The sequence below is a fragment of the Streptococcus sp. KHUD_017 genome (assembly GCF_054861245.1).
Window position 1 is genome coordinate 1,233,103 of record NZ_CM142175.1, and the last position, 57,671, is coordinate 1,290,773.

Annotated in this window: 57 protein-coding genes, 1 tRNA gene and 2 pseudogenes (2 of these 60 only partly in view); 11 read left to right on the forward strand and 49 right to left on the reverse strand. The window is 38.2% G+C overall.

Annotated features, from left to right (window positions below):
• On the reverse strand, positions 1–1,811 hold the 5' portion of the coding sequence (locus tag ACVAMZ_RS06075; protein WP_461684332.1) for a PTS transporter subunit IIBC. The gene continues 376 nt to the left of window position 1, outside the view; only the first 1,811 of its 2,187 coding nucleotides appear in the window; the start codon lies at positions 1,809–1,811; its stop codon lies beyond the left edge, outside the window.
• A gap of 191 nt (positions 1,812–2,002) precedes the next feature.
• On the opposite strand from ACVAMZ_RS06075, the gene mnmL reads away from it, so the two are divergent.
• The 5 genes from mnmL to ACVAMZ_RS06100 are packed head-to-tail and all read left to right on the forward strand — an operon-like array spanning position 2,003 to position 6,705.
• Positions 2,003–2,950, forward strand: coding sequence for a tRNA modification radical SAM protein MnmL/YtqA (mnmL, locus tag ACVAMZ_RS06080; protein WP_461684333.1), 948 nt, complete (start codon positions 2,003–2,005; stop codon positions 2,948–2,950).
• Complete coding sequence (gene mnmM, locus ACVAMZ_RS06085; RefSeq protein ID WP_461684334.1) at positions 2,934–3,491, forward strand: tRNA 5-(aminomethyl)-2-thiouridylate-methyltransferase MnmM; 558 nt, start codon at positions 2,934–2,936, stop codon at positions 3,489–3,491. Before mnmL ends, mnmM begins: the two co-directional genes overlap by 17 nt.
• The gene (locus tag ACVAMZ_RS06090; RefSeq protein ID WP_461684335.1) at positions 3,484–3,738 is read left to right on the forward strand and encodes a hypothetical protein; all 255 of its coding nucleotides are present in this window, start codon (positions 3,484–3,486) and stop codon (positions 3,736–3,738) included. Before mnmM ends, ACVAMZ_RS06090 begins: the two co-directional genes overlap by 8 nt.
• Positions 3,739–3,749: 11 nt before the next feature.
• Complete coding sequence (locus ACVAMZ_RS06095) at positions 3,750–5,804, forward strand: cation:proton antiporter (RefSeq protein ID WP_461684336.1); 2,055 nt, start codon at positions 3,750–3,752, stop codon at positions 5,802–5,804.
• A gap of 37 nt (positions 5,805–5,841) precedes the next feature.
• On the forward strand, positions 5,842–6,705 hold the full coding sequence (locus ACVAMZ_RS06100; protein ID WP_461684337.1) for a YihY/virulence factor BrkB family protein: 864 nt from the start codon (positions 5,842–5,844) through the stop codon (positions 6,703–6,705).
• A 66-nt stretch (positions 6,706–6,771) separates the two neighbouring features.
• Here the strand turns inward: ACVAMZ_RS06100 and ACVAMZ_RS06105 are convergent, their stop codons facing one another.
• Together ACVAMZ_RS06105 and ACVAMZ_RS06110 are read right to left on the reverse strand one after the other, a co-directional pair.
• A complete protein-coding gene (locus ACVAMZ_RS06105) occupies positions 6,772–7,713 on the reverse strand; it encodes an ATP-grasp domain-containing protein (protein ID WP_461684338.1) in 942 nt (313 codons plus the stop codon).
• A gap of 14 nt (positions 7,714–7,727) precedes the next feature.
• Positions 7,728–8,978 carry a dicarboxylate/amino acid:cation symporter gene (locus ACVAMZ_RS06110; RefSeq protein ID WP_036753461.1) on the reverse strand — a complete coding sequence of 417 codons (1,251 nt, stop codon included), beginning with the start codon at positions 8,976–8,978 and terminating at the stop codon, positions 7,728–7,730.
• A 245-nt stretch (positions 8,979–9,223) separates the two neighbouring features.
• Between ACVAMZ_RS06110 and ACVAMZ_RS06115 the strand changes: the two genes are divergently transcribed.
• A complete protein-coding gene (locus ACVAMZ_RS06115; protein WP_025170554.1) occupies positions 9,224–9,583 on the forward strand; it encodes a DUF3397 family protein in 360 nt (119 codons plus the stop codon).
• A gap of 112 nt (positions 9,584–9,695) precedes the next feature.
• A pseudogene (locus ACVAMZ_RS06120) lies at positions 9,696–11,367 on the forward strand (N-acetylmuramoyl-L-alanine amidase).
• Positions 11,368–11,403: 36 nt separating this feature from the next.
• Here ACVAMZ_RS06120 and ACVAMZ_RS06125 read toward each other — a convergent pair.
• The 29 genes and pseudogenes from ACVAMZ_RS06125 to ACVAMZ_RS06265 all read right to left on the reverse strand — a co-directional run bounded on the left by ACVAMZ_RS06125 (position 11,404) and on the right by ACVAMZ_RS06265 (position 33,982).
• The gene (locus tag ACVAMZ_RS06125) at positions 11,404–11,718 is read right to left on the reverse strand and encodes a hypothetical protein (protein ID WP_049495580.1); all 315 of its coding nucleotides are present in this window, start codon (positions 11,716–11,718) and stop codon (positions 11,404–11,406) included.
• Between the two features lie 339 nt (positions 11,719–12,057).
• Positions 12,058–12,711: a DUF6572 domain-containing protein gene (locus ACVAMZ_RS06130; protein WP_049495582.1), complete on the reverse strand. Its 654-nt coding sequence runs from the start codon at positions 12,709–12,711 to the stop codon at positions 12,058–12,060.
• A 32-nt stretch (positions 12,712–12,743) separates the two neighbouring features.
• Positions 12,744–13,115, reverse strand: a complete 372-nt coding sequence (locus tag ACVAMZ_RS06135; RefSeq protein WP_369076501.1) for a hypothetical protein — start codon at positions 13,113–13,115, stop codon at positions 12,744–12,746.
• A 663-nt stretch (positions 13,116–13,778) separates the two neighbouring features.
• Positions 13,779–14,045, reverse strand: coding sequence for a hypothetical protein (locus tag ACVAMZ_RS06140; RefSeq protein WP_049495588.1), 267 nt, complete (start codon positions 14,043–14,045; stop codon positions 13,779–13,781).
• Between the two features lie 33 nt (positions 14,046–14,078).
• Positions 14,079–14,762 (reverse strand): DUF443 family protein, encoded by a 684-nt coding sequence (locus ACVAMZ_RS06145; RefSeq protein ID WP_049495590.1) that lies wholly within the window; start codon positions 14,760–14,762, stop codon positions 14,079–14,081.
• 155 nt (positions 14,763–14,917) lie between these two features.
• Positions 14,918–15,229 (reverse strand): hypothetical protein, encoded by a 312-nt coding sequence (locus ACVAMZ_RS06150; protein ID WP_049495593.1) that lies wholly within the window; start codon positions 15,227–15,229, stop codon positions 14,918–14,920.
• A 46-nt stretch (positions 15,230–15,275) separates the two neighbouring features.
• Positions 15,276–15,674, reverse strand: coding sequence for a hypothetical protein (locus ACVAMZ_RS06155; RefSeq protein ID WP_049495595.1), 399 nt, complete (start codon positions 15,672–15,674; stop codon positions 15,276–15,278).
• A 19-nt stretch (positions 15,675–15,693) separates the two neighbouring features.
• Positions 15,694–16,053 carry a hypothetical protein gene (locus tag ACVAMZ_RS06160; protein WP_049495598.1) on the reverse strand — a complete coding sequence of 120 codons (360 nt, stop codon included), beginning with the start codon at positions 16,051–16,053 and terminating at the stop codon, positions 15,694–15,696.
• A gap of 46 nt (positions 16,054–16,099) precedes the next feature.
• Positions 16,100–16,501 (reverse strand): hypothetical protein, encoded by a 402-nt coding sequence (locus ACVAMZ_RS06165; RefSeq protein ID WP_049495601.1) that lies wholly within the window; start codon positions 16,499–16,501, stop codon positions 16,100–16,102.
• A gap of 65 nt (positions 16,502–16,566) precedes the next feature.
• Complete coding sequence (locus tag ACVAMZ_RS06170) at positions 16,567–17,040, reverse strand: SMI1/KNR4 family protein (protein ID WP_049495603.1); 474 nt, start codon at positions 17,038–17,040, stop codon at positions 16,567–16,569.
• An 11-nt stretch (positions 17,041–17,051) separates the two neighbouring features.
• Positions 17,052–17,495, reverse strand: coding sequence for a hypothetical protein (locus ACVAMZ_RS06175; protein WP_049495606.1), 444 nt, complete (start codon positions 17,493–17,495; stop codon positions 17,052–17,054).
• A gap of 19 nt (positions 17,496–17,514) precedes the next feature.
• Positions 17,515–17,748, reverse strand: coding sequence for an Imm74 family immunity protein (locus tag ACVAMZ_RS06180; protein WP_049495608.1), 234 nt, complete (start codon positions 17,746–17,748; stop codon positions 17,515–17,517).
• A 322-nt stretch (positions 17,749–18,070) separates the two neighbouring features.
• Positions 18,071–18,532 carry a GNAT family N-acetyltransferase gene (locus tag ACVAMZ_RS06185; RefSeq protein WP_049495611.1) on the reverse strand — a complete coding sequence of 154 codons (462 nt, stop codon included), beginning with the start codon at positions 18,530–18,532 and terminating at the stop codon, positions 18,071–18,073.
• A gap of 38 nt (positions 18,533–18,570) precedes the next feature.
• On the reverse strand, positions 18,571–19,356 hold the full coding sequence (locus tag ACVAMZ_RS06190; RefSeq protein WP_178895195.1) for an ABC transporter permease: 786 nt from the start codon (positions 19,354–19,356) through the stop codon (positions 18,571–18,573).
• A gap of 1 nt (position 19,357) precedes the next feature.
• Positions 19,358–20,176, reverse strand: a complete 819-nt coding sequence (locus ACVAMZ_RS06195; protein ID WP_461684339.1) for an ABC transporter permease — start codon at positions 20,174–20,176, stop codon at positions 19,358–19,360.
• A gap of 1 nt (position 20,177) precedes the next feature.
• A complete protein-coding gene (locus ACVAMZ_RS06200; RefSeq protein WP_461684340.1) occupies positions 20,178–21,170 on the reverse strand; it encodes an ABC transporter ATP-binding protein in 993 nt (330 codons plus the stop codon).
• A gap of 315 nt (positions 21,171–21,485) precedes the next feature.
• The gene (locus tag ACVAMZ_RS06205; RefSeq protein ID WP_461684341.1) at positions 21,486–22,031 is read right to left on the reverse strand and encodes a histidine phosphatase family protein; all 546 of its coding nucleotides are present in this window, start codon (positions 22,029–22,031) and stop codon (positions 21,486–21,488) included.
• Positions 22,032–22,082: 51 nt separating this feature from the next.
• A pseudogene (locus tag ACVAMZ_RS06210) lies at positions 22,083–23,015 on the reverse strand (alpha/beta fold hydrolase).
• 130 nt (positions 23,016–23,145) lie between these two features.
• A complete protein-coding gene (locus ACVAMZ_RS06215; RefSeq protein WP_001019005.1) occupies positions 23,146–24,027 on the reverse strand; it encodes a class II fructose-bisphosphate aldolase in 882 nt (293 codons plus the stop codon).
• Between the two features lie 135 nt (positions 24,028–24,162).
• The gene (gene vncS / locus ACVAMZ_RS06220) at positions 24,163–25,494 is read right to left on the reverse strand and encodes a sensor histidine kinase VncS (protein ID WP_461684342.1); all 1,332 of its coding nucleotides are present in this window, start codon (positions 25,492–25,494) and stop codon (positions 24,163–24,165) included.
• Positions 25,491–26,147, reverse strand: coding sequence for a response regulator transcription factor VncR (gene vncR / locus ACVAMZ_RS06225; protein ID WP_461684343.1), 657 nt, complete (start codon positions 26,145–26,147; stop codon positions 25,491–25,493). Before vncR ends, vncS begins: the two co-directional genes overlap by 4 nt.
• A 70-nt stretch (positions 26,148–26,217) precedes the next feature.
• Positions 26,218–27,597: an ABC transporter permease subunit Vex3 gene (gene vex3, locus ACVAMZ_RS06230; RefSeq protein WP_461684344.1), complete on the reverse strand. Its 1,380-nt coding sequence runs from the start codon at positions 27,595–27,597 to the stop codon at positions 26,218–26,220.
• Between the two features lie 47 nt (positions 27,598–27,644).
• Positions 27,645–28,292, reverse strand: coding sequence for an ABC transporter ATP-binding subunit Vex2 (vex2, locus tag ACVAMZ_RS06235; protein WP_461684345.1), 648 nt, complete (start codon positions 28,290–28,292; stop codon positions 27,645–27,647).
• A 13-nt stretch (positions 28,293–28,305) separates the two neighbouring features.
• Positions 28,306–29,583 (reverse strand): ABC transporter permease, encoded by a 1,278-nt coding sequence (locus ACVAMZ_RS06240; protein WP_461684346.1) that lies wholly within the window; start codon positions 29,581–29,583, stop codon positions 28,306–28,308.
• Positions 29,584–29,708: 125 nt separating this feature from the next.
• The gene (locus tag ACVAMZ_RS06245; RefSeq protein ID WP_461684347.1) at positions 29,709–30,320 is read right to left on the reverse strand and encodes a CPBP family intramembrane glutamic endopeptidase; all 612 of its coding nucleotides are present in this window, start codon (positions 30,318–30,320) and stop codon (positions 29,709–29,711) included.
• Positions 30,321–30,605: 285 nt separating this feature from the next.
• Positions 30,606–30,691: transfer RNA gene (locus ACVAMZ_RS06250), tRNA-Leu, on the reverse strand.
• Between the two features lie 77 nt (positions 30,692–30,768).
• A complete protein-coding gene (locus ACVAMZ_RS06255) occupies positions 30,769–31,344 on the reverse strand; it encodes a cysteine hydrolase family protein (protein WP_461684348.1) in 576 nt (191 codons plus the stop codon).
• Entirely contained in the window at positions 31,344–32,132 is a 789-nt protein-coding gene (codY, locus tag ACVAMZ_RS06260) for a GTP-sensing pleiotropic transcriptional regulator CodY (RefSeq protein WP_461684349.1), read from the reverse strand. Before codY ends, ACVAMZ_RS06255 begins: the two co-directional genes overlap by 1 nt.
• A 275-nt stretch (positions 32,133–32,407) precedes the next feature.
• Entirely contained in the window at positions 32,408–33,982 is a 1,575-nt protein-coding gene (locus tag ACVAMZ_RS06265; RefSeq protein WP_461684350.1) for a DEAD/DEAH box helicase, read from the reverse strand.
• 338 nt (positions 33,983–34,320) lie between these two features.
• Here ACVAMZ_RS06265 and ACVAMZ_RS06270 point away from each other — a divergent pair, with 338 nt between their 5' ends.
• The 4 genes from ACVAMZ_RS06270 to ACVAMZ_RS06285 all read left to right on the forward strand — a co-directional run bounded on the left by ACVAMZ_RS06270 (position 34,321) and on the right by ACVAMZ_RS06285 (position 39,048).
• Positions 34,321–35,637: an FAD-containing oxidoreductase gene (locus ACVAMZ_RS06270; RefSeq protein WP_414272505.1), complete on the forward strand. Its 1,317-nt coding sequence runs from the start codon at positions 34,321–34,323 to the stop codon at positions 35,635–35,637.
• Positions 35,638–35,724: 87 nt separating this feature from the next.
• A complete protein-coding gene (murT, locus tag ACVAMZ_RS06275) occupies positions 35,725–37,068 on the forward strand; it encodes a lipid II isoglutaminyl synthase subunit MurT (protein WP_461684351.1) in 1,344 nt (447 codons plus the stop codon).
• Positions 37,068–37,850, forward strand: coding sequence for a lipid II isoglutaminyl synthase subunit GatD (gene gatD, locus ACVAMZ_RS06280; RefSeq protein WP_461684352.1), 783 nt, complete (start codon positions 37,068–37,070; stop codon positions 37,848–37,850). Before murT ends, gatD begins: the two co-directional genes overlap by 1 nt.
• 115 nt (positions 37,851–37,965) lie before the next feature.
• Entirely contained in the window at positions 37,966–39,048 is a 1,083-nt protein-coding gene (locus tag ACVAMZ_RS06285; protein WP_461684353.1) for a M24 family metallopeptidase, read from the forward strand.
• Between the two features lie 46 nt (positions 39,049–39,094).
• On the opposite strand, the gene ACVAMZ_RS06290 is transcribed toward ACVAMZ_RS06285, so the two are convergent.
• The 17 genes from ACVAMZ_RS06290 to ACVAMZ_RS06370 all read right to left on the reverse strand — a co-directional run.
• Positions 39,095–39,637: a GNAT family N-acetyltransferase gene (locus tag ACVAMZ_RS06290; protein ID WP_461684354.1), complete on the reverse strand. Its 543-nt coding sequence runs from the start codon at positions 39,635–39,637 to the stop codon at positions 39,095–39,097.
• A gap of 301 nt (positions 39,638–39,938) precedes the next feature.
• Positions 39,939–40,763: an ammonia-dependent NAD(+) synthetase gene (gene nadE / locus ACVAMZ_RS06295; RefSeq protein ID WP_461684355.1), complete on the reverse strand. Its 825-nt coding sequence runs from the start codon at positions 40,761–40,763 to the stop codon at positions 39,939–39,941.
• The gene (locus ACVAMZ_RS06300) at positions 40,760–42,220 is read right to left on the reverse strand and encodes a nicotinate phosphoribosyltransferase (RefSeq protein WP_414282838.1); all 1,461 of its coding nucleotides are present in this window, start codon (positions 42,218–42,220) and stop codon (positions 40,760–40,762) included. Before ACVAMZ_RS06300 ends, nadE begins: the two co-directional genes overlap by 4 nt.
• A 107-nt stretch (positions 42,221–42,327) precedes the next feature.
• Positions 42,328–42,816, reverse strand: coding sequence for a DUF6773 family protein (locus ACVAMZ_RS06305; RefSeq protein WP_461684356.1), 489 nt, complete (start codon positions 42,814–42,816; stop codon positions 42,328–42,330).
• Positions 42,806–43,015, reverse strand: coding sequence for a helix-turn-helix transcriptional regulator (locus tag ACVAMZ_RS06310; RefSeq protein ID WP_001107501.1), 210 nt, complete (start codon positions 43,013–43,015; stop codon positions 42,806–42,808). Before ACVAMZ_RS06310 ends, ACVAMZ_RS06305 begins: the two co-directional genes overlap by 11 nt.
• A gap of 200 nt (positions 43,016–43,215) precedes the next feature.
• Entirely contained in the window at positions 43,216–43,626 is a 411-nt protein-coding gene (locus tag ACVAMZ_RS06315; RefSeq protein WP_461684357.1) for a GNAT family N-acetyltransferase, read from the reverse strand.
• A gap of 98 nt (positions 43,627–43,724) precedes the next feature.
• Positions 43,725–45,098 carry an amino acid permease gene (locus tag ACVAMZ_RS06320; RefSeq protein ID WP_461684358.1) on the reverse strand — a complete coding sequence of 458 codons (1,374 nt, stop codon included), beginning with the start codon at positions 45,096–45,098 and terminating at the stop codon, positions 43,725–43,727.
• 83 nt (positions 45,099–45,181) lie between these two features.
• Positions 45,182–45,664 carry a transcription elongation factor GreA gene (gene greA / locus ACVAMZ_RS06325; protein ID WP_006148148.1) on the reverse strand — a complete coding sequence of 161 codons (483 nt, stop codon included), beginning with the start codon at positions 45,662–45,664 and terminating at the stop codon, positions 45,182–45,184.
• Between the two features lie 74 nt (positions 45,665–45,738).
• A complete protein-coding gene (gene mltG, locus ACVAMZ_RS06330) occupies positions 45,739–47,385 on the reverse strand; it encodes an endolytic transglycosylase MltG (protein ID WP_461684359.1) in 1,647 nt (548 codons plus the stop codon).
• 82 nt (positions 47,386–47,467) lie between these two features.
• The gene (locus tag ACVAMZ_RS06335; RefSeq protein ID WP_461684360.1) at positions 47,468–47,962 is read right to left on the reverse strand and encodes a GNAT family N-acetyltransferase; all 495 of its coding nucleotides are present in this window, start codon (positions 47,960–47,962) and stop codon (positions 47,468–47,470) included.
• Positions 47,959–48,474 carry a GNAT family N-acetyltransferase gene (locus tag ACVAMZ_RS06340; protein WP_461684361.1) on the reverse strand — a complete coding sequence of 172 codons (516 nt, stop codon included), beginning with the start codon at positions 48,472–48,474 and terminating at the stop codon, positions 47,959–47,961. The genes ACVAMZ_RS06335 and ACVAMZ_RS06340 overlap by 4 nt, the downstream gene beginning before the upstream one ends.
• A gap of 8 nt (positions 48,475–48,482) precedes the next feature.
• The gene (gene murC, locus ACVAMZ_RS06345; protein ID WP_461684362.1) at positions 48,483–49,817 is read right to left on the reverse strand and encodes a UDP-N-acetylmuramate--L-alanine ligase; all 1,335 of its coding nucleotides are present in this window, start codon (positions 49,815–49,817) and stop codon (positions 48,483–48,485) included.
• A gap of 11 nt (positions 49,818–49,828) precedes the next feature.
• Positions 49,829–50,422 (reverse strand): cystathionine gamma-synthase, encoded by a 594-nt coding sequence (locus ACVAMZ_RS06350; RefSeq protein ID WP_461684363.1) that lies wholly within the window; start codon positions 50,420–50,422, stop codon positions 49,829–49,831.
• A 46-nt stretch (positions 50,423–50,468) separates the two neighbouring features.
• Complete coding sequence (locus tag ACVAMZ_RS06355) at positions 50,469–53,567, reverse strand: DEAD/DEAH box helicase (RefSeq protein ID WP_461684364.1); 3,099 nt, start codon at positions 53,565–53,567, stop codon at positions 50,469–50,471.
• A gap of 91 nt (positions 53,568–53,658) precedes the next feature.
• On the reverse strand, positions 53,659–54,825 hold the full coding sequence (locus ACVAMZ_RS06360) for a MalY/PatB family protein (RefSeq protein WP_461684365.1): 1,167 nt from the start codon (positions 54,823–54,825) through the stop codon (positions 53,659–53,661).
• A 4-nt stretch (positions 54,826–54,829) separates the two neighbouring features.
• Complete coding sequence (locus ACVAMZ_RS06365) at positions 54,830–55,924, reverse strand: cystathionine gamma-synthase (RefSeq protein ID WP_254724380.1); 1,095 nt, start codon at positions 55,922–55,924, stop codon at positions 54,830–54,832.
• 145 nt (positions 55,925–56,069) lie between these two features.
• Positions 56,070–57,671, reverse strand: the 3' portion of a protein-coding gene (locus ACVAMZ_RS06370) for a peptide ABC transporter substrate-binding protein (protein ID WP_461684366.1). It continues 357 nt past the right edge of the window; only the last 1,602 of its 1,959 coding nucleotides appear in the window; its start codon lies beyond the right edge, outside the window; it ends in the stop codon at positions 56,070–56,072.

A 57,671-nucleotide genomic window follows, 5' to 3' on the forward strand; every position in this document is an offset into this window, starting at 1 on the left:
TTTTGTGAGAAGACAGGGTCCTTAACTTGTTCCAATTCGATAACTTGACCATCAGCAACTGAGTAAACTTCTTCAGTTACACCTTTATAGACTACAGCATCTTTTTGAGCTGCTGCCATTTGACTTGGAAGAGTTTCAGGAATTACTTCACCTGAGTCAAGAAGATCTTGGATATCTGATTTCAAAACGTCTGCTTTAGGTCCGTAGATAGCTTGGACACCTTGTCCTTTCATGACAAGTCCCATAGCTCCTTCTGATTTCCATTGTTCTTCTGTTCCAACTTTTTCAGCGTCTTTTACAGTAACACGAAGACGAGTCATACATGCATCCACATCGACGATGTTCGCACGTCCACCAAGAAGGTTGATGATGTTAACAGCTTGAGAAGCTTCTGCAACTTTTGACTTACCAGTATCTTCAGATTCTGATGAACCTTCGGCATTTTCGTAGTTTCCGTTACGTCCTGGAGTTGCGTAGTTGAATTTTTGAATCATAAAGTTAGCGATGAAGTACATGATAACGCCAAAGAGTACTGTCACCCAGATAAAGTTCACAATATCCATACCAAGACCAGCATTGATAGCTAGTGGAGTACGAGTCAAGAATTCGATTGAACCGAATGAGTGAACACGAAGGTTCACAATATCAGCCATTGCAAAGGCAGCACCTTGAACAAGAGCGTAAACAAGGTAAAGAGGTGTTGCGATGAACATGAACATGTACTCAATTGGTTCAGTTACCCCTGTCAAGAATGTTGCAAGAGCAGTTGCGATCATCATACCTTTGTATTGGTGTTTCTTATCTGGATCAACGTTACGGTAAATCGCAACAATGATACCCATCAAGATACCGAATGAACCGATCATTTGTCCAACTTTGAAACGAGCTGGATGTACTGTATCTAACAAGTGTTGGTATTGAGCCGCGTCAGTACCTTTAAGGTTGACAAGGTCTGTTACCCATGCAAGCCAAAGTGGATCTTGACCAAATACTTGAGTTCCTTTTGCTGCACCAGTTAAGACATCATAAGTACCACCAAGAGCTGTGTAGTTCATTGGGATAGTCAACATGTGGTGAAGTCCAAATGGCAAGAGCAAACGTTCCAAAGTACCATACAAGAACGGTGCTAGAACTGGAGCTGTTTCTTGTGAGTTAGCAATCCAAATACCAAAGTTGTTGATACCTGTTTGTACAACTGGCCAGAAAGCTGAAAGAAGAATTGCAGCGATTGCTGAGCGAAGAATAACTACAAATGGTACAAAACGTTTCCCGTTAAAGAATGAAAGGGCATCAGGAAGTTTACGGAAATTATAGTATTTGTTAAATGCAGTCGCTCCAACAAAACCTGAGATAATCCCTACAAATACCCCCATGTTAAGGGCTGGTGCCTCAAGTACACTAATGAAGTAATCAGCAACCTTGATAGATCCACCAAAGATTGTTGAAACCATAGCATTAGGATCTTTCAACATATCCCCTGATACACCGAAAATTGTACCAGTGATACGGTTAATAAGGATAAATGCAAGACCTGCCGCAAAAGCACCACCAGCACGTTCTTTAGCCCAGCTTCCTCCAATAGCGAGGGCAAACAAAATATGAAGGTTACCGATAACTCCCCAACCAATTTGCTCTAGTACGCCACCAGTAATAACTAGGGGAGCAAGGTTTGGGTCAATCATTGCAAGTGACTTACCGATTGAGATCATCAATCCAGCCGCTGGCATAACAGCGATAACCACCATTAGAGCCTTACCGAATTTCTGCCAAAATTCGAAAGACAAGACATTTTTGAATGTATCTTTCATCATTCAAATCTCCTTTTATATTTATTAGGCAAACGTTTTACGAAAACGTTTGCACTTGTTTGTGACTTAATTATACCACTTTTTATTTTTTTGTAAAGGCTTTTTTTAAAATTTTTTTCTGTCCAATCATTTCAATATCTCTCACTTATTTGCTGACTTTGAGTTTGCGAGTCTTTTCTGATATAATATTAGCTATGAAATCCTATAATACCTTGAATGATTATTATCGAAATTTATTCGGAGAAAAAACTTTCAAAGTTCCTATCGATGCTGGATTTGATTGTCCCAATCGTGATGGTACAGTAGCTCATGGAGGTTGTACTTTCTGTACGGTTTCTGGTTCTGGAGATGCTATCGTTGCGCCTGACGCTCCTATTCGTGAGCAATTTTATAAGGAAATTGACTTTATGCACCGTAAATGGCCAGATGTAAAAAAATATCTAGTCTATTTCCAAAACTTTACTAATACTCATGAAAAGCTCGAAGTGATTCGTCAACGCTATGAACAGGCTATTAATGAACCTGGTGTTGTTGGAATCAATATCGGTACACGACCAGATTGCCTTCCTGATGAGACTATCGAATACTTGGCAGATCTGTCAGAACGAATGCATGTTACTGTAGAGTTAGGTTTACAAACAACCTATGAGGAAACTTCTGAATTGATTAACCGTGCCCACTCCTATAAACTCTACGTGGAAACGGTTAAGCGCTTGAGAAAATATCCCAAGATTGAAATTGTAGCTCATTTGATTAATGGTTTACCAGGTGAAACTCATGACATGATGGTGGAAAATGTTCGTCGTTGTGTGACTGATAATGATATTCAAGGGATTAAACTTCACCTACTTCACCTCATGACGAACACTCGGATGCAACGGGATTACCACGAAGGTCGTTTGCAGCTCATGAGTCAGGATGAATATGTCAAGGTCATCTGCGACCAGCTAGAAATTATTCCCAAACATATCGTCATTCATCGAATTACAGGAGATGCACCTAGAGATATGTTGATTGGTCCTATGTGGAGTCTCAACAAATGGGAAGTTTTAAATAGCATTGAAGCCGAAATGAGACGTCGAGGAAGTGTACAAGGTTGCAAGGCTGTAAAACAGGAGTTTATGAATGAAAAGACCACTTGAAATGGCGCATGATTTTCTTGCCCAAGTCATCACCCCAGAGGATGTTGTTGTGGATGCGACCATGGGAAATGGCCACGATACCTTTTTTCTAGCTAAGTTAGCTAAACAAGTCTATGCTTTCGATATACAGGAACAAGCTCTAGAAAAGACTAGTCAACGTCTACAAGAAGCTGGTTTGACCAATGTTGAATTACTTCTCCAAGGTCATGAAACCGTAGATCAGTTTGTAACTGAGGTGAAAGCAGCCATCTTTAATCTAGGTTATCTGCCTTCTGCAGATAAAAGCATTATCACTCAACCTCAGACAACCCTTGAGGCACTTGAAAAACTCTGTCAGATGCTCGTTAAAGGCGGACGAATAGCCATCATGATTTATTACGGGCATGAAGGCGGAGATATAGAGCGAGATGCTGTCTTAGATTTTGTCAGTCAGTTGCCACAACAAGAATATACCGCTACGATCTATCGTACCCTCAACCAAATCAACAATCCACCATTTTTAGTTATGATTGAAAAATTAGAAAGGTATCGACATGGATAAACAATACCTAAAAGACAAAATTGAATCTCTCCGACACAAATTCGTTGAATCAACCCAACATGAACGGGCAGTTGGTATGTTAGATGAAGCTCATATGAGCAAAAAGATGCTAAAAATCAAGAAAAAAATGATTACACTTGAAATGGAGCGTTGTCAAAAGAAAATCGAGCACAAGGATTGCTCGAAGATTGATCAAAAAATCCAAGAACAAAGGGAACTTTTTGAAGCTTGTCGAAAACAAAAATAAGGAGGTAGAAGATGAATTTACTTTTTTATCTCTTAGTATTTTTACTAGTTCTTATTGTTTCTAGTACAACCAATAAACTACTCCCCTTTTTACCCATGCCCCTGATTCAAATACTTCTGGGGATTGGGATTGGTCTGTGCTTACCGAATAACCAATATCACTTAGACACTGAGTTGTTTCTAGCTTTGGTAATCGGCCCGCTTCTCTTTCGCGAGGCTCAAGAAGCAGATGTAACCTCTATCTTAAAGCACTGGAGAATCGTTCTCTACTTGATTTTCCCAGTTATCTTTATATCAACATTGAGTATGGGAGGCCTTGCCCATGTCCTTTGGATTGGCTTACCATTAGCTGCTTGCGTTGCAGTCGGAGCTGCACTTGGTCCTACAGATCTCGTCGCTTTTGCTTCTCTTTCTGAACGTTTTACTTTTCCAAAACGAATTTCAAATATCTTAAAAGGAGAAGGCCTGTTAAATGACGCTTCTGGGCTAATTGCTTTTCGTGTAGCCCTCATCGCTTGGACAACGGGAACTTTTTCAATCGCTCAAGCAGGAATATCTCTGGCTATCTCTATCGTTGGAGGGCTTGCAGTTGGTCTTATGACGGCTTTAATCAACCGATTCCTCCACTCCTTTCTTCTCAGTGTCCGTGCAACAGATATCGCAAGTGAGCTCTTGCTAGAACTCAGTTTACCACTTCTAACCTTCTTCATCGCTGAAGGAATTCATGTTTCTGGAATTATCGCAGTCGTTGTTGCTGGTATTTTAAAAGCGAGTCGTTTTAAAAAGATAAATCTTCTCGAAGCCCAGGTGGATACTGTGACTGAAACCGTCTGGCACACTGTAACATTTATGCTCAATGGTTCTGTCTTCGTTCTATTGGGTATGGAACTGGAGATGATTGCGGAGCCAATTCTGAAGAGTGCTTTTTACAACAAAGTGCTTCTTCTCGTCACAGTCTTTCTTTTAACCTTCCTACTCTTTGCCATCCGCTTTGTGATGATTTACGGCTTTTACGCTTTTCGGATTAAGAAACTTCATAAAAGCTTAGACAAGTATGTCAAAGATATGCTTCTCCTTACCTTTTCTGGCGTCAAGGGAACTGTATCCATTGCCACTATCCTTTTGATACCGTCTAATCTGGAACAGGAATATCCTCTTCTTCTCTTCCTCGTAGCTGGTGTAACCCTAGTCAGTTTTCTAACTGGATTACTGGTCTTGCCACACCTTTCGGAAGAACAAGAGCCATCTAAGGATCATCTCATGCACATCGCTATCCTAAACGATGTTGCTATGGAGTTAGAAAGAGATCTGGAACATACTAAAAACAAGGTGCCTCTCTATGCTGCGATTGATAATTATCACGGACGGATTGAAAACCTCATCCTCAGCCAGGAAAATAAGGAAATCCAGGAAGACTGGGAAGCTCTCAAACTACTGATTCTCAGTATCGAGAGCGATGGTTTAGAGCAAGCCTATGAAGAAGGCAAAATCGGCGAAAGAGGATATCGTGTCTACCAACGTTATCTGAAAAGCATGGAGAAAAATATTAAACGAAACTTTGCTTCTCGACTAACCTACTACTTCCTTGTTTCTATTCGGATTGTACGTTTTCTCCTACACGAGTTGCTCACATTTGGCAAAACCCTCCGTTCCTTGAAGAACAAAGAAACCCAAAGACTTCTGGCCATTGACTATGACCAGATTGCTGAACTCTACCTAGCCAACACTGAAATCATCATCGAAAGTTTGGAAAACCTCAAAGGGATTTATAAGAGTTCTCTAATTAGCTTTATGCAGGAATCTCGTCTCCGTGAAACCAGTCATATTACGAGTGGTGCCTTTGTGGAACGAGTTATCAATCGTATTAAACCCAATAATATCGACGAAATGTTGAGAGGTTATTATCTCGAACGTAAATGCATCTTTGAGTACGAGAAACAAAAACTCATCTCAGCCCAGTATGCTAAAAAACTACGACAAAATGTAAACAACCTAGAAACTTATTCCCTAAAAGAATCAGCCAACACGCTACCTTACGATATGATGGAATTAGTTCGAAGAAATTAAAGTCTATACCAAACAAGAAAAACTGGAGGTTTGTGAAATGAAAAAGTTGTGGAAACAGCTGAACGATAGACCATTATTAAAAGCTTTTTTACACTACTATCAAGCCTCTGATAGTGAGTTAACCAGCGTCGCTGTTGCCTACTATTGGTTGATTTCAATCTTCCCTTTACTCATGATTGTAGTCAATATCTTACCCTACTTTCAGATTCCTATCTCAAACTTTCTATTAACAATCAAGGAATTTTTACCAGATACAATCTATGAAGTTGTTGCAAAAATTGTCAGAGAAGTTCTGACTCAACCATCAACAGGTTTACTAAGTTTTGCTATCTTATCAGCTCTTTGGACTTTCTCAAAATCCATGGATTTTCTTCAGAAGGCCTTTAATAAAGCCTATGGAGTTGCAAAAAATAGAGGAATTATCTCACACCAACTGATGAGTCTCTTGGTTAGCTTTGGCCTTCAAATTCTCTTTGCCCTTGCCTTATTCCTCAGTATGTTCGGCCATATGTTATTGGACTTGCTTAAAAACTACTGGAAATCCGAGAGTACTCTATTTTCTTATCTACAGGATTTTACAGGTCCTCTGATTTATGCCTTTCTTTTTGCTACCGTGATTATGCTCTATTATTTCCTACCAAATGTTAAAGTAAGTAAGATTCGCTACGTCATACCTGGCAGTCTCTTTGTACTAGTTACGACAATTGCTTTATTAAACATCTTTGCAGCTTATTTCAACAATTATGTCAACTATCTCGTTGACGTCAGATTTTTCAGTTCAATCGTCGTCGTTGTGATGATGTTCTGGTTCATTATCATTGCCAAGATATTAATTATCGGTGCTGTCATCAATGCCAGTGTTCAAAGTTTGAAGGATCCAGACTTTAAAGCAAATCCATAAGTTTTACATAGTAAACAAATCAATCCCCCAGTCATTTGATACTGGGGGATTTTTGAATTTCCTACTTTATTGTCCACTAGTGATGGCTTGCAATTCTGTTTTTAGATACTGAGCCAAGTGTTGGTGGGCAAAAATATTGGCATTCTTTTCTGCGGTAGGATTGTAGTTGGTGTTGGTATTTACATCATAGACATAAATGTCTCCACTCTCTGATTGAACCCATTCAATCGCCGCAACTTCAATCTGAGCATTTTTCAAGAAATTCTCATAAGCTTCTCTCCGGTCATCTGGTAGAGGTTCTGTAATCTGGAATTTTTCAGACGTTTCTAGTTGCTCTGGTCTCTTGCCGATTTGGCAACCATCTGCTGGACACAGTTGGAATCCATCTGAAGAATCAATCGAAACAGTATAGAGGAATTTTTGATCGATAAACTCTGAACGACGGATACGTCCATCACTTGGTTTAATGTAGGCTTGTAACAAGGTAATCCCGTCCACTGATGGTTCAAAGAGAGGGCTATTGACATAAGCTGCCAGTTCTTCTTCATTTTGAAAGAGTTGAACTCCTAACCCCTTACCTGCTCGATTGTGCTTGGTAATCAATGGATAGATGTTCAATTTTCTGGCTGCTTCAATGATATTTTCTTGGCCTAAAACTGCAACTGTCGCAGGAGTCTCAATACCAGACTCGTTTAATTTCAAATATTGTTTGACTTTACTGATTTCTAAGTTGATGGCACCAGTTCCATTCACAACCTTGCGTCCATGGGCTTCTAACCAAGTAATCACCTGCTCTGTAAATTCTGGCGCATAGCGATGTCCTCTGGTGTGAGAAGACGCAGACATACGATTGTAAAAGATACCTTGTGGCGGTGGACTTTGCAGATCCAAAATGCCACTAGACAAATCCCACAGTTCATACGGAACTTCTAACTCTTCCAACCATTTGACCAAATGCTGGGTCCATTCAAGATTCTCATGAATTACATAAACTTTTGCTTCACTCATTACTTATCATCTCCTTAAGAAAAGCTGACTGATAATTGGCTTTCCTTTTCTTCTTCTAAAATATATCCTTCTGTTTTTTCGATAACGCTGACTGTTAAGATTTGACCTAAAACATTGATCATAGTACGGCCGGCATTGACAAAGAAATCAACTGCAAAAATCAAGGCTACTCCTTCAACTGGCAAGCCCAGTTGAGGTGCTGCAGCTAGTAGAACCACGATAGCTCCTGATGGTACGGTTGCCGCAGTTTTTCCAATCAAAGTCAACAATAAAACAGTAAACAAGAGACTTGATAAAGAAAATTGAATACCATAGGCGTGGGCGATAAAAATCGTAGCTACAGAGAAATAAACTGCTGCTCCCTCTAAGTTAAAAGTATATCCTAAAGGAACAACTAAATCAATTGTATGCTCGTCATGCCCCTGTTTTTTCAAATCTTTAAGAAGTGATGGCAAGACCACACTAGAACTTCCAGTAACAAAAGCCAGAGTCAAGAGACTCCAATTTTCACGAAAGGCTGACAAATACGGCACCTTAAAGAATACAGCAATCAAAGGGAAAATAAGGAGAACCAATACAGCATAAGCCAGATAAGTTCCAATTACAAACTGACCAAGCCCAATCAACTTGTCGACACCCGTAGTTGCAACATCTTTAGCGATAAATCCAAAAATACCAATCGGTGATAGTTTGATAATTACTGCAACAATCTTGTAAATGGCTTCAATCCAGATTTGGAAACCTTCGATAATCTTCTGAGATTTATCAGACTTAAGATTCCCAATTCCGTAACCAAGAAAGATGGCAAAAACGATAATTGGCAATAGAGCGCCATCTGAAAGAGATTTAACGATATTTGATGGAATGAAACCAAGCAAAAATTCGCTGAACTTGACATTGTTAGCAATCCCATCAAGGTTTCCACCAGTTTGACCGATATTCACTCCTTGACCAAAGCCTAAATAGTAACTAGCAAATACAAACAAAAGAGTAATGGCAGTTGTTACGGCAAAAAAGTAAACCAAGCTCTTGGTCAAGATTTTTCCGAAAGATTTTTTTCCGATAACTCCAGCTACTGCAACAACGATGGTTGGGAAGATTAGCGGAATGATAACCATATTGATCAATTTAATAAAAGCTTGACCTAAAAATTGATAAAAGCCTGCAAATTGTGGCCAGATAAGGGCAGCGATAACACCCAAGACCAAAGCCACCAATAATTGAATGCCTAGTGAGAGTTTTGACCATAAAGTAACTAATTTCATAAGAAACTCCTTTGTTTTATTTGCTACTCATTCTACTACTATTCTTCTCTCCTGACTAATATATATTTTTTATTGTCACCATAAAAAAGATTTATCATGAAGGTTCAAACTACTCCAACTTTACAAAGTAAATCAAATTGATGTTTGATATAGTATAAAAAATCAGTTTCTAATCAAAAATTTTTAGAAAAACACTGTTAAATCAAGGAATATACTTTTCTTTTATTCAAGTTTTATGATACAATATTGTTATGATTTTAATGAAACTCGCTTCCGTCTTGCTTTTGGTACTAACCTTGGCTTTGGCTATTATCTTTAGTAGATTTTTTAAGTTAAAGAAAAAGGGGATTAACTTTGCAGATTTGGCTTTTCCTTTTCTGATTTTTGAATACTATTTAATCAGTGCAAAGGTTTTTACCCATAATCAACTTCCCATTTTGGGGGCAGCCCTATCTTTGTTGGCAATCATTTTAACTTTTTTCTTCCTGAGCAAAAAACGTAGCTTTTATTATCCAAAATTCCTTAAATTCTTTTGGAGAGCTGGATTTCTACTCACATTGCTCATCTATATCATCATGATTATTCAAATCTTTATGATGAAATAACTACTATAAAATTTGCCAGCACCTCAATAGTTGGCAACTAGTTCTTCCACATGAGGTGCTTTTCTAATGACATTTCAAAAAGAGATTATTAAAAAAATAGGAGATCAAACAAGTGAAAAAAACGCTCTTGGCAAGTGCCATCACGCTTACTTTTCTAGGATTAGCAACAAATCCAGCTTTTGCTGAAGAAAATAACCTACAAACTACTACAGCAGAAACAACGCAACAGCCTACAACAGCTAACAAGGTTGAAACGAAGGATGCAGCTCCTTCTACTGAAACAAGTTCAAGCGTACCAACAACTTCTACAACAAATCCAAGTGAAACTCCAGCTAAGAAAGAGGAAGACAAGGCTCCAGAAGTCAAAAAAGAAGGTTGGGTATTAGAGGAAAACCACTGGCGTTTCTATGAAAACAATGCCCCTGTTCTTAACTGGAAAAAAAATTCAAGGAAAATGGTACTACTTCGATAAGAACGGTATCATGCTCAGTGATACGATTTATGATGGATACATCCTGACTAGTAGCGGGGCTATGGTAGATAGTGGCTGGGGTAAAATCAAAGATAAATGGTATTATGCAAAGCCATCTGGTAAAATCTCTCAGCAAAAATGGGAAAAAGTTGGTGGTGTATGGTACTACTTTGACAAAGACGGAATCATGCTCAGCAACACCATTTTTGATGGTTATCTCTTTTCTAACAGTGGTGCCATGGCTGAGAGCGCTTGGGTCAAACAAGATGGTAAATGGTACTACGCGCAAGCTTCTGGTAGCTTAATCAAAAACTAGTGGGACAAAATCGGTGGAGTTTGGTACTACTTTAACAAAGATGCCACAATGGCAAGCAACCAATGGCAAGGTAACTACTACCTAAAAGCTAGCGGGGCTATGGCTGAAAGAGAATGGATTTTTGATAAAAACTACAATAGCTGGTTCTACTTAAAATCTAGTGGTACTTATGCTGCGCGTGAATGGATTGGTTCATACTACCTCAAGTCAGGTGGTTACATGGCTAAGAGTGAATGGATTGATGACAGCTACTACAATGCTCGTTACTATGTAGATGAAAATGGTGTCTATGTCACAGGAACTCGTAAAATCGATGGAAAAGCACATCAGTTCCAAAGTAATGGAAAATGGATAGGTGAAGTTCCAGTAAGTCGTGGATTTGAAAAAGGAAAATACACATATACCGTTTTCTTAGACCCAGGACACGGCGGTAAAGATCCTGGTGCTGTTTATTATAACACGAATGAAAAAGACCTCACCATGCAAGTTTATCAAAAACTACGCAAGGAACTCCAAAGTCTTGGTTATACTGTTCTTTCTTCTAGAGATAGTGATGTCTATGTCGACTTTGTCACTGAACGTTCAAGAATGGTTAATAAGACTGATTCAGATATCTTTATTAGTATTCACTTCAATGCTAGTGGCAGCCCTGCTTCTAACCGTTCTGGTATTCAGACCTATTCTTACGAAGAAGCTGCTGGTTATCCTTCTAAGATTAATCCATACTGGCATAACCATCCCGACCGTATCAGTGAAAGCAATCGCCTAGCTGCAGATATCCACTCTTCACTCCTAGCTGAAACAGGTGCTAAGGATGCAGGTCTTCTCCAAAGTAGCTTTGCTGTCCTTCGAGAAACCGATAAACCAGCAGTTCTATTGGAGCTTGGTTACATTGACAATTTCAACGAAAACCAACAAATTCGTAGCGATGCTTACCAAAATAGATTGGTGGCAGGTATTGTCAAAGGTATTCAAAAATATTACGCAGGCAAATAAAGCAAAAGTCTCGAGAAAGCTCGAGACTTTTTTGTTTTATACTTCTTTCTTGTTAGTTTCCGGAAAGAGGAAACCAATCCCCACACAAGCTAGCACACCTGCACCGATAACCAAACCACTTGAAAGTGGCAAGATATCAAGAATGGCATTAGCGATGATAAAGGCAATAATTAAGCTCATGAGACTGGCCTTATAATCTTTTTTAACCAAATTCTCAAGAGTAAAGAATAAGAATAAACCTACTGGAAAGAGTGCCCAGATGTTAACATCCAAACTTGGCCATCCAACTAAACCAAAATACAAAACTGCTGCTGCAACGACTAAAAATCCGATACCTACTACTTTTTTCATGATATAACCTCATTTTCTATTTTGTTAGGAAGTTTAATCTCCCCTTGACAATTACTACTATAACAGAAATAAAAAACGCAAACAATAGGTTTTGCCTATGTGGTAGTCATGATAGACTATGTGGTCAAAAATCTTATCAAAAGAAAAAAGAAGTCCAAGAGGACTTCTTTCACACTGCCGATTGCAGGGATATTAAAAACCTTAACAAACGCTATTATATCAACACTTTCAAGAGTGGTTGGTCAAATTTTGGTCAAAATAGTGACTAACTAATTTTTTGACTAACCTTCACTTTAACTCTTTTTTTGCCTCATCAATAGTATGCTTCAATGCTCTTTATCACTCCGGTAATTCTACCTTCAAACTCATATCCGTCGGTTGCAATACCTTCTGAACCGCTGCGAGAAAGGCCAATCCATTATCAGATGGGGAATATTGGAAAGTAATTTGGATGACTTTTTTATCAAAGTTATCACCATATCGCTTCACATACTGCTTGCTTTCGAGGAACTGAATGTAATTATTAATTTTTTCTTGCAGAATTTCCAAATGGACTGCTTCTATCTCTTCCTGCCAGCCGACTGAATCCACCAGAAGAAGCTCTAAATGATTATCAACTATACCAATAGCGTCAAGTTCAGTTGGTTTGAGCTCTGAGGAAATTGCTTTTTGTAACAGTTCTTCGAATTCTTTTTCGGAAAAATAGTGTCTCTTTCTATCTGTATCAATAAGAAGAAATTCTGGATTATCTCTTAAAAATTGTATGTTAGCATCTTCTTGACTAATTTTTGATTTCCAAAATCCGAAATTAGCATAATTAATTAATTCTTCACCATCATGTTCTCCTGCTAAATAGCTATCCACTGCTTCTTTAGTGATTTCTCTAACCACTTCTGGGCAAGTAATATAAAAAGTTGGATAACGCAAAAAATACTTATCACCATCTTGACAGATTTCCAACATATCTTTTTTGCTTAAATAAATTACTTTCATTAAAGTCACCTTTGCTATTTAAAATCTATTTACTAATCACTTATAGGCCAGTGCCCTGTTTCAGCATAAATCATGACCTCATATGCCCCCCTAGAAGATTCAAATGCCTTATTCATCAATGCTTTTGTAATTGGATAGTATACCTCTGGCCCCATGGCTCCTCCATTTTCTTTAAAGAAACCAATTTCGTAATAGCCGTTTGTCTCATATACAACAAATCCATCGCCTCTATGTACAATCGTATCCGATTGATTATAATCTTCTAAGTCATCTTTCTTTGGCCAACGATGATGTTCACAATAAAACATTACTTCTAAAGAATCTTTTTCTGATTTAGAAACACATTCTGCTAATTCCTGGCTAATGGTAAAATTAATCACTTCTTTCCCCCTACTCCACAGAATCTGATAATCATTATTGTTTTTTAATACCGTACAATTTTTGTATTACTGAATTTCTGTTGTCATACAAATGAACTTTCTTTACTTTTTTAATTCTTCTTTATCATAGGCAAAAAAATCTAGTTGGTGCACGTATTTCTTATTAATTTCTCCATTACCTTCTTTCGCTTGTGCAAATTGTTGGCTAAGCACAAATAGAGAATAAACAAAAGCATGGAGTGGAAAAACAATGGCAAAAAACTAGGATATATTAGGTAGATGGTCAAGAACACTAGCAAACTAATATAGCAACCACGAATTACAGAAGAAACAACAGCTCCACTTTTCTTTACTACCTCTAGGAATTCTAAGTACTCCAAATCTGTAAATAGAGCCGGATACAAATCCAAATCTTTTTTAAAATAGACATCCATTAACTTGCCGATAAGTAGGGAAATACAAGAGAATAGAATCAAATAAAAATACTTGTGATCAGCTATACTAAAGATTGTCAATCCATTCAGAAATCTTATAAAAGGAAGAACGAGCAACACCAGAGAAAGTATAACGTACTGTTGACTCTTAGAACTTCTTTCTGGAATCGAAAAATACAGTTTCCTTCCTTTTAGGTCATAGTAAACCAATTTGTTTGTAAACTCCCCTAGATGAACTAGTCCTTTATATTGTTTATTCTTTTCTTTCATTTTCTTTTTTCAGTTCTTTCTCCAATTGTTTTAAGACTGCTAAAATCTCACTTTTATGATCCATTGTTTCATCTACAAATCTTCTCGCTAAACTAAAAAAGCTAATTTTATCGATATTTTCTTCTCGTTCTATATGTTCAGTTAAGTTGTAGATATCCTGTATGATTCCAGGATATAATTTCTGACTCGGATATTCTAAGTCAATCAAATCTTGTAATTGCTCTATATATTGGGTGTATTGGTTCTTCATAATTGAATCCTTTATTAACTTTAATCACTTCGTTTAATTTTTACTCTGGTTTGATTTAACTTCAACTATCTCATATTCCCGTTCTTCTCCAGATGCAAAGGCAACATTTATGGTTGCTAGAAAAATGAACATTGTTAAAATCATTATCAAAAGCATGGCTACATTTTTTATGTAAATAAAAGCTAAGGCAAATATAAGAGTTAAAGCAAAGAAACATAGTCGTAAAAGAAGCATTTTTATGTAAAAATGCGATGAATTTACTGGTTTTATTTTATAATAATCAGGTTGCTCCAATGATCTATTAAGTAATTCTTCCAAACTTTTTTTCTTTTTAGAATATACAATCTGAAGCAAACCAAAAGACAATAATAGCCCAATAACTACTAAAATCAAGCTAGTTACTATTGAAAAATTCACATAAAAGTTAGCAAATAAATCAATATGATTCATACGTGCCCAGGCATTCACAAAAACTGCCAATCCTGCAGCTAATGATGTTGGAAGGATAAATTTGCTCGCCTTAGAGTTTTTTTCTTCGATTTTAAAAAGTTCTTCATCTGAGATAGCATAAACTTTCTGATAAAAACACCAGTTTAGAGGCAAACAGAGATATCCGAGAAAATGTTTAGGAGATCTATCTAATAGATACTGTTTCCCCTGATAATGAAATAATAGGTATCGAAGATTCCCTTTATAATATAATTTTATTTTTTGCATTTTAATCCTTACTAATCTAAGAAAACATGGTTTTTTCCCAAGCTATGAGGAGTATCTCGATATCGGATACATCTTATTTTAGTATTTTATCATTTATTTTATATAAGTGATGGCTTTCCGTACTTTCCAACCTTATGGAAACGTTCATCAGCTGTCTAGTCTTTTAATAAGCTGTCGATTCTTTTTATCAATAAAGAAAATTGTTCATTTTTTCTTTTCATGTATGCAGCGTCCGAATCAAAAACATAAAAATCCGATAAACCATCTCTTGGGAAAAACATACTTTTGTACATTTTTTGTAGTTGGTTCATCGTTTCAGCTGGTATCTGGGGTTTTCCTATACTTTGTAGAATAAACTGCATTTCCTCAAGGATACCAATGAAATTATTAACATTATTTTTTTCCTTGTAATTTGATAGAAACTCTATTAATTCAGATAACGAATCTGTCAGTTCTTCTTTTGGCATTGTTTTTTCTCCGTTAGTTTTATGGCTTCCTAAATGAAGGTGAGGTTTAGGTTATTTCCTTTCTTCTTCTTTCTCCATATTTAGGATCAATTATACTAAATAAACGAATTTGCTCATCTTGAAGAAGGCTATTATAACGTTCAAAATCTCCATTAGCAATAGCCCATGCATTCTTTGATGCTATTCTAGTAACATATGATTGTAAAAGATCATAAAGTATATCTTCCTTATTATCAAATTTTTTCTCAGAATTTATTTTGCCACGTTCGACACCAACAATATAGTAATAACCGTCTTCAAAATAAATGGTACGTCCTTCCGGTAAGAATAGAGATGGTTTTTCTTCTGTAAATAAATCCGACTGATTCAGATTTGCTTCGCCTATTTTTAATAGCAACTCCCTTAATTCATCTTTTAAATGTTTTATCATCTTATTTGTTTCCATACATCTATCCACTTTTCTCTTACAACCAGCCCTTGGCCTTTAAAAATTTATCAGGAATGCGGAGTTCAATCTCATCCATAATCCCTTTTAAATAACTATCCCAATCTATTATTTTGCTATATACAGCTGGCTCTTTAGTAAGGGATAGCTTCACTTCTTTCGATAAAACAATAAAGAATTCACAGATATCATTTTCATAATCAAATTCAATCGCGAAGTAATCGTAAGCCCCAAAGTCTAATTTAAAAGTTTGATGACTGGTTTCATCAACATAATCGTAACCAGTAATCGTATCCACTCTTTCTCCAAATACCTTCCTTATTTGCTTTCTAGTTTCTCTTGCGAGCTCTAGCATCTTCTCTATTTCATTTAATTCCATAATATTATTCTCCTCAAAGAAATCATTTTCTTTAAAATATATTTGGTCAATTCTTTAATAAAACTGCTGCTCTATCTGAATTTAGAAAGTCTTTTAATAGTTGCAAGGTGTGTTCAACTGACTTTTTATCACGTCCATACACTCTTTTTAGGCTCTTATCATCGATTATCTTGGATAAAAAGGTAATGGAAAATCTCTGTTCATCAGCTTGAGTGAACCAAATGTTAAACAAGCCACCCTCTCCAGCTTCCAATTGTCTATTTTTACCGGTTGATGATATCCCCATCGTCATATGATAACCCTTATACACGAAGGGAAAATTAAAATTTTCATCTTCTCCTTCATGAATGGCAATCGTATCAAGATCAATCGAAAAAATTTTCTCTAACGCTTTCTTTACATTCTGATAACCTAAACTCTCTCTTATAGGCAAGTATGCTTCGCTCATTTATAAGCCTCACTTTAACAATCCTCGACGTTTTCGTGCTAAATCAATATCTATCCATTACATAACTAATCTTGTAACATAGCTAAAAACTCTGTAAAGCTATCAGCTACAAACTCTATAGCAGGTTCTAGCTCGTATGATTCCTCGTGGTACCAGATGCACATGCTTGGATTTTCTGGATCCTCTATATAATTTAGACAGACAAAATCACCACCGAACAATGCTGCTATGGGGATTAGTTGCATTCCGACATAATCTTCATCAAAGACAATGCGCCCTTCCAATTGTGTACTCACCACTCCGATATCATAAACCTCTTCAGGCTTCTCACCTGAAATAGCTAGTATAGCTAAAAAGCGGTCGATTACTTTCTCATTATTCCCAAAATGAAAATACCGTTTTGACGGAATCAATCCATTCTCATTCTTTATAAATTCCTTATAATCTTCAGGTAATCGAACTTTCCACGCTACTTCTCTTTCCTGTAATAGCGCATCAGTTGGCAAAGGGTAGATGACTGATTGATCTTGTTGGGGCATATATTCTTCTCCTACAGTTGCTTGCTTTTTACTTCTTCAAACCATTTCTCAAACTCTAAACGTGGAAGCAATTCTTCATCCTTGTCATAACGCCCTTCATAACTATAGCGACTATCAAGACTGTTTTTCTTGGCATCATAAATCAACCACATTTCAGTTGGGTGTTCACGGTCATATTCTTGGCAAATATCAATCATTGCCTCTACATCCTTGACACCTTCCTTTAACAAGGCAGTTTGTAAACTAATATCAACATGAGAGTCTTTAGGTAAATAATCATTTACTAAGTGTTTGTGTACAATATTTCCCTTAATCTCATAGAAGAGATTAAAACTATACAAACTGTCCGCTATCGCATAAATAAAAATTTTATCTGCTTGATTTTGGGCATATTCCAGCGCTAACGAAATCATGCTAGCCTGAACTTCCATAAATTTATCTTCAAATTTTATCATGTTACTCTCCTACTCTAACTCAGATAAATTCAATCTGTATTGTTTGCTCAGTCATCATGGACTGCACTTCCTCGACAAGTTTATCTATCTCGTTCTGTGTGATGCGAATGTGGTTGTATGGTGGCTCCCAATTCTGTATACTTGACCTATATACAGTAAAACTTCCATCGGTCAACAATTCTCCCTTTGCTTTTAAAACATAACCATTTTCATAGTCAAATGTGATGATAGACCTTGTACCAGAAATTTTCATTCTACTTCCTTTTCTTATATCCCTTTCAGACTAAACTTGTAGAGCACTCATAATCTTTTTAAATTGGTATTCCAACATGATAGAACTACCTTAAAAATCAATGTTAACGTTTTCCATTATTATACCATACAAGCGCTTGATATGAAGGGTTTGCTAGTTAAAAACTAACAAAAAAACACTGAATCTTCAGTGTTTTTCATTATATAGGATTGCAGGGATCGAACCTGTGACCTACGCGTTACGAGTGCGTTGCTCTACCAACTGAGCTAAATCGGCGATTCCCCTTATAGTATAGCACTATAAGGAAGGATGTCAAGGTTTGTTAATCTATCTTTTTAATCAAAATCTGACAAGGATTTTGGGATCCCCACAGTTGCGGAAAAATCTCTAGTTTTTTAAAGCCAAGTCTGCAATAAAAGGCATTTGTTCGATCATAATCCTTATTAGAGCCTTCTGCTACTGTTTTCACTTGCAAATAATCAACGTTTTTGCGTGCTTCATTTTCTAAAGTAGCAAGTAATTGACTCCCAATTCCTCTACCTTGATGAGCTTTTTTTACACCGATACAATCAATCTCTGCACAATCTTCACTGGAATAGGCCAAGCTTACAAATCCAGCCAAATCACTCTCCTGATAGGCAGCCCACACTTGCAAGTCCTTGGCTCCTTCGATATAGGCTTGCGTGCTTTCTGGTATTCCAAACCATTCTGGTAAGTCATGTAAGACTTCAGTGACTACTGCCATTTTTTGTGCTTCATTCTTGACCTCTTCAATAACAAACATTACAAAATCCTTTCTTGGTTTTAGTCTTACTTTAGCTCTTACGAACCAGCACTTTCGTAGGCATCTAAGCCCTTGTCCCATAGTTTCAAAGAAATGACAAAGAAGACAAGGGAAATCAGAATCAAACCACCGATATTAAAGAAGACATCCTTGTCCTGCAAGAAATAGCTGGCAGGATAGTAGGCCGTAAAAGCAAAAGGCACGATGAAGCTAATTAACCAACGAAGGAGCGAATTGTAAATGGAAATCGGGTACTTGGCAAAATCATTAAACATATAGAAAATGTAAATCATGGCACCTGACTGCTTGGTCCAAAAAGCGATGCTGGCTGTTGCAATTTTCAAGGAAGTATAGATCAAGGTCGCAAAAGGAATACAAACTAGAAAAATCAGGAATTTTGGAAGGGTCCAAGCAATGCTAGTCGCCGTTGTCGCTAGTAAAATTCCACCAACCAAAAGTTCACCCAAGGCATCAATCTGAAAAGTCTCAACGAGGATATGGAAGAGAGGATTGATGGGTCGAGTCAGATACTTGTCAAACTCTCCCTTTCTCACCAAGCGTTGCCCCAGTGCCCAGAGATTGTCAAAAAAGAGATGATCTAATCCCTTTGGAATTAAGGAAAATCCATAGATAAAGGCAATCTCTTGAAAGGTCCAACCTTCTAGCGAGGGGATGTGTTGAAAGAGTACATTAAGAAACAAGAGGTTCAGGCCTTGAGTCAGAAAGACTCCCAAGACACCTACCACAAAATCAACTTTGTATTCCATGATTTGCTTGATGTATTGTCTGATAAAAATCAGATGCATGCGTTGATATTTTTTCATCCTAACCTCCTTGAATGGTGATAAATGACTGGACTCGTTTCCAAATCAACTGAGACAAGCCCACCATCACTATAAGCCAGAAAAGCTGAAGCAAAAGTGCTTGAAGAATCTGACTGGTATCGTATTTCCCAACAATAATCATGACCGGAGTGTAAATTAAGGATGAGAAAGGCAAGAAGGATAGAATATCTGAAACGATTTTCGGAAAGAAAGCCAAGGGAATCAGACTTCCAGACATAAATGCTACTATTGAAGTCTTGAGGAGATTGGATCCCCATAAATTTTTAAATACAAAGGCTGAAAATCCAAAGCAGATATTAAAGAAAAAGTTAATCAGATAAGCCAGAGTTAAGCTAAAGAGATAAAGGATAGTTAATCCCAGCACTTCTAAAACACCTTGCCCAGATAAGATCTTTATCAAAACAATGACACTTAAAAATGGCAGTCCAACAGAGATAAAAATCAACCACTTGGAACCAAGCTCAGTAAAGAGATAAGAGGCAGCAAAATGCACTGGTCTCAACAATCTCATGATGATGGAACCATCCTTGACCTCCTCACCGATCATAAAAGAGCTATCAGACCTGGTCAAAAGATTGGTCACAAAACTCATGATGATGTAGAGAGTGATATCTGCCATACTGAAGCCCTGAATCAAAGGCTCCTGGGAGGAGTCAAAGACTGCCTTCCAGAGATAGAAGGCCACAAAAGCCCCCATGACATCACCAATCCGATAGAGAATAAAGTTAACTCGATAGCTAATCAACTCCTGAATCCCTGCATTGATAAAGGGTTTATAACGTCTCCACAATTTGACCATTTTAGAGCTCCTTTCGATAGAAGCGACGGATAATATCTTCAATATCCGTATCTACCATCTTCAAATCACGGATCTCAAAATCAGATAGGGTTTGCTTGATAATATCAGCCGACTGGTAGTGGGAACTATCAAATTCAATATTGAGAGTATTTCCTTGTCTATCAATGGATATATCAGGTAAGCCTTCATAATGAGAGACGAGATGACTTTGACCTGGCGTCAGATCAAAGGAGAGAGTCTTCATCTTGCCAAAGGTTTCCTTGAGCTGGCTAACTGTCCCATCAAAAATCTCTTGTCCCTTGTCAATCATAAAAATCCGATCACAGAGTTGCTCAATATCGCTCAAGTCGTGAGTAGTCAAGAGAATAGTTGTCTCTTCCTCCTGATTAATCTGGGTGATAGCACGTCGGATGTTATCCTTGACCGACACATCCAAACCAATAGTCGGCTCATCTAAAAAGAGAACTTTGGGATTGTGAAGCAAGGAAGCCGCAATATCCGCCCGCATCCGTTGACCCAATGAAAGAGTCCGCACAGGATCCTTGATAAATTCCTTCAAATCCAAAACTTCATTCAAAAAGTCCATACGCTTATGGAAAAGCGAGTCTGGCACATCGTAAATCTCCTTCAAAACCGTGTAGGTCTCTTGCAGGGCCAAATCCCACCATAGCTGGGTACGTTGTCCGAAAACGACTCCAATATCCTTGACATAATCTTGGCGATTATCCTGGGGAATCTTGCCGTTAATCCGACAAAAACCAGATGTCGGTTTCAAAATCCCTGTTAGCATTTTGATGGTGGTCGACTTCCCAGCACCATTAGCTCCGATAAAGCCTAGAATCTGCCCCTTGGGTACTTCAAAAGTCAAATCCTTGACCGCTTCAAAGGTCTGCTTTTCAGGATGAATAAAGGAACGCAAAGCCCCCTTCAAGCCCGGTTCCTTAACAGTCTTCACAAAATTTTTCTGAAGATGTTGCACTTCTATCATTGCCATATCTATCTCCCTTTAGTAAGAAACAACATTGTATTTTTGACTACAAATATTCTAAATCCTTACTTTCTACACCTTCTCAATATTATTACAGAAGGTTTTATACCAACCTATTATAATCCAATAAAAAAAGGAATGCAAGCGTTTGCTAATAGATTATGAAATTAGAGATTTCTCTTTTATAATAATGCTTTTGAATCAGAAGTTCTGGTTTAATAGTTTCCTTAAGACACCAAAAAACCTGCCCCTAATGGCAGGTTACGAATTGTAAAAAGGCAAACTATTTTGATCCATATGAATCACTATTTAATCAAAGAACTAATCTTTCATAATTCTTTTCACAATCCCATTTCTATCAATTAGAAAACAATCTGGAAAGGTCATCTGCTCCCATTTTTCATAATCAAAACTGGAATCAAAGTGATGTAGTAGTATTCCTATCAAATTCCCGTGTGAACTAAGTAAAATCGTTTTTTCTGAGTATCTCTCTTCCAATTCCATTAAAAAATTTAGTACTCTAGCTAGTGCATCTTGATTTGATTCCCCTCCTGAAAGAGATTCACTGGGATTTTGCCATAAATATTTAATACTGTCTTCAAACTCAGAATCTTTTATAAAGGTTGAAGATAATTTTCGCTCTCGTAACCGATTATCAAGAACTATTTTATCAAATTGAATTGGCGAGCTATTAATCGTTTCAAATGCTCGTTTATAAGGACTAGAAAAATAATGATCAATATTAAAAGAATTCAAAAACTCTAACTGGTCAAGAGATGAAAATCCTTTTTCTGACAAAGTTCTATTAAAATCATCACTTAAAAATTTTGAATGAGCATGTCTAAGTAAAATATAAGAATTATTCATAAGTCATTACCTTTCAATTATTGTCATCAGTCTCAATGGATTTTTAAGCCCTCAATTATTCTCTAAAAATTCATTAATGCGAGAAATAAGTTCATGACTTTGATAATGATAAAGTTCGTGAGGCGCATCCATATAGATGACTTGAACATTAGACTGGTCACTAGAAAATCTCTCTGCATAATGGTGCCATTCTGATTGGCTAAAGGTCGTGCCTTCACCGTTAGAAACCAGTAATAAGGTGGGAATTTTCGGATTGATGCCAGATGGAACTTTCTTGGCATTTTCCTTTGCCAAACGGGATTCATGAAGCATGGCTTGTGATATCAACTGCTTATATGCTAGTAATTTATATTGTTGTCGTTCAGTTTCAGTCAGAGTTGGATTTTTTATGTAAAAGGACTCTGGGAAATAGCGTAATAAGCCAATCTTACTGCTCCAATAAGCCACAGTAAGCAAGGCCTGATTATCCTTTAAATCCTCATAACTTGATGGCAATGCTCAATCTAGACCAACCAAGGCTTTCACTTCATTAGGATACTGCTCCTGCCAAGCCAGACTCTCAAGACTAGCCATTGAATGAGACAGAATGATAAAAGGACCTGTGACATTTGCTTGTGAAAGTGCTTGACGAGTCTCAGACAAAACCTCCATCACATCTCTTGATTGATTGCTATCCTCGCTATAACCATAGCCAGCTCTCTCGACTACGACAATCTTATATTTTTTTGATAAGGAATCTGACACATCCTTAAAATCCAAGATTGGAGAAGCAATTCCAGCACCGGATAGAAATACTATGGTCTCTGGACCATCCCCTTCAACGTAAACATTCATTTGGTGCCCATTGACAAGAACTTGTTGTCCAACAGGTGTTAGTGAGGCTTGTTCCTTTTCTAAACTGATACGGTGAAAGATAAATGTTGCCCCTAAAAACAAAAGAATGAAACTAAGAAAGCCAAGACTCCATTTTTTCAGTTTTTTCATAGCATTATTGTACAAAAATTAGACTCTTTTAGCAAATTTAGATTATTCTTCTTCAGTATATTCTCTAAAACTCCAGACACAAAAAACCCACCCTCACGGGTAGGTTATTTATGAATATGGTTAAGCTAGATTAAGCTTTACCTTCTGAACCGAATACGTCGATACGTTCTTCAACTGATGCTTGGATAGCTTTTACACCGTCAGCCAAGAATTTACGTGGGTCGAAGAGTTTTTTCTTGTCGTATTCTGCTTCGTTTGCTTCGTAGTCACGAGCAAATTTACGAGTTGCGTTAGCGAATGCGATTTGGCATTCAGTGTTAACGTTAACTTTAGCAACACCAAGTTTGATAGCTGCTTGGATTTGGTCATCAGGAATACCTGATCCACCGTGCAATACGATTGGGAATCCTGGTACAGCTTCAGTCAATTTTTGCAAGTGGTCAAGATGAAGACCTTTCCAGTTTGCAGGGTAAGGACCGTGGATGTTACCGATACCAGCTGCCAAGAAGTCGATACCAGTTGCAACCATTGCTTTAGCGTCTTCGATTGGAGCCAATTCGCCATCACCGATGATTCCGTCTTCTTCACCACCGATAGTTCCAACTTCAGCTTCTACTGATACACCATTTGCGTGAGCAAATTCTACAACTTTACGAGCTTTTTCAAGGTTTTCTTCAACTGGAAGGTGTGAACCATCAAACATAACTGAGGTATAACCAACTTGAATACACTCAAGTGCATCTTCGTAGTGACCGTGGTCAAGGTGGATAGCTACTGGTACAGTGATACCCATTGATTCTACAAGGTTAGCGATCAAGTTGCGAGCAACTTTGTAACCACCCATGTATTTAGCAGCACCCATTGAAGTTTGGATCAAAACTGGAGCTTTTTTAGCTTCTGCTGCGCGCAAGATAGCTTGAGTCCACTCAAGGTTGTTTGTGTTAAATCCACCAACTGCATAACCGTTGTCACGAGCTGCTTGGACAAATTTTTCTGCTGAAACGATTGCCATTTTATCAGGCCTCCTGTATATTTTTATGGGATATCCCATTTACATTGTTCATTTTATCACTTTTTGATAAAAAAATCTAGTTTTTCCCGTACTTTAGATTGAATTTCTTCCAATTAGATAGATGTAAACCCTTTCTTAATCACTTTCCGGATTGACCTGTGGTAGCTTCATGAAAAATACTAGGTGATCATCGTCTCTTTCAAAATGATAGTCAATTTCTTCGTTTTCCAATAGACTCTTGACCACAAATAGTCCCAATCCAGCTCCCTTACTTTGTCGACTAGAAGCCGTAAAGGATTGTTCAAATTTATCTTGTTCCTCAAGTGTACAACTGTTCTCAATAAATATCCAGCCATCCTTATCCCCAATTTTGAGATAGCCACCTTGGATAGAATGTTTCACTGCATTACTGATAAGATTTGAAAGAATCAGCTTGAGTACCGAAGGATTTAGATAAGTTTGTTGATCTGTGAGTTGATTCACAACTGAGATTTCCCTCTCTTTGGCTAATAAATCATAATCCTTTAAGAGAAAACCTGTCATTTCAAGAAGGTTGATTTTTTCCTTTTTATCTCGCAATTCTTGCACTGAAGAAAGGGATAAGATTTGCTGGATATGGTGACTCAAATCATCCACGATACCCAAAGAAACTCCTAGATAATGGTCTCGATCTTTATAGCGTCCAATATTGGCTTTCATATTCTCCAGAAGAATCTTCAGACTAGCTAGAGGTGTTTTCAGTTCATGGGAGGCACCTCGTAAAAATTCGACCTTCAACTTTTCTAACTGGAGGATGGCCTCATTTTTCTCATGTAGATCGGCAATAACAGTCAAGAGGTGTTGATAGAGGCTATTGATTTGTTCTTTAAGATCGCCAATTTCATCCTTAGAATCCACGCGCAACCTCACTTCTGCATCCAAATCCATCATCCGTCGAGTCACTCGTTTGATTTCCAAAATAGGAGCAACAATAGTTCTAGCATAGATAAAGGCGATGAGGAGCGAAATGATGAAAGACGCTAATAAAGTATAAGGCAGAAATTGAAGACTGATGTCTTCTGCTTCTTTCTGCAAATCCATAGAAGCTAAAAACTGTAAGGTCATGGTCTGACCATCCTTAGTTTGAACTTCTCTTTCCTCAATAACCAAGGAGGCCGTTTGTCGTTGTTTATCAATGGGAAGATTATCATTGACTTCCAACTTATCCTGAGTCATCTCTCCCTTAACAACTCCCTTAATATCACTGCTTTTAGAATAAAGTTCAAGGACTTCCTGAATAGCTTGACTGTCCTTACCTTGGAGGGACTGGGCAATTTCTGTAGCCTTTTGCCCTATGCTCTCCTGACGGTGACTGAGATAGGTCGGAGGAAAGAGGAAATAGATGGCCAAATGCAAACAAATGACCAAGGTAGAAAATACCGAGAAGGTATAGATAAAAATTTTTTTAAATAAACCTGAACGTCTCATTTTCTCTCCAATTTATAACCAACATTGCGCACGGTAAGAATACAGTCTAAATCTAATTTTTTCCGTAGTTCCTTGATATAGACATCAATCACTCTGTCAAAAGGAACCTCATCTGTCATCTTCCATACAGCATCGATAATCTGCGACCGTGTTAAGGCTCGACCTTCATTTTTAACCAGATAGTCTAAAATTTCCAGTTCTTTTGCATTCACTGCAACTTCTTGGCCAGCTACTTTGGCGCTATAGCTGTCAAAGTCTACCTCGGTGTCTCTATAGGTAAAAATACGACCAGTATCATAATAACGTTTAAAGATGGCATCCACTCGTACTTTTAACAAAGATAGAGAAAAAGGCTTTTCCAAATAACCATCTGCAAATGCAGCAAAGGCACTCATCTTATATTCTTCGTCCTGAAAGGCTGTTAACATGAGGACTGGAACTTGACTAGACTTTCGGATTTCTGACAAAACCTCTAAACCATTGAGTTTCGGCATTTGAATATCTAAGAGAACCAAGGCAACTTGGTGATTGGAAAATTGTTCTATGGCCTCAAGGCCATCTGCTGCCTGAATGGTTTCATAGCCACAATCCGTCAAATAGTCACTAATTCCCTCGCGAATCATGTCTTCATCTTCTACAATTAGAATTTTCATATAAATCCTTTTCTATCAAAAATGCTACCTATATTATATCTCATTTGAATGAGAATAGGTAGCATGTTTTTTATTCACTATCCAACAAGAGTTCTTTTGGTTGTTTAAAGAGGAGATTGCTTGAAGCAAGTGCCATAACTAATACTACCAATACCAAACCAAGTACAAAGATAATGGCAAAGTCTGAAGGTTGAATAGAAATATCCAAACTTGAAAGAGTCTTGCTAAAGCCGTCAACTTCTGCACCACCACCAAGATTGGAAGCTTGGGCTGCCTTACTAGCTTGCTTAGCCACATCTGATGTGACATTTGCAAGAACTGTATTTCCAATAGCACGAGCTGTATAATTAGCTAGGAAGTAGGCTGAAATTAGTGCTGGAATTGCAATCATAACTGCTTCTGTGATAAATTGTCCTAGAATACTTGCTTGTTTTAGACCAATTGAAAGGAGAATTCCAACCTCTTTACGACGGGCGTTAATCCATAGTGTCAGTAAGAGAGCGAGTAGAAGAACAGAGAAGCTCAAGCTACCCCAGAAGAGAAGATTAGCCATCTTGTACATGCCTGAGATAGATTGTTCAAGGGCAGGATAGTTAGATGAGCTCTTAATCAAGCTATACATCTTCCAGTTGATGCCGTTGATAGACCCTATTTCTTGCATGACACTATCTAGGTTCTTATCTCCAGCTACAAAGAAGGTAGCATCTCCATAAATAGCTGTATCTTCTGTATAACCATAGAGTTGGGCTGCTGTGTGAATATCTGTGATAGCTGTATTCTCATAGAGTTCTTGTGAGTAGGTCACAGCAGATTTGTTGTGTCCATCAAAAAGTCCTTTGATCGTTACTTCTACTGTTTCCTTTGCTCCTTTTTCATTATCTGCATCGTAGATATTGGAGTTCAGTTTGACCTTGTCGCCAACTTTCCAGCCATGTTTAGCAGCCAAGTCTTTGTGCATGAGAATTTGGTATTTGTCATCGTTTGTTAAATGCTCACCTTCGACCAGTTTGTAAGAGCCTGACACAAACTTGTCTTCTTTAGAAGAGTCATTGACTCCTGTTATCATCAAGCTACTTCCAAAACGTTGAGCTCGATCTGGCGTTAGATTTTTCTTGGTTTCAGGCGTTTCAATCAGTTCATAGCCTGTCAAATCACCGATAGCATTAATCCGTTTGATGTAGGATTCAATGGCCTTATTCTCAGTAATTTTTTTAATATCTTCACCCTTGATATTCCCCGCACCACGTGGAGTTCCTTGATTAACCCTGCGGTTGATTTGCATGGAGAAACTATTGGTGATATTTTTAAAGGTTTCCTGAGAAGCCTTGGCTGTCGCACCCTTGATAGACAAGCCGACCAAACTCAAACTAGCCATCAAGAGAATGATGAGAAAGATCACAAGCGACTTAAAAAATTTTCTTGTGACATAGGCAAATGCGTTGTGTAACATAAGATTCCTTTCTAGATTTACTTCAGTTTTTAATATGTTTAAAAGATTTAGTTACTGTTTGTTCTTATTTCAGTCAGTTTCTTATCCTTCAATTCCAGTGTAATATCTGACGCCTGTGCTACTTCCTTACTGTGGGTCACAACGATCACACACTTGCCTGTTTTCTCAGCAAGAGATTTGAGAAGGTCAATAATATCTCCAGCAGTCTTAGGATCTAGGTTTCCTGTTGGTTCATCTGCTAGAATCACTGGCGCCTCAGATACAAGACTACGAGCAATGGCAACCCGTTGTTGCTGCCCTCCTGATAATTGGAGAACATTCCGCTTGATTTGACTTTCATCTAAACCAAGTTCAAGAAGGGTATCCTTACTAGCCTTCTTATTAACTAAGCGGATATTTTCTAATGGAGAAAGATAATCAATCAAGTTATAGTTTTGGAAAACTAGTGAGATATGGTGCATACGGTGATAAGAATAACCTTGTTCACGAATGTCCTTACCCTCAAGCTTAATAGCACCTTCTACTGGGCTATCAAGTCCTGCTAATAGTGATAAGAGGGTAGATTTCCCTGCTCCTGATTCTCCAATGATGCTATAGAATTTTCCAGGTTCAAAATCGTAATTGATTTTATATAATACTGCTTCTGCAGTGTTCTTGTAACGATAAGTAAGATCTTGTAATTGTAGTAAAGTCATGATTTCTCCTTCATTAACTAATAGATGATAAAATTTCCTTAGGTGATTTTCTAAATAAAAATAGGAAACAAAGTGCAACTGACAAGCAGCTAATTATAAGTAGGAAAATATAAGATTCTCCAAATGATAGAAGACTTGTTGTAAGATTCGTTGCCTTTGCCAGAGTATCTTGTAGTGCAGCTTGGTCACCGCTTGCTAGTACAGTCTTCAAGAGATAGGAAGTAATGGCATTTCCAGCTACAAATGCCGGCAAAATAGATGCCAATGAAACTAGGATGACTTCCACGCAGAATTGGCTAAAGATTTCTCTTTTTCCCTTACCTAGTGCCAATAAAATACCAACCTCGTAGACTCGCTCTCGTAACCAAAGGGACAAGACCAATACCAGCGCTCCTACCCCAGCAATCATAATGCCATAGAGGAAAATTTGTAGGAAGGTTTGGAAGGTCGAAACTGAATCCTTGATTTGTTCAAAGGCCTTATTTTCCTTTTCAACTTGGAAGCCTTGGTTTTCCAGGGATAACTTTTCAACCTCTTGAATGATACCATCCATATCTTTTGGATTTTCAAGATAGAAACGGGCTGCAGTAACTTGAGCTTCCTTGTTGCCAAGTAAATTTTGGCTACTTTCGTAGTCTGTATAAACTGTATTTTCACTAAAGTCTGATGATAGACCGGTAAATTTCTCTTGCTTCTGACCTGAGAAAACACCTACGATTTCATAATCTAGTGTTTGTCCACTATTTCCTTCTACTTGAGCAGGATTTAAGCTAATCTTCTCTCCTACTTTTAGATTGTTTTTCTTGGCTAAATCTTCGTGGATTAAGATTTTTTTTCGATCCCCTTTTTGGATATGTCTTCCTTCTTTAAGAGTAAAGGCAGAGCTTGTAAAGGAGACATCCTTAGAAGAATCTTCTAAAGCAATCAAACTGATAAGATTTTTTTCAGCCTCTGTCAAATCATCCCTTTGGATACTTTGTTCTCCAGTAACGACTTCTTTGTCAGTTAACTTGGCTATTGTTTCTAGCTCAGGTGAAATCTTCTCAAGGCCCTTTATCTTTTTAAGGTTATCTAGTTGAGACAGTTGAAAAGTCTGATCTGCTTCGATTCTTTTAATCGAAAAAGATGTATTCAGTGAGCGATAGAGATTATTTTCTACTGTTTTGTTGGACTTCATAAGCGTCAAACAAGCTGATATTCCTGCCAATAAAACAAATAGAATCAAGAATAATATGAGACTTCTCAGTCGTTTTCTGCTGACGTAAGCCCAAGCTCTTTGAGTGGGATTCATATAGCACCTCCATATTTGTAAATCCATTATAATATTCAAATATGAAATGTTTATGAAATAAGAAAAATTTTTGAAATAAAATAAGCCAGTATTTCTACTGACTTTATATTTATAAATCCCCCAGATTAAAACAGAGAAAATGCAGCAACTAAACCAGACAGGATGTTAGCTAGTGCATGTATGATCCAACTTGTTAAAATGGACCCTCCAGCTTTTTTCTCATTGACAAAGCCTAAATAAGCAGCGATTACTCCTGTAAACAAGGTAATAAAAAGAGTAATTTCTATAGATACGAGTGAGACAAATAATATTCCATGAAGCAAACCAAAAGCGATAGCCTGTATCGTATTTGCAAAGAAAAATGGCATATGATTAACTAATCGTTTTAATAAAAACCCTCTGAATAAAAGTTCCTCAGGCAAAGAAGTCTGTAAAAAACTATAAATTAGTATACTTGGCAAAGCTTTAAGACCCATATCGGAAAATGCCGAAGTAGCCGTTTCTATACTACGTGTTAGAGGAAAGATAAACATAGAAAAAATTGTAAACAGGAGAAAGCCACCAATTATCCATGCGATAAGATAAGAATCTTCAACCTTTTTAATAGCTTTTAAACCAATCCATTCCATAAATGGGACTTTCCCCCTCGCAGTCAGAAACCACCAGATATAAGGTAGTAAAATAATAAAGAGAATTTGAATAAATGCGCTCAATATTCGTTGAAGTTCATTAACCATCGTAATCCTCCTTTACATTTTTGAAATACCTATTTTAAATCAGGGAATACAAGTCTTTAACCATGAAATCTTTCCCAATAATAACTATTATAAAATAGGATAGATTAAACTTTTCTACACTACTCTCTCTATTTTTTTAATACTGATTTCTTTTCCTTCTTTTCTATCTATATTGTAACACTTTTTAAAAGAAAACAAAAAACATACAAAAAAACTATCCTGTATGTTTTTCAATATACATCTTTCAAAAAAATAAAAAGCTAGCCAAAGCTAGCTCATCTACTATGCGGAGAGAGGGACTTGAACCCTCACGACCTAAAGCGGTCACAGGATCCTTAGTCCTGCGCGTCTGCCAATTCCGCCATCCCCGCGTCGATTACTTTACTAGTATATCAACTTTGAAAAAAATTGTCAAGACTTTTTTCAGATTTTTTCATCTTGAAATGTATTATTCTGTAATTTCAAGCAAATTTTCATCAACCAATTTCGCACCAAGTGTATTCTTAAAATGTCCAAGTGCAAAGGCATGATTCTCAGGCCAAATGGATGCTACTGCCGGTTTCACAACTTCTATCTGATAACCAAGATTATAAGCATCAATGGCTGTATGCAAGACACAAATATCTGTAAGAACTCCCGTCAAAATGACAGTATCCACTTTACGCTCTCTGAGACGGATATCCAAATCTGTCCCAGAAAATGCTGAATAGTGACGCTTGTCCATCCAGAAAACACGACTATCATCAGCATGTTCCTGATAGAAGTCGGCTAACTTGCCATACAAATTTCGTCCACTAGTCCCAATAATGTTATGTGGCGGGAAGAGTTTACTTTCAGGATGAAAAACATCATTTTCTTCATGGGCATCGATTGTAAAAAAGATATAATCTCCACGTTCAAAAGCCTTTTTAGTCACCCCATATATATCATCAGATATTGCTTGAGCTGGAGCACCCGCAGTCAGTTTCCCATGATCCGCTACAAAATCTTCTGTATAGTCAATAGAAATTAAAGCCTTAGCCATTAATAGTCCCTCTTTTTCACTTCTTCAAAAATATCTGGGATTAGAACTTTGAGATAAGTTCCTTTCATACCAAGAGAACGACTTTCAATAATCCCTGCTGATTCGAGTTTACGCAGAGCATTGACAATCACCGAACGTGTAATACCGATACGATCTGCAATGATAGAAGCTGTCAATTGACCTTCATTACCATTTAGTTCTCCTAAAATAGCTGATACTGCTCGCAATTCAGAATAAGAAAGGGTATTAACTGCCATGGTTACTGCTGTACGACGACGAATATTTTTCTCATCTTCCTCGCGTTGGAAGTTCAAGAGTTGAATTCCTACTACTGTACTGGCAATCTCAACAAGAATCAAATCATCTTCTTCAAACTTTTTATCATTACGCCAAATAATCAAAGAACCCAAGCGAATACCAGAGACATGGATTGGAGCAATTGTTGTCAAACCATCTGGAAAATCTGAACGACTTTCAGTCGGAAAAATAGTCAAATCATGTTCAACTGGAAGGTTATACTCCGTATCATAAATCATGTTTGCTGCTTGAATATATTCATCAGGGAAAATTTTTGATTGGAAAAATTGCTCTACACGGTCATTATTGGTCTTGTAGCGCATAAAGTATCCCAAGAGGCGTCCTTTACTATTCAAAATGCAGGCGTTGCAATCAATGATATCTGCCAATTGACGCGTGATTGCGTTATAGGGAAGATCATCTTGTAATTTCTCCTCAGAACGCTTTAGGATTGATGTAATTTTTCTTGTTTTTTCTAATAAATGTGCCATTTTTTACCTCGCATATAATCGCTTTCATTATATCATAAAATTCTGACTTTTTCAACAATTATCTGAAAATTGTTTATTGAATTGCAATTCAAGTGTATTCGAAAATTTTTCCTATTTTTTTATTATTTTCTTATTGACAGTATTTTATTTTTTTGATAAGATAATATTACAAGATAACAAATTTATAAATACAAACTTCTCGTATTACTTTTCATATGACTCTCGGTCTCCTTATATATATAAAAGCGATCCACCTCAGTGAACCGCTTTTTTTGTTATTTATCTCCTTTGTTACGAATAACAAAGCCTGTTTTCTTCTCGCTTGAAGTATTGCGTGGTTTTTTAGTGTCCTTGCGGTAACGCTTCTCTTTATCAAAGCGATCCTTTGAACGTCCACCTTTACGATAGTCATCACGACGTCCATTGCCACGGCGATCACGGTCTCGACGGTCATCTCCACGACGGCCTCCTCGACCACTCTTGCCTTTGCCACCGAAGCCACCACCAGATGGTTTAAATGGTAAAGGTTTTTCACGTGCAATCTCAACCTCAGGAAGACTATCTGGGTCTTGAACAGTTAAGCTGAGGATATACATGGCCAATTCTTCTGGGCTGAATTCTGAGGCCAATTCACGAGCATCCTTGCCAAACTTCTCAAAGTTGCTACGAATCTCCTCATTCGCAAAATCACGTTCAATTTTCTTAAGAGCTACTTGCTTCTTAGCTTGGAAGGCTTCTTCTGCACTTGCAGGTTTGAGACCTTTCATACGTTTCTTAGTCAAGTTCTCAATGATTTGGAGATAACCCATCTCATTTGGTGCTACGAAAGTAATGGATTGACCTGACTTACCTGCACGACCTGTACGACCGATACGGTGTACATAGCTCTCAGGATCTTGTGGAATATCATAGTTGTAAACATGAGTCACACCAGAAATATCTAAACCACGAGCTGCAACGTCTGTTGCAACGAGGACATCGAGGTTACCGTTTTTGAAATCACGGAGGACACGAAGACGTTTGTTTTGATCCAGATCTCCATGAATCCCTTCTGCTCGGAAACCACGGATTTTCAGACCACGAGTCAACTCATCCACACGACGTTTGGTACGACCGAAGACAATAGACAACTCAGGTTGATCAACATCCATAAGACGAGTCATGGTGTCGAATTTTTCTTGTTCTTTAACACGGATATAGTACTGGTCTACTAATTCTGTAGTTAATTCTTTTGCAGCAATCTTCACATGCTCAGGTTCTTTCATGAACTGAACACCAATACGTTTGATAGCATCTGGCATAGTCGCTGAAAAAAGCAAGGTTTGACGATTTTCCGGTACACGAGAGATGATATCTTCAATATCTTCAAGGAATCCCATGTTCAGCATTTCATCTGCTTCATCTAAAATCAAGGTTTCAATATCATGTAATTTCAAAGCCTTGCGTTTAATCAAGTCAAGTAAACGTCCCGGTGTTCCTACAACGATGTGAGCACCTGATTTAAGAGCCTTGATTTGTTTTTCAATACTTGAACCACCGTATACTGAACGGACTTTCACACCTTTACTACGGCCAAAGCGGAAGAGTTCTTCCTGACTTTGAACAGCCAGTTCACGAGTTGGGGCAATTACTAAAGCTTGGATAGTTGCTTCTTCTGTACGAATTTTTTCAAGAGTTGGCAAGCCAAAGGCTGCAGTTTTCCCTGTACCAGTCTGTGCTTGACCGATAACATCTTTTCCCTCAAGAGCCAAAGGAATAGTTTGCTCTTGGATAGGACTTGCTTCTACAAATCCTGCTTTTTCAATTTCTGCTAACAAATCAGCAGAAAGATTAAATTCATTAAATTTCACGTTATTCTTCTTTCTAAAGATGGTGCGAAGCCATCCTATAGCGCTTAGTTTATACTTTTCTTGTCATGACGTACTTTCAGTTTTTATGAAAGACCGTGTTGCTTCTTTTCCACTAAAGAAAAGTACTGCTTTCTTTGCAACTTATCTAGTATAACACAAGAGAGGGCCAAAAGATAGTCTAACCACTTGATTAAATCATGTAAACGATTTTTCTAATTTTTGAACTTGATTCTCAAAAGCTTCGTGAAACTAATTTAGTCCAATATTTTTTTCCGTAGCAGAATTGTGAAAAAAATTTTTTCTTGTGTTAGAATGAAAACAAACAGGAGGATTTAAAAATGTTAACATACGATTTAATTGTTATTGGATTTGGTAAGGCCGGTAAAACATTGGCTGCTAAGATGAATGCGGCTGGTAAGAAAGTTGCTGTCATCGAGCGCAGTAAAGCGATGTATGGTGGTACTTGCATTAATATTGCGTGTATCCCAACCAAGACTATGATTGTTGCGGCTGAGAAAGGCTGGTCATTTGACGATACCATGAAAGAGCGTGGTGCGGTGACTGGTCGTCTTAATGCTAAGAATTATAAAATGTTGGCAGACAATGGCGTTGATGTCATTGATGCAGAGGCACATTTCGTGTCAAATAAGGTCATCGAAGTAGTAGCTGGTGATGACCGCCAAGAGCTTACAGCTGAGACTATCGTCATCAACACTGGTGCTGTTTCAAATGTATTACCAATCCCAGGTCTTGCTACAAGTAAGAACGTCTTTGACTCAACAGGCATCCAAAACTTGGACAAATTGCCAGAAAAACTTGGAATTCTTGGTGGTGGTAATATCGGTCTTGAATTTGCTGGCCTTTATAACCGTTTGGGTAGCCAAGTGACTGTCTTGGATGCAGCGACTAGCTTCTTGCCACGTGTGGAGCCATCTATTGCTAAGTTGGCTAAGGAATACATGGAAGAGGACGGCATTGTCTTTGAGCAAGGTGTTAAAACATCTGAAGTTAAGAATGACGGCGATGAAGTTGTCGTTGTTACTGATAAAGGAGACTTCCGTTTTGATGCGCTCCTTTATGCAACAGGACGCAAGCCTAATATTGAACCTCTTCACTTGGAAAACACTGATATTGCCTTGACTGAACGTGGCGGTATCCAGGTTAATAAGCATTTGGAAACAAGCGTTCCAGGTGTCTTTGCAGTGGGTGATGTCAATGGTGGTCTTCAATTCACTTATATTTCATTAGATGATTTCCGTATTGTCTTTAATTACTTGACAGGGGATGGTAGCTATAATCTTGAAACACGTGGAGCTGTTCCAACCGCTATGTTCCTCAACCCACCTTTGGCACAAGTTGGTCTTACTGAAGACCAAGCCAGAGCAGCAGGTGGACCAGTTGCTGTCAAGGAACTTCCAGTTGCTGGCATGCCTCGTGGTCATGTTAATGGCGATTTGCGTGGTGCCTTCAAAGCTGTGGTAAACCCTGAAACTAAGGAAATCTTGGGTGTGACCCTCTTTGGTCAAGAATCTCATGAAATTATCAATTTGATTACTCTTGCTATGAACCATCATATCCCATACACAGATTTGGCTAAACAAATCTTTACTCACCCAACTATGGCTGAGAACCTAAACGATTTGTTTGCGATTTAATTTTAGAAAGCAGTCCGATATAGGGCTGTTTTTTCTTCACTGAAATCTCAAACCTATCTTTTCTAGCTTTTATGATATAATAGAAACATGAAATTAAAAACTACTTTGGGCCTTCTTACTGGGCGTTCTTCTCACTTTATTTTGAGCCGTCTTGGCCGTGGAAGTACGCTGCCTGGAAAACTCGCCCTTCAATTTGATAAAGATATTCTACAACATTTAGCAAAGAACTACGAAATTGTAGTGGTAACTGGTACCAATGGGAAAACCTTGACAACCGCTCTCACTGTCGGTATCCTGAAGGAAATTTATGGTCAAGTTCTGACCAATCCAAGTGGTGCCAACATGATCACAGGGATTACAACTACCTTCTTGACTTCAAAATCTTCAAAAACGGGAAAAAATATTGCAGTGCTTGAAATCGACGAAGCTAGTCTCTCACGTATCTGTGACTACATCCAGCCTAGTCTTTTCGTCATCACCAATATCTTCCGCGATCAGATGGACCGCTACGGTGAGATTTATACGACCTACAACATGATTTTGGACGCTATTCGAAAAGTTCCTACTGCTACTGTCCTCCTTAACGGTGACAGTCCACTTTTCTACAAGCCTTCAATTCCAAATCCTGTTCAGTATTTTGGCTTTGATATGGAGAAAGGACCTGCCAAACTAGCTCACTACAATACTGAAGGTATTCTCTGCCCAGACTGTCAAAGTATTTTGAAATATGAGCTTAATACTTATGCCAACTTGGGAGCTTATATCTGTGAAAATTGTGGATGTAAACGCCCTAATTTGGACTACCGTCTGACAGAATTGGTGGAATTGACCAACAATCGTTCCCGCTTTGTTATTGACGGCCAAGAATACGGTATCCAAATCGGTGGGCTTTATAATATCTACAATGCTCTCGCAGCAGTCGCTATTGCTCGTTACCTTGGAGCTGATTCTCAACTGATCAAACAAGGATTTGACAAGAGTCGTGCAGTTTTTGGACGCCAAGAAACCTTCCATATCGGTGACAAGGAATGCACACTAATTCTCATCAAAAATCCTGTCGGTGCTACCCAAGCCATTGAAATGATTAAACTTGCTCCTTATCCATTTAGTCTATCTGTTCTCCTCAATGCGAATTATGCAGACGGGATTGATACCAGCTGGATTTGGGATGCTGATTTTGAACAAATTACTGAGATGGATATTCCAGAAATCAACGCTGGTGGCGTTCGTCATTCTGAAATTGCTCGTCGTCTTCGAGTAACTGGTTATCCAGCTGATAAAATAACTGAAACAAGCAGTCTGGAACAAGTTCTTAAAACGATTGAAGCCCAAGACTGCAAACATGCTTATATCCTTGCAACTTATACGGCCATGCTGGAATTTCGAGAACTACTAGCCAATCGTCAACTTGTTAGAAAGGAGATGAACTAATGGTTTATACTTCACTTTCCTCAAAAGACGGTAACTATCCTTACCAGCTAAATATCGCCCACCTCTATGGTAACCTCATGAATACCTACGGAGATAATGGGAATATCCTCATGCTCAAGTACGTAGCTGAAAAACTTGGGGCCCATGTAACAGTTGACATCGTTTCACTTCATGATGATTTTGATGAAAATCATTACGATATCGCCTTTTTCGGTGGTGGCCAAGACTTTGAACAAAGTATCATTGCTGGTGATTTGCCTGCTAAAAAAGAAAACATCGATAACTTTATCCAAAATGATGGTGTCGTTCTTGCTATCTGTGGTGGCTTCCAACTATTAGGCCAATACTATATTGAAGCTTCTGGCAAACGTATCGAAGGATTGGGTGTTATGGGACACTACACACTCAACCAAACCAATAATCGCTTTATTGGTGACATCAAAATTCATAATGAAGAATTCGATGAAACCTACTATGGTTTTGAAAACCACCAAGGCCGTACCTTCCTTTCCGATGACCAAAAACCATTGGGGCAGGTTGTCTATGGAAATGGCAACAACGAAGAAAAGGTCGGAGAAGGTGTTCACTATAAAAATGTCTTTGGTTCTTATTTCCACGGGCCTATCTTATCTCGTAACGCCAACCTAGCCTATCGCTTGGTCACTACTGCTCTTAAGAAAAAATATGGTCAGGACATCGTCTTTCCAGCTTATGAGGATATCCTTAGCCAAGAAGTTGCTGAAGAATACGGCGATGTTAAGAGCAAGGCTGACTTTACTTAAAATTCTAATTCCAAGGAGCCTAGCTTTCTTGGAATTTTTTTGTATTCTTTTCTCCTTCTCCCTTGCTTTTTCTCCTATTTTTTGCCAAAATAGAGGGGTAGAAAGAAGGTAGCTTATGTCTAAATTACAACAAATCCTAACATATCTTGAAACAGAAAAACTAGACGTCGCTGTCGTATCTGACCCCGTCACTATCAATTATCTCACTGGTTTTTACAGTGATCCACACGAACGTCAAATGTTCCTTTTTGTTCTTGCAGATCAGGAACCACTTCTCTTTGTTCCAGCACTTGAGGTTGAACGTGCAACTAGCACTGTCTCTTTCCCAGTAGTTGGCTACGTGGACTCTGAAAACCCTTGGAAAAAAATCCAAAATGCCTTGCCACAACTTGATTTCAAACGTGTCGCAGTTGAGTTTGATAATCTCATCTTAACTAAATACCACGGTTTGAAATCTGTCTTTGAAACTGCTGAGTTTGAGAACTTAACTCCATTAATCCAACGCATGCGCTTGATCAAATCAGCTGACGAAGTGCAAAAGATGATGGTTGCAGGTATCTATGCTGACAAGTCTGTCAAAGTTGGTTTTGACAATATCTCTCTTGATAATACTGAAACGGATATCATTGCACAGATTGATTTTGCCATGAAACGCGAAGGCTATGAAATGAGTTTTGATACTATGGTTTTGACAGGTGATAACGCCGCAAATCCGCATGGTATTCCTGGAGCCAACAAGGTTGAAAATAACGCCCTTCTCCTCTTTGACCTCGGTGTGATGGTGAATGGTTATGCATCAGATATGACTCGTACAGTCGCTGTTGGTAAACCAGACCAATTCAAGAAGGATATTTACAACTTGACTCTTGAAGCCCAACAAGCTGCCCTTGACTTTATCAAACCTGGTGTGACAGCTCATGAAGTAGACCGCGCAGCTCGTGAAGTAATCGAAAAAGCTGGCTACGGTGAGTACTTCAACCACCGTCTCGGTCATGGTATTGGTATGGATGTACACGAATTCCCTTCAATCATGGAAGGAAACGACATGGTTATCGAAGAAGGTATGTGCTTCTCAGTTGAACCTGGTATCTACATCCCTAGTAAAGTCGGAGTTCGTATCGAAGACTGTGGTGTTGTAACCAAAAATGGCTTTGATCTCTTTACAAGTACCAGCAAAGATTTACTTTATTTTAATTAAAAAATATATTACAAAAAATAAGATGGAAAAGTCTCGCTTTTCCATCTTATTTTTTGACTTGATAATAAATCTTATCAGCTATATAACGTTTTTGTTCAACTTCATTTGGAATAGTCTTCCAAAAAGTCATGCCAGCCTTTTCCATGACACGTCCAGAAGCTGGATTTAAACTTGCATAGCAAGCATTAACCTCTTCAAATCCAATCTCATCTAGACAGTATGATAAAATAGCCTTCAAGGCTTCTGTCATGATTCCTCGTCCCCAATAGTCCATCCCTAAGATATAGCCAATTTCACAGCTAGATTTTTCTTCATCCATACTGACCAGACTAATATCTCCAATGACATAGTCTGGATTTTCTTTGAGACAAATGGCCCATTTGTAATAGTTAGGATTGTCATAGGATGCTACCCAAGTTCTAATTGAGTTCTTTGTAAAATAAACATTTGGATGAGGATCCCAAGTCACATAGGTTAGATTTTCTGAGCATGAAGCCCAATTATCAAACATTGCTTGAGCATCATCTTCTACAAATCTCCTCAGTATCAAACGTTCTGTCTCAATAGTTTGTGTACCTAGTGCTTTCATAATGGTAACTCTCTTTCTATTTTATGGATGGCTTCAAACTTACATTGACCTATCTCAGTCTCCTATTTCAAGTTATAAAGTGAAAAAGGGCCTCCGGACCTTCTTCGCTTTCTCATTTCTATGCTCAGGGTAAAAACACTATACTCATAAACATTGAGAAAACAACAGTTCCCTCTAATTTCATGACGCAGTCGCTGTCTGGCTTGAAATGCACTTTAGCAAGTTTTTTCAAGCCTAGTCAGCCTTGCGGGGGTGAGACAACGAAATCGAACTCAAACTCTTCGAGTTACCGATTTCTGTCTCACTCCCAAAACGTATCAAACACAGTAATTGGTAGGTGGCGTTTGTGTTGGCCTTTGTACCACCATTTTTCAATGGTTGCTTGAGCTTCTGGGTTTACTTGTTTACCTTCGAGGTAATCATCAATTTCATTGTAAGTGACTCCCAAGGCTACTTCGTCTGCAATGCCTGGTTTTTCTTCTTCCAAATCTGCTGTTGGAACTTTTTCATAGAGGGCTGGATCAGCTCCAAGCTCTTTCAAAAGTTGTTTTCCTTGGCGTTTATTGAGGCGATAAAGTGGGAGAATATCTGCACCACCGTCACCAAACTTAGTAAAGAAACCTGTGATATTTTCCGCAGCATGGTCTGTCCCGATAACAGCTCCGCTATGAGCACCTGCAAGGGCATATTGGGCAATCATACGGCTACGAGCCTTGATATTTCCTTTATTAAAATCGGAAACTGCACTCCCTGTTGCTTCAACAGCTACAGCCATAGCATCAGCAGATTCCTTGATATTCACTACCAGGCTGATATCTGGCTGGATAAAAGCTAGGGCTTTTTGAGCATCTGCTTCATCAGCTTGCACTCCATAAGGCAAACGAACTGCGATAAATTTATAACTATCATCGCCTGTTTCTGCTCGCATTTCTTCCATAGCTAGTTGGGCAAGACGTCCTGCTAAGGTCGAGTCTTGACCTCCAGAAATGCCTAATACAAACGTTTTTAAGAAGGGATGCTTCTTTAAATATCGTTTTAAAAAGTCAATCGAACGACGGATTTCTTCCTTGGCATCAATCACTGGTTTTACACCTAGTTGCTGGATAATGGTCTCTTGCAAACTCATTCTTCTTCTCCTTCGCCTAGAGCTTCCTTACGCATCTTATCAATCAAGTCCATCTTGTCTTGCCATACGTCACGAGCCAAGTCCACAGGATAATGTTGTGGGTTCAGTACGCGTTTGTATTCATCCCAGAGCTTATCAAATTCCTTACGAGCATAGGCTTGAATTTCAGGTAGACTTGGTAAATCATAGACCAGCTTACCTTCCTTGAAAATGTCAACCAAGAGAGGAACAGCATCAAAATTACGAACAGTCTTCTTGATGTAAGTATAGGTTGGATGGAACATCTTGATTTCAGTCATGCTAGCAACATCGACACCATCATAGGTAATGTAATCGCCTTCTGACTTACCTTTTTCACGACTGGTGATGCGCCAAACTTGTTTCTTACCTGGTGTTGAAACTTTCTCTGCATTATTTGAAAGTTTAATGGTATTGCGCATATGACCATTCTCGTCTTCAATAGCAACAACTTTGTAAACTGCTCCAAGTGCTGGTTGGTCATAAGCAGTGATGAGTTTAGTACCTACACCCCAGACGTCAATCTTAGCTTTTTGCATCTTGAGGTTAAGAATGGTATTTTCATCAAGATCATTGGATGCATAGATCTTAGCATCCGTAAATCCTGCCTCGTCCAGTTGCTGACGAACCTTTTTAGAAATATAGGCAATATCTCCTGAGTCAATGCGGACACCAAGGAAATTAATCTTGTCACCAAGTTCACGCGCAACCTGAATCGCTGCTGGAACACCGATGCGAAGAGTATCGTATGTATCTACTAGAAAGACACAGTTTTTGTGCGTTGAGGCATAAGCCTTGAAAGCCTGATAATCATTTCCATAAACTTGTACTAAAGCATGGGCATGAGTCCCTAAAACCGGAATACCAAAGAGCTTCCCTGCGCGTACATTACTAGTTCCATTGGCACCACCAATAACAGCGGCACGAGTTCCCCAGATAGCTGCATCCATTTCTTGAGCACGACGTGTACCGAACTCCATCAAAGGCTCATCTTCAATGACTGAACGAATACGAGCAGCCTTAGTCGCAATCAAGGTTTGAAAGTTGACGATGTTCAAGAGTGCTGTTTCCACTAATTGGCACTGAGCCAAAGGTCCCTCCACTTGAACAATCGGTTCATTGGCAAATACCAAGTCTCCTTCCTGAGCAGAACGTACAGTCAATTCCATCTTGAGATTACGGAGATATTCCAAGAAGGCGCCATGATAACCCAGTGACTCTAAATAAGCAATATCGCTCTCAGAAAAGCGCAGGTTTTCTAAGTAGTTCACAATTCGTTCCAAACCTGCAAATACAGCATAACCGTTTTTGAAAGGTTGTTGGCGGAAATAAACTTCAAAAACTGCTTTCTTGTTATGAATGCCTTGGTCGAAGTAAACTTGCATCATGTTAATCTGATACAAATCTGTGTGCAAAGTTAAACTGTCATCTGGGTACATATACTGTCCTTCTTCCCTATTTGTAAAAAGATGAAAATATTTCTTCTTTTCTCATAAATTAGTACTATTATAACACATTTTCTCTATATTGATAAAAAGATAACAAGCTATTCCATGCTCTCGAGCTTATCCATATCTTTTTCATACTTCTTCTGAGCCCATTCACCATAACTTTTCAAACCTAAGTTTCCAATAAATACCCAAGGAAGATAAAAGATATAGGTAAATACCCAAGCAAAAATGTATTTAAAATGTAGAGGATTGTGCTGGTAAATTTCGATATTGAACTGGTAGTTTTGTAGCATCAAGGTAGCTGTAATCACTAAAGTTAATAACAGACATCCTAAAATTGTAAAATGAAAACGACTATAGTAGGTCACACCGAGATTGCGAGCACGGGTGAAAAAGTAAAAAGTCCCTATGATAATAATAACGAGAAGCATACTTGGATTAAAAAGGCTTGGTGCTAACACTGCTATGAAATAAGCTAGAAACAACAATCCGATAGAGATATAAAAACTCTCTGCACTAGCTTTATTCATCAGTTGTTCTTCTCTTTCGTCTAGTAATTGATAATAAAAAAATCTATTTTTCATCTTCTTCCTCCCAAAATAATTGGTCTAGGGTTTTCCCTAAACATCTGCAAATAGACTGGCAAAGCGAAAGTGAGGGATTGTACTTTCCAGCTTCTATCAAGCCGATAGTCTGCCTAGTGACACCCACAGCTTCTGCCAGGTCACCCTGTGTCATATCAAGCTCTACTCGAGCGAGTTTTAATTTTAAATTCTTAGCCACTTCTTACCTCCTTTTAGATTTTAAAAAGTTGCGCTTCTTTTTTTAACTTTATTATATCATATATTTTACATTATGCAATATATATCTGTCATTTTGTGCGATTTTTTTAACAAAAACTCTCTATCAGCTAAATGATAGAGAGTTTTCTGCTTATTCAAATTTTTTCAAAATATATACAACGTCACTTCTCTGTTTTCCGTTTATAAATCTTTTTGATAATAATGTCTTTGTCCAGTGTATGGATAATCCTTCAATGTAAAAACTTCCTTGTAGCCCTGCTTTTGATAAAAGGCTGGTGCTTGAAATTGATACGTATTGACAAAAGCAAAGCGACAATTTCTCTTCTTAGCTTCACTTTCTGCTCGCTGCAATAGTTGGGAGCCAATTCCTTGTCCTCGTATGTCTTCTTTTACAAACAAATATTCGATTTCTAGCCAGTTTCCAAAAGTCTCTGCTACTAAACCAGCCATGAGTTGACCTTGTTCATCTTCGACATAAAGGTTTAGTGGTTCACTTTCAGCAGCTTCTCTTTTAGAACGATTATAAGACCGAATCAATCCCCCTATTTCCTGTGCTTTCTGAGACTCTGTATTTTCCAATCTTAGCTGCATCCAAACCTCCTCGAAGATACTTATAGCTTGATTATAGTCTTATTACCAAGAGCTGTCAAACTAGAAAACTCACCAACCTGAGTTGATGAGCTTCTGACTTATTTTCTAAACTTCCATTGACTGTAAATACCAAAAGCGACAATCCAGATAGCCGAACCTCTAGCTCCCATTACAGTTGACTCTTGTAAGAAGAGTGTACCAAATACAAAGATAAAGAAGAGCATGGTCAGAGGATTTAGCAAGCGATATTGAGGCATGAGATAGCCATCTGACATGAAGTCTTTAGACTTGCGATACTTGAGATGGGCTACCATGATCAAGATGTAGATGGCGATATAAACACCTGATGAAGAAGCCGTAATCAAAGCAAAGGCATCTGATACGCCAGGAAGTACATTGATGAAGGCAGCAAAACCAATCAATACCGCAGAAGCAATGATAGCGTTCTGAGGAACGTTGTGGCGTGAGAGGGTGTCTGCCTTAATAGCTTTCAAGAAACGATTTGGTGAATCATGGGCAATTTGGTACAAGTGACGACCTGTTGAGTAAAGAGTTGAATTCAAGGCTGACGCAGCAGAAGTCAAGACAACAAAGTTAATCAAGGCCGCCGCCCACTTAAGACCAACAAGTTCAAATACCGTTACAAATGGTGAATCCGTCGCAGAAAGCTCACGCCAAGGAATAATAGACATGATTGCAAGCAAAGCCCCACCATAGAAGAAGATAATTCGCAATGGAATTTCCTTAACCGCCTTAGGCAAGACTTTCCGAGGATCCTTAGTTTCAGATGTGGTTACACCGATAAATTCAATCATCAAGTAAGCAAAGAAAACCATTTGAAAGGCCATGACAAAGTTCATTCCTCCATTTGGGAAAAGGGAGAATTGCTCACTGATATTGATAAGGCTTGCTGATCCATAAGGAGTTTCAAAGTCGGTCAAGACCATAAAAATACCCGTCGCAATCATGGCAAGAATAGCAACGATTTTAATCATGGCAAACCAAAATTCCACTTCACCAAATATTTTAACTGCAATCAGATTGACCAATCCTAAAATTGTTAAAAAGACAACCTGAATCAACCAAGATGGCCAAGACGGAAACCAAAACTGAACATAGTGAGCAATAGCTGTAATCTCAGCCATACCAATAAAGACCACTGATAACCAGTAGGACCAAACTGAGAAATATCCCCAGCCCTTTCCAAGATAGCGAGTAATAAAATTGATAAAGGTGTGTTGCTCTGGATCCTGGTACAACATTTCTCCGATAGCACGCATCATGAGATACATGAAGCCACCCGTAATCATATAGACCAAGACAATCGAAGGTCCAGTTAAACTGATAGACCGACCTGCCCCGAGAAATAATCCCGTACCAATCGTTCCTGCAATAGCCATAACCTGAACATGGCGATTAGTTAGGCCACGCTCCATTTTACTTTTCTTTTTGTGCTTTTTTTCTGAATTCATCTAGTCTCCTTAAGTTTTTTAAAAATAAGAAAAGGAGTGATAGAAAACGCTTTCCCTGAATCCCACTCCTTCTTTTTATCCTATTAAGCGGTTTTTTCAACCTTTAAGATTTTAACATCATAGCTTCCAGCAGGTGTTTCGATTGTAACAACATCACCTTTTTTCTTACCAATCAATGCTTGACCAATTGGGCTTTCATTTGACACTTTACCCGCAAAGGCATCTGCTCCAGCTGAACCAACGATAATGTATACTTCCTTTTCATCTTCTCCAACTTCTTGGATGGTTACAGTTTTTCCGATAGCAACTTCATTTTTAGCAACGGCATCACTGTTAACGATTTCTGCATAACGAATTTTAGTCTCCAGACTTGAGATTTGTCCCTCAACGAAGGCTTGCTCGTCTTTCGCTGCTTCATACTCACTGTTCTCTGACAAATCACCATATGAACGAGCAATCTTGATACGTTCTACAACTTCTGGACGACGTACTAGTTTCAATTCTTCTAATTCTTTTTCGAGTTTTTCCTTTTCTTCCAATGTCATTGGATATGTTTTTTCTACCATTTTTCTCAACTTTCTTTTGATTGAATTAATAAATATATGCTTTAAAGCAAAATTATGTGGAAAACCACATAATTTTAGTTTGTGCTATTTGATTGGTTTAATTTACTATTGATATGTTCTTGAACATTACGATCATGTTCTTCTAGTGTTGTTGCATAGTAAACTTTACCATCTTGAACATTTGCCACAAAGTAGAGATAGTCACTCTTTGTCTGATTGATACTTGATTCGATAGCATCCAAGCTTGGACTATCAACTGGTCCAGGCATTAGACCTACTTTTGTATAGACATTGTATGGTGAATCAATTGAAGTATCAATAGCTGCATCATCAGAAAGACTGATGTTTTGACCAAGTTTTCCTTCAGCATAAAGGATAGCGATATTACTTTGAAGTGGCATACCGAGGTTCAAACGATTATAGAATACACCAGCAATCAACTTACGATCCTCTGTTTTTGCTCCTTCTTTCTCAACAAGAGAGGCAATTGTTAGGAGCTCATTTACTGTTAAGTTCTTTTCTTTGATTATAGCATAGTGACTAGATAGATTTTTATCCATAGCAGCTAGCATTTCATCAATTAAACTTTCAACAGTTGTGTTTTCTTTAATCGTATAAGTTGCAGGGAAAAGATAACCTTCTAAACGGTAACGAACACCACTATCTTTTGTAGGTAAGCTTTCAAGAAGATTTGGATATTTGGTTACCTCTTGAGCAATAAAGTTCTCATCTTGAACTTTAGCCAAAAATGCTTCCGCTGTCAAAGGTTCCTTAAAGTTACCTTGAAGTTGGCCAACAGTTTGAGCAATTTGCTCTAAAGTATATCCCTCTGGAATAGTCAAGCTTGCAAGTGTAACCTCTTGAGGTTCAGGTGTACCACCTTTTTGCAACTCTTTAATGACATCTTCAACGCTCATACTCTTTTGAAGATTATAATAACCAGATTTTAATTCATTATAGTTTTTATACTTAACATAAAGTGTAAAGACCAAACCGTTTTTAATGACACCAGATTTTTCCAACGTTGAACCAATTTCTTGAGCATTAGATCCATCTGGAATCTGAACAGTCATATATTGTTTAGAACTTGGATCCACTGGTTGCAAGGCTGATTCAGCATAACGAAGTCCAAAGAAACCACCAGCACCAAGTAGAATCAGCAATACCAATACTGTGACTAAAAATCCTTTCAAGCGGGATTTTTTCTTTTTCTTGGCTGGTTTCGCAGACTCCCTACGACTTCTTTTAGGAAGTTCATCTACCTCAGTATTTTTCTGATTAGCATTTCCAGTTGTTAATTCTTCCTGATTAGTGGCAAAACCTACAGTTTCTTTATCTTCATGTGATTTTTCATGAGTACGGTAGGAAACTGAAACCTTAGTCGGTATTGAATTAATTTCATCTTTATCTGAGATTGATTGAGATAAGTCAACTGCTGCTTCTTCCACAGCTTCCTCTGCAACTTCCTCTTTAAGATCTGGCCGAGGAGGAACAGCAGGTGCATTCTCAATCAATTGTTCAACGGTTGAAACAGAATTAGCAATCAGCTCTTCTTCTGGAGTTATTACTCGTTCTTCTGTTTTTGTATCAGAAGAGTTCATCAAATTTGAAAAGAGGTCATCTGTTTGTTCTGTTAAACTTTCCTCTTTCTTTAATCGTTCTAAGTCTCGCAAGATCTGCTCTTTAAAGCTCAACTTTTCTTCATTTGAATTTTCGCTCAAAGGTATTTACCTCCTTGTTGATAATCCTTAATATTATATCTTAAAAACCAGAGAAAAGCAACCTTGGAAGCCTTTCTAGTCGCTAATTCCTATTTTCCCAGACCATATTATACCATTCTTCTCCCGCAAATTGGGATTTAGACTTGCCTTCATTGACAAAACCATGCTTCTCATAGTAATCAATCAGGTAGTCATGGCAGGTCAGATTTATTCCCTCACGTTCATGCTTGAGAGCCACTTCTTTCAATGCGGTCAGGAGTTTTTTCCCTAGTCCTAGAGATTGAGCTTTTTTTGCTATAGAAAGACAAGTCACAGATATATATCCGCCTTTTTGACGACTGTGGTCTTTTATTTCTTTAGTGAAAGACTGGTCTTGTAAATAACGATGAGGGACTACTGGCCCTTCGATATAGCCGAGTATCTCCCCTTCTTTTTCAGCCACTAAGAAACTAGTCTTAATCTCTTTTAGGTGAGCTTCAAAAACAGAACGAGGAATGGCTTCTTCGATTGAAAAATTTTCTAATTCAATCTCTAAAATACGGTCTAAATCACTAAGTCTAGCTTGTCGAATAATCATAGCTCCTCCTTATGAAAGGGATTCTTCCACCACATGAGAAAATTAACTTCATTGCTGTCTCCCACATCTACTACTCCTTGTTCCATAAAGTCATTCATCTCAAAATAAGACAGCAATTCATCCTTGCAAAAAAGATAAATACCGAGACAATTTTGTTGAAGAGCAACTTGTTTCAAGGCCGCCAGCAACAAGGTTCCAAATCCTTGTCCCTGATACTCCGGATGAACAGATAAAGCGTCAATCACAAAATTTCTATCACTGATAACTTCTCCATTTGCCATCTCTTTTATCCATCTACTCAGTGAGGAAGCAATAAACTCTGTCCCTGAGATATATGCAACCACCTGATTATCAAGGCAGGCTAACAGAAACGTATCCGCATGATTGCGGATACGTTCTTCTATCATTTCTCTATTCATGTTTTCTAGGAAGTTTGAATTACTTTCTTGTATCAAGCAAATCTGATCAATATCTGATTGCTGAGCTTCCCGAATTTTAATTGGAAATTCCATAATCTTCCTTATTGAACATTGCTTGTCAAATTAGACAAGAGACGCTCGAATGAGTATTCGTAAGTTTGAATATCTCCAGCTCCCATGAAGACATAGACAGCATTATCATGGTCTAGGAGAGGAGATACATTTTCAACAGTAATAACTTGATGTTTTTTATGAATCTTGTTTGCTAAATCTTCAACTTTCACATCACCATGGTCAACTTCACGAGCTGAACCATAGATCTGTGCTAAGTAAACCGCATCAGCCTGATTCAAAGCTTGGGCAAAATCATCCAATAAGGCAATTGTACGAGTAAAGGTATGCGGTTGGAAAATCGCAACGATTTCCTTGCTTGGATATTTCTGACGGGCAGCATCCAAGGTCGCAATGATCTCAGTTGGATGGTGAGCAAAGTCATCGATAATAACTGTATCATTGACAATCTTTTCTGTAAAGCGACGTTTTACTCCACCAAAAGTCTTCAAGTGTTTACGCACCAAATTCAAATCAAAACCAGCAGTATATAGCAATCCAATCACCGCTGTTGCATTCATGATGTTGTGGCGACCGAAGGTTGGAATGTGGAATTGACCTAACTCTTGTCCACGGAAATGAACTGTAAAGGTTGAACCAGTTGTTGAACGAAGAAAATCGCTAGCTACAAAGTCATTTCCTTCAGCTTCAAAACCATAATAGTAGATCGGTGCATTTGCCGTAATCTTACGCAACTCAGCATCCTCACCGTAGACAAACAAACCTTTGGTAATTTGTTTGGCATAATCATTGAAGGCGTTGAAGACATCCTCTAAACTTGTGAAATAGTCAGGATGGTCAAAATCAATATTTGTGATGATAGAGTATTCTGGATGGTATGGCATAAAATGACGCTCATACTCATCTGATTCAAAGACAAAATATTTGGCATTTTCAGAACCACGTCCTGTACCATCTCCAATCAAATAGCTTGTATCAGTGATATGTGACAAAACGTGAGAAAGCATACCTGTTGTTGAAGTTTTACCGTGTGCTCCAGCAACACCCATGCTAATAAAGTCACGCATAAAGCTACCAAGAAACTCATGATAACGTTTATAGCTTAGTCCATTCTTATCTGCATAGGCAATCTCAACGTTGTTATCTGGACGAAAGGCGTTCCCAGCGATGATTTCTATATCCCCTTGAAGATTTTTCTCATCAAAAGGCAAAATCTTGATCCCTGCTTGCTCTAATCCTCGTTGTGTAAAATAGTATTTCTCTACGTCAGATCCTTGCACCTTATGCCCCATTTGGTGCAACATCAAGGCCAAGGCACTCATTCCTGATCCTTTAATTCCGATAAAATGATAGGTTTTTGCCATTTTTTTCCCCTTTACTCTGTCATATTTGTCAAGTTTAACTCTTGAGCAATTTTACGTTCTTTTTCTGATTGATGTTCTTTTTTGTTATAAATTTGGCTTTTCTTTAAAAAATCATAATTATTTTTCTTAGGTCCAAGTTGCTCTTCTTTCGTCGCTTGTTGCATCTGAGGAGCAGTTTCAGCCAAAATATAATGGCTTTGAGTTAATTTTTCACTATATTTGGTAAGCTCACCTGGATTTTCCTTTTGGAAAGGAGCCGTTGGCTGATTTGCCTGTCTTACAACATTATTTGAAGGTTTATAACGTTTCGTAAAACTAACATCTTGGGTCAAATACTTTGCTGAACGTTTCCGTTTCAAATCAGCTCTTGCTTCCTCACGAGCCAGTTCAGCGTAGGATTTTTCCTTTTTTTCAATCCGTTTATCTGATGCTTGAATCGGCGACTTTTTTTCTGTCGTAATTGGTGACCATTCCAAGTAGTTTTTGTCCTGGTAGTCTCCCTTGATATTACTAATCAAATCCGACTCATCATATAAGTTCATAAATGGCATCTCTGTCAGCATAATTTCATCATCTGACACTATTGGAAATCTTTCTTGTTTCATTTTTATTCCCTTTCAATACTCCATTATAGCGTAAAGTCTTGATTTTTCAAGTCTTGGGTTCAGAAATTCCTAATATTTCTTGAATTTCAGTAAGCGTGAGACTTCCACGAGATTCTGTGCCATCTAATACTTCTGAAACTAGATTCTTTTTCTGTTCTTGCAACTCTTGAATCTTCTCTTCGATAGTGCCTCGAGTTACAAGTCGATAAACCTCAACGGCTTGCTCTTGCCCCATACGATGAGCCCTACCAATAGCCTGTGATTCGACAGCTGGATTCCACCATAAATCTACCAGTATAACGGTATCTGCACCAGTAAGATTGAGACCAACCCCTCCAGCCTTGAGAGAGATTAAGAATACATCGCGCTCACCTTGGTTAAAAGCTTTGGTCATTTCTTGTCGTTCTTGCGAAGGGGTTGAACCTGTAATCTTAAAGGAGGTTAAGCCCAGCTGAGGTAACTCTTCTTCAATTTGGTCCAGCATACCTCTAAATTGCGAGAAGATGAGCACACGATGATTTCCTTCCGCAATTTGGCTCAGTAAACCACGTAAACTATCAAGCTTCCCGCTCTCACCCTTATAATCCTCCATGAATAAGGCAGGAGTATCACAAATCTGACGAAGACGCATGAGACCCGTTAAAATTTCTACACGATTTCGTTGAAATTCTGACTCAGTCACTTGACCCAAGCGTTCTTGCATCTGTTGCAGTTGAGCTAGATAAATCGCCTTTTGCTCATCCTCCAGTTCATTCTTATAAACCACTTCAATCAAATCAGGTAGCTCAGTAAGGACATCCCCTTTTTTCCGACGCATCACAAATGGTTTAATAAACTGAGCAACTCTATCGGCTGGTAATTTCATAAAGTCTTTTTTTGCTGGTAGAAGCCCTGGCAAGACAATTTGAAAGATAGACCATAATTCCCCTAGATTATTTTCAATCGGTGTTCCAGAGAGAGCAAAAACTGATGGAACCACAAACTTTCTCAAAATCTTAGCAATTTTTGTTTGGGCATTTTTCATCACTTGGGCTTCATCTAAAAATAGAAAGTCAAAAGACATCTGCTTATATACGTCACTATCCTGACGGAAAGTAGCATAACTCGTCAGATAAATCTGATGATTTTCTGCTAAAACAGTCTCACGATAAGGTTTCAATCCATGTACAACAGCTACATCTATATCCGGTACAAATTTTTCAAATTCATCAGCCCAGTTATAAATCAAACCAGATGGAGCAAGAATTAAGACACGGCTATCATCTTGAAGCTGGCTACTTAGAAAAGCGATGGCTTGCAAGGTCTTGCCAAGCCCCATATCATCTGCTAAAATTCCACCAAATCCATAATGGTGAAGCATTTGAAGCCATTGAATTCCCTTTTTCTGATAGTCTCTGAGTTCTGCTTTGATATTCAGAGGTTTCATTGGAAAATCTTCTGGATGCGTCAAATCATATGCCAAATGTCGGAATTCTTCAGTAAATGTAACTTGGTCCTGGTCCTTAAATAGATAGGAAAGAGTATAAGCTAAAGATTTGCGGGCATGGAAAGAATCGCTCTCTATCTCTTCAATTCCTAAGTCCTCTAAATCCTGGCGAATACGCTTGGTCTGTTCATCGAAATAATAAACCTGATTAGAGGAGCTGATATAATAATCTTGCTTTGCGACTAAGGCTTTCATCGCTCGATCGATTTCTTCTTGATCAATATCCTGAAAATCAAATTGAATTTCTAAAAGACTTCCCTTCGAAGATATCTGAACTTGAGGCTTCTGAACCTGATAAAGTTCTTGTAAGCTCTCAGAAATTTTTAATTCTCCAAGCGCTGCAAAGGCTGGTAAAACTTCCTGAAAGAAAGCATGGACACCTTCTGCTTTTAGACTTTGACGCCACGATTGAAAATCCGCTTCAAATCCTGCTGATAGAGCCAATTGAAAAATCTGTTTCTCTAGTTGAATATCACTAGCAAAAGGGAGGTTCTCCAGTTCATTACGGTTCCTAACTAAGCAGGTTTCATACTGAAACTGCATATCTAGACGAATTGAACCATCTTCTTCTCGTTCCATGTAGAAAGAAGGACGGAAAGAGTGGATTTGAAGACCATCAGGAATAGCAACTGTTCCAAGGTTTTTAAAGCGTGATAAGGTTGATGCTAAGCGATCTCGATCGCTAGAGTCAAATTGTAAAATCTTTTTGCCACTACTGTCCAAAGGCACTTTTCTTAATGTATCTAACAAGTCGGCCTGTTCTTTTGACAAGAGATAAAAAGTTCCTTTTGAGAATAGTACTTGTCCTCTATAAAAGAAATTGATTCCTGCCCGTTCAAAAATTTCCATCTCATAATAGTTTGATTTTTCTTCAATCCCAAAAGAAAACAAGCCTGCTTGACCATCAAAATCTTGGAAAAGGAGTTCATGGTAATTTGAAATCTGATGATCAAATTGAAACACATCTAAGCCCATCAAGAGACTAACCCCTTGCTCAAAAAGAGACTTAGGAAAATAGAGGTGTCGTCCTTGATTTGGGAAAAAAATAGTGTACTCAACCTTCTCGTCAACCAAACCTAGTAAGAAATTCAAGACTTCCTGGCTGCCTTTATCAAAGTGCTCAAATCTTAAAGAAGTCTCGTAACTTTTTCCTATCATGTAAGGTTTGTTAGCCTCTATAACTTTTAAGAAAAGAGGGATATCTCTAATCACATAAAACTTTTCTTGCTGAGAAAGACCAACCCTTAAAGTCCAGACAATGCGATTGGTTCCTGCTTCCACCTGTCCTTGAGCAGAAAGTTGGTATTTGTCAGTCTGACTTGGAAGTTGGATAGATTCTAAAAATTTTCCTCCAATAGTTACCTGTGTCTCAACAGTCTCTTTCTCTTCCTGATTTGCCTCCAAGTTGAGCAAGATTTTCTGTCCTAGCTGGTCGTTTTTAAAGTAAGTTTCCAGTGCTGCCAAATGAACACAGTAACCTCTTTTTTTGAAAAAATCACATGCACAAAAAATTAAATCATCATCCAAACTATAGCGAATTTCTTCATCAGCTACACGCGCATAGATACGATGGTCTTGTTCCTTAACGATTTCAATCTTACCAGTTTCGTAGAGTTCTACTCCCTCCATCCGAAGCTTCCCTGGAATCAATTTAGCCATAGTTTCCCCTTTACTTTATCTCTTAATTATACCATATTTCTGCCTATGAAAATAGCCTTCTAGGAAGACTTTTCTCCTAAAAGGCTAGTTTTTATTTATTTGAAAAAGTAACCAGTATTCGTTGACAGACTTCTTCCAAAATAGATGTTGGCATGGCTACATTGAGACGAGCGTGGAGGGCTCCTTCTTCACCAAAGTCCAAGCCTCTGTTCAGGATGACTTTGGCTTCGTCTCTTAAGAGCCTTCTTAACTCTTCATCGCTAATATCATAGGCTGAAAAATCAAGCCAAATGAGATAGGTCCCTTGAGGTTTCATGACCTTGATTTTAGTTTCTTTACCAAATACATCCACTACATAATTGATGTGTTTCTCAATCAGTTCTTTGAGTTCTGTCAACCAATCTTCACCATATCGATAGGCAGTTTCTGTTGCTAAATATCCCAAACCTGAGATTTCATGTTGATTATTAGCCAGCTGGCGTTTTTGGAAAGCAAGTCTCAACTTTGGATTCTCGATAATAGCGTAGGAATTTTTTGTTCCCGCAATATTAAAGGTCTTAGTTGCACTGCTTAAAATTAGTGAAAATTCTTTAAAATCATCATTTACCGTATTAAATGACTGGTGTTTATGTCCAAATAAGGCTAAATCTTGGTGAATCTCATCAGATACCAGCAAAACTCCATGTTTTTGGCACAGTTGTCCAATCTTTTCCAAGACTTCTTTCTCCCAAACCCGTCCACCAGGATTATGAGGATTACAAAGAACATAAAGTTTCACATCCTCTTCGACAAATTCTTTCTCTAATTGATCAAAGTCAATCTCAAAGAGTCCATCTTTTTCCACTAGAGAATTGGTGATCAATCTACGATTATTGAGCTTAATGCTCCGAGCAAAAGGTGGATATACGGGAGTGTTAATGAGCACTGCTTCACCCTCTTTGGTAAAGGCTTGAATGGCTGTTGAAATGGCTGGTACTACTCCTTCGATAAAGACTAGGGAATCCTTATCAAAGCGATAACCATGGTGTTTTTCCTCCCAGTTTTGAACGGCTTCAATCAAGCCATCACTAGCATAGGTATAGCCATAGACTAATTGCTCAGCATAGTAATGGACAGTCTGACGAATCTCAGGTAAGACTTCAAAGTCCATATCAGCAATCCAGGCCGGCAATACTTGACGGTCAGTCTCTGCTTCTTTCCATTTGTAGGTATGATGTCCAAAACGATTGGGCAAAGTCGTAAAATCATATTTCCCCATAGTCTTATCCTTCCAAAGCTTGACGCAAATCTTCAATCAAGTCCCTAGCATCCTCAATACCAATAGACAAGCGTAAAAGGTCATCTGTTAATCCATAAGAATGACGAACCTCTGCAGGAATGTCTGCATGGGTTTGAGTGGTTGGGTAGGTAATCAGACTTTCTACACCACCCAGACTTTCAGCAAAAGAGAATACTTTCAAAGTGTTTAAGATATGAGGGATACGCTTCTCATCTGCTACTTTAAAGGAAATCATTCCCCCGCGACCTGTATACAAGACTTCTTTGACTGCAGGTGATTGTTCCAAAAAGGCTACGATTTCTTGAGCATTAGCTGTTGAGCGCTCCATACGAAGTGACAAAGTTTTAAGTCCGCGAATCAATTGATAACTATCAAATGGTGACAAAACAGCCCCTGTCGTGTTGAGATTGTAAAAGAGTTTTTCGTACAAATCAGCATTATCTGTCACAACTACACCGGCTAGAACATCATTATGGCCTGCAAGGTATTTTGTCGCTGAATGAAGGACAATATCAGCTCCTTCTTCTATCGGGCGTTGGTAAATAGGGCTGTAGAAGGTATTATCCACCACAACTGTCGCCCCTTTAGCATGAGCTAACTTTGATAATTTTTCAATATCAAATTCCAACATCAAAGGGTTGGTTGGTGTTTCGATATAAAGTACATCCACATCCTTTTCTAGCTCGGCAATTAGCTCTTCTTCTGTGTTGGCATAGGTAAAGTGGAATCGTCCTTCCTGCTCCACTTGATTGAACCAGCGGAAAGAACCACCGTAAAGGTCACGGACAGCTAAAACCTTGCTTCCTACTGGAAAAACGCTAAAGGCTAACACAATCGCAGACATACCTGAACTAGTCGCCAAAGCATACTTGGCTGATTCAATAGCTGCCAAAACTTCCTCTGCCTTGCTACGAGTTGGGTTTTTGGTGCGGGTATAGTCAAATCCAGTTGATTGACCAAATTCTGGATGTTGATAGGTCGTTGAAAAGTGAATAGGTGTAACCAAAGCACCTGTTGCCTCATCAGACTTGATGCCTGCTTGGGCTAAAATTGTGTTGATGTGAAATGATTTGCTCATACTTTACCTCCAAATCTATAGTAACTATTGTACCACTTATTTTGGATCCTTCGTTTTCTTGTTTTCAAGAGCTAGTTATAGTTTCAAACTATACAAAAACGATAGCTTCCTTAGAAACTATCGTTTTTCCTGTTGAATAGACTGATTATTTAACGTGTTTAGCAAAATCTTCTTGGGCTTTTTTATTAGATTCTTCTTTTTCTTTCAGCCATTTTTGTCTAGCTTCTTCATACTCAGCTGTTGTGACAATCTTATCTTGCAATTTCACGTATTTGTAGGATTCAACACCCTTATTACCAGCTTGAGAGAAGGCGGCAGAGAATGGAACTGTTTTTCTCAATGTAGGTGTTCCACCTTTAGAAACGTTTGGAATTGCTAGAGAGCTATCCACCAACCAAGCTTGTGCTTCAGCGTATTTATCATAACGTTTGTTCAAATCTTGTTCAGCATTGGCTTCTTCCAACATCTTAGTATAGGTATCCAAACCAACTGCAGTTGCTTTAGCATTGCTTTCTCCTGGTTCCAAACCGAGGTTTTGTAGTGAGCCACCACTTGTTAAGCTAAGAGTATCGAGGTAAGTTGATGGGTCTTGGTAGTCTGGTCCCCAACCACCGTTATAAAGGTCATAGTCTTTTTGTGCAGCTGTATTCGCTAGATAACCAATACTATCCATTTCCTCAGTAGTCAGCATTTGAATATCGATAACGACATTATCTGCACCTAGAACAGATTCAATAGACTGTTTGAAAGAACTTGCCTCTAACACCCCCTTCTTAAAGGTTTGGTCAACCGGTAAATCCAGGTGAATTGGGAATTGAACACCTTTGGCTTCCAATTCTTTCTTGGCTTGAGCAAAGACTTCTTTGGCCTTGTCGGCATTGTAGTAAGCATCTTGGGCATCAGCGAAGTTCATATTTTGCCATACTTGACCGTAATTGACCATCTTAGAAGCTACGACATCACCAAAATCTTTACCATCAAGTGTTACAAATGATGGTGGAACGAGCAAGTTTCTGATAATCTTAGTTGCTCCTTCTTCCCCTTGAGATTGCGCACCATAAGCAGTACGGTCATAGGCAAAGTTGATAGCCTGACGGAATGATTTATTCAAAACTGCTTCTTGTTGGGCTGTCTTTTCAGCATCAGTTGTTTTTGAAGTATGGTTATAAGATTGTCTATCTAGGTTAAAGTTATAATAGTAGGATGTCGCATCTTGCATGCTGTAAATAATATTATCTTTATTCTTTTCCTTAATTCCTTCAAAGCTCGAACTATTTGGATAGAGACGTGCGTAGCTGTAAACTCCTTCCATGAAGTTACGTGCCAAGGCATCTTGGTCGCTTCCATCGTAGTAAGTCAACTTCACTTCATCTACGAATACATTTTTTGCATCCCAGTAATTTGGATTTTTCTTGTATTCCATGACAGATTTAGATGTGAATGATTTGAGAATAAATGGACCATTATACAAGATATTTGCTGGATCCACTTTACCAAAATCATCCCCTTTTGAGTTCAAGAAGTCTGCATTTACTGGGAACAGAATAGTCGCAGTTGTTTTTGAGTTCCAGTAAGTTTCTGGGTGAGTCAAGGTATATTGAACAGTTTGGTCGTCAATAGCCTTTACACCAACTGTTGAAAAGTCAGTTGTTTTTCCGTTGATATAGTCATCCAAGCCAGCAACAGAATCTTGCACTAGATAGAGAGCTTCAGATTTTTTATCCGCAGCATATTTCAAACCAGTTAC

Coding starts and splice junctions, on each gene's coding strand:
- mnmL (WP_461684333.1), top strand. CDS start 2,003: ATGAAATCCTATAATACCTTGAATGATTATTATCGAAATTTATTCGGA.
- mnmM (WP_461684334.1), top strand. CDS start 2,934: ATGAAAAGACCACTTGAAATGGCGCATGATTTTCTTGCCCAAGTCATC.
- ACVAMZ_RS06090 (WP_461684335.1), top strand. CDS start 3,484: ATGGATAAACAATACCTAAAAGACAAAATTGAATCTCTCCGACACAAA.
- ACVAMZ_RS06095 (WP_461684336.1), top strand. CDS start 3,750: ATGAATTTACTTTTTTATCTCTTAGTATTTTTACTAGTTCTTATTGTT.
- ACVAMZ_RS06100 (WP_461684337.1), top strand. CDS start 5,842: ATGAAAAAGTTGTGGAAACAGCTGAACGATAGACCATTATTAAAAGCT.
- ACVAMZ_RS06105 (WP_461684338.1), bottom strand. CDS start 7,713: ATGAGTGAAGCAAAAGTTTATGTAATTCATGAGAATCTTGAATGGACC.
- ACVAMZ_RS06110 (WP_036753461.1), bottom strand. CDS start 8,978: ATGAAATTAGTTACTTTATGGTCAAAACTCTCACTAGGCATTCAATTA.
- ACVAMZ_RS06125 (WP_049495580.1), bottom strand. CDS start 11,718: ATGAAAAAAGTAGTAGGTATCGGATTTTTAGTCGTTGCAGCAGCAGTT.
- ACVAMZ_RS06130 (WP_049495582.1), bottom strand. CDS start 12,711: ATGAAAGTAATTTATTTAAGCAAAAAAGATATGTTGGAAATCTGTCAA.
- ACVAMZ_RS06140 (WP_049495588.1), bottom strand. CDS start 14,045: ATGAAGAACCAATACACCCAATATATAGAGCAATTACAAGATTTGATT.
- ACVAMZ_RS06145 (WP_049495590.1), bottom strand. CDS start 14,762: ATGCAAAAAATAAAATTATATTATAAAGGGAATCTTCGATACCTATTA.
- ACVAMZ_RS06150 (WP_049495593.1), bottom strand. CDS start 15,229: ATGCCAAAAGAAGAACTGACAGATTCGTTATCTGAATTAATAGAGTTT.
- ACVAMZ_RS06155 (WP_049495595.1), bottom strand. CDS start 15,674: ATGGAAACAAATAAGATGATAAAACATTTAAAAGATGAATTAAGGGAG.
- ACVAMZ_RS06160 (WP_049495598.1), bottom strand. CDS start 16,053: ATGGAATTAAATGAAATAGAGAAGATGCTAGAGCTCGCAAGAGAAACT.
- ACVAMZ_RS06165 (WP_049495601.1), bottom strand. CDS start 16,501: ATGAGCGAAGCATACTTGCCTATAAGAGAGAGTTTAGGTTATCAGAAT.
- ACVAMZ_RS06170 (WP_049495603.1), bottom strand. CDS start 17,040: ATGCCCCAACAAGATCAATCAGTCATCTACCCTTTGCCAACTGATGCG.
- ACVAMZ_RS06175 (WP_049495606.1), bottom strand. CDS start 17,495: ATGATAAAATTTGAAGATAAATTTATGGAAGTTCAGGCTAGCATGATT.
- ACVAMZ_RS06180 (WP_049495608.1), bottom strand. CDS start 17,748: ATGAAAATTTCTGGTACAAGGTCTATCATCACATTTGACTATGAAAAT.
- ACVAMZ_RS06185 (WP_049495611.1), bottom strand. CDS start 18,532: ATGTTTGTTATTGAAGAGGTCAAGAATGAAGCACAAAAAATGGCAGTA.
- ACVAMZ_RS06190 (WP_178895195.1), bottom strand. CDS start 19,356: ATGAAAAAATATCAACGCATGCATCTGATTTTTATCAGACAATACATC.
- ACVAMZ_RS06195 (WP_461684339.1), bottom strand. CDS start 20,176: ATGGTCAAATTGTGGAGACGTTATAAACCCTTTATCAATGCAGGGATT.
- ACVAMZ_RS06200 (WP_461684340.1), bottom strand. CDS start 21,170: ATGGCAATGATAGAAGTGCAACATCTTCAGAAAAATTTTGTGAAGACT.
- ACVAMZ_RS06205 (WP_461684341.1), bottom strand. CDS start 22,031: ATGAATAATTCTTATATTTTACTTAGACATGCTCATTCAAAATTTTTA.
- ACVAMZ_RS06215 (WP_001019005.1), bottom strand. CDS start 24,027: ATGGCAATCGTTTCAGCAGAAAAATTTGTCCAAGCAGCTCGTGACAAC.
- vncS (WP_461684342.1), bottom strand. CDS start 25,494: ATGAGACGTTCAGGTTTATTTAAAAAAATTTTTATCTATACCTTCTCG.
- vncR (WP_461684343.1), bottom strand. CDS start 26,147: ATGAAAATTCTAATTGTAGAAGATGAAGACATGATTCGCGAGGGAATT.
- vex3 (WP_461684344.1), bottom strand. CDS start 27,597: ATGTTACACAACGCATTTGCCTATGTCACAAGAAAATTTTTTAAGTCG.
- vex2 (WP_461684345.1), bottom strand. CDS start 28,292: ATGACTTTACTACAATTACAAGATCTTACTTATCGTTACAAGAACACT.
- ACVAMZ_RS06240 (WP_461684346.1), bottom strand. CDS start 29,583: ATGAATCCCACTCAAAGAGCTTGGGCTTACGTCAGCAGAAAACGACTG.
- ACVAMZ_RS06245 (WP_461684347.1), bottom strand. CDS start 30,320: ATGGTTAATGAACTTCAACGAATATTGAGCGCATTTATTCAAATTCTC.
- ACVAMZ_RS06255 (WP_461684348.1), bottom strand. CDS start 31,344: ATGGCTAAGGCTTTAATTTCTATTGACTATACAGAAGATTTTGTAGCG.
- codY (WP_461684349.1), bottom strand. CDS start 32,132: ATGGCACATTTATTAGAAAAAACAAGAAAAATTACATCAATCCTAAAG.
- ACVAMZ_RS06270 (WP_414272505.1), top strand. CDS start 34,321: ATGTTAACATACGATTTAATTGTTATTGGATTTGGTAAGGCCGGTAAA.
- murT (WP_461684351.1), top strand. CDS start 35,725: ATGAAATTAAAAACTACTTTGGGCCTTCTTACTGGGCGTTCTTCTCAC.
- gatD (WP_461684352.1), top strand. CDS start 37,068: ATGGTTTATACTTCACTTTCCTCAAAAGACGGTAACTATCCTTACCAG.
- ACVAMZ_RS06285 (WP_461684353.1), top strand. CDS start 37,966: ATGTCTAAATTACAACAAATCCTAACATATCTTGAAACAGAAAAACTA.
- ACVAMZ_RS06290 (WP_461684354.1), bottom strand. CDS start 39,637: ATGAAAGCACTAGGTACACAAACTATTGAGACAGAACGTTTGATACTG.
- nadE (WP_461684355.1), bottom strand. CDS start 40,763: ATGAGTTTGCAAGAGACCATTATCCAGCAACTAGGTGTAAAACCAGTG.
- ACVAMZ_RS06300 (WP_414282838.1), bottom strand. CDS start 42,220: ATGTACCCAGATGACAGTTTAACTTTGCACACAGATTTGTATCAGATT.
- ACVAMZ_RS06305 (WP_461684356.1), bottom strand. CDS start 42,816: ATGAAAAATAGATTTTTTTATTATCAATTACTAGACGAAAGAGAAGAA.
- ACVAMZ_RS06315 (WP_461684357.1), bottom strand. CDS start 43,626: ATGCAGCTAAGATTGGAAAATACAGAGTCTCAGAAAGCACAGGAAATA.
- ACVAMZ_RS06320 (WP_461684358.1), bottom strand. CDS start 45,098: ATGAATTCAGAAAAAAAGCACAAAAAGAAAAGTAAAATGGAGCGTGGC.
- greA (WP_006148148.1), bottom strand. CDS start 45,664: ATGGTAGAAAAAACATATCCAATGACATTGGAAGAAAAGGAAAAACTC.
- ACVAMZ_RS06335 (WP_461684360.1), bottom strand. CDS start 47,962: ATGATTATTCGACAAGCTAGACTTAGTGATTTAGACCGTATTTTAGAG.
- ACVAMZ_RS06340 (WP_461684361.1), bottom strand. CDS start 48,474: ATGGAATTTCCAATTAAAATTCGGGAAGCTCAGCAATCAGATATTGAT.
- murC (WP_461684362.1), bottom strand. CDS start 49,817: ATGGCAAAAACCTATCATTTTATCGGAATTAAAGGATCAGGAATGAGT.
- ACVAMZ_RS06350 (WP_461684363.1), bottom strand. CDS start 50,422: ATGAAACAAGAAAGATTTCCAATAGTGTCAGATGATGAAATTATGCTG.
- ACVAMZ_RS06355 (WP_461684364.1), bottom strand. CDS start 53,567: ATGGCTAAATTGATTCCAGGGAAGCTTCGGATGGAGGGAGTAGAACTC.
- ACVAMZ_RS06360 (WP_461684365.1), bottom strand. CDS start 54,825: ATGGGGAAATATGATTTTACGACTTTGCCCAATCGTTTTGGACATCAT.
- ACVAMZ_RS06365 (WP_254724380.1), bottom strand. CDS start 55,924: ATGAGCAAATCATTTCACATCAACACAATTTTAGCCCAAGCAGGCATC.